The sequence below is a fragment of the Paraburkholderia sp. RL18-085-BIA-A genome (genome assembly GCF_046027075.1).
Classification (GTDB): Bacteria; Pseudomonadota; Gammaproteobacteria; order Burkholderiales; family Burkholderiaceae; genus Paraburkholderia.
In genome coordinates, this window is the sequence record NZ_JARESU010000067.1 from 1 (window position 1) to 46544 (window position 46544).

Sequence of the window (46544 nt, forward strand, 5' to 3'; positions counted from 1 at the left end):
ATAAAGGTGGGGTTTCTGCGTTTACGGAGGTGCTGAAATCACTATATAAGTGAGAACCTTGGGTTTGGAGCGGCCAAACAAGTCTTGACAACAAGCGGTTGTTCCACCATAATCATCAGTTCTCTACGGAGGGGTGCCCGAGTGGCTAAAGGGGGCAGACTGTAAATCTGTTGGCTTACGCCTACGTTGGTTCGAATCCAACCTCCTCCACCAGATATAAATTGCAGCAGTTGTGGGAATCCACGAATCCTTGCGGGTGTAGCTCAATGGTAGAGCAGAAGCCTTCCAAGCTTACGACGAGGGTTCGATTCCCTTCACCCGCTCCAGCAACACAGAAGTAGCGCCCATGTGGCTCAGTGGTAGAGCACTCCCTTGGTAAGGGAGAGGTCGGCAGTTCGATCCTGCCCATGGGCACCAGAAGTACGCGGTGACTGTTTGCGCCCGGCGCAACGTACGGAAAAATCCTCTTAGGAGTCGAAAATGGCCAAGGGTAAGTTTGAGCGGACCAAGCCGCACGTGAACGTCGGCACGATCGGTCACGTTGACCACGGCAAGACCACGCTGACGGCAGCGATCACGACGGTTCTGACGCAGAAGTTCGGCGGCGAAGCGAAGGCATACGACCAGATCGACGCGGCGCCGGAAGAGAAGGCACGTGGTATCACGATCAACACGGCACACGTCGAGTACGAAACGGCGAACCGCCACTACGCACACGTTGACTGCCCGGGCCACGCTGACTATGTGAAGAACATGATCACGGGCGCAGCGCAGATGGACGGCGCGATCCTGGTGTGCTCGGCAGCAGACGGCCCGATGCCGCAAACGCGTGAGCACATCCTGCTGGCGCGTCAGGTTGGCGTTCCGTACATCATCGTGTTCCTGAACAAGTGCGACATGGTGGATGACGCTGAGCTGCTGGAGCTCGTCGAGATGGAAGTTCGCGAACTTCTGTCGAAGTACGACTTCCCGGGCGACGACACGCCGATCATCAAGGGTTCGGCCAAGCTGGCGCTGGAAGGCGACAAGGGTGAGCTGGGCGAAGTGGCGATCATGAACCTGGCCGACGCGCTGGACACGTACATCCCGACGCCGGAGCGCGCGGTGGACGGCGCGTTCCTGATGCCGGTGGAAGACGTGTTCTCGATCTCGGGCCGTGGCACGGTGGTGACGGGGCGCGTTGAGCGCGGTGTCGTCAAGGTCGGCGAAGAAATCGAAATCGTCGGTATCAAGCCGACGGTGAAGACGACCTGCACGGGCGTGGAAATGTTCCGCAAGCTGCTCGACCAGGGCCAGGCAGGCGACAACGTGGGTATTCTGCTGCGCGGCACGAAGCGTGAAGACGTGGAGCGTGGCCAGGTGCTGGCGAAGCCGGGTTCGATCAACCCGCACACGCACTTCACGGCTGAAGTGTACGTGCTGAGCAAGGACGAAGGTGGCCGTCACACGCCGTTCTTCAACAACTATCGTCCGCAGTTCTACTTCCGTACGACGGACGTGACGGGCTCGATCGAGTTGCCGAAGGACAAGGAAATGGTGATGCCGGGCGACAACGTGTCGATCACGGTGAAGCTGATCAACCCGATCGCGATGGAAGAAGGTCTGCGCTTTGCAATCCGCGAAGGCGGCCGTACGGTCGGCGCAGGTGTGGTTGCCAAGATTCTCGAGTAACGCCAGATAGTTCTCGTTGATCGGTAGTTTCGGGGTTGGCCGTGTCGTCAACCCCAAATGGTTTAGGGGCATAGCTCAACTGGCAGAGCGTCGGTCTCCAAAACCGAAGGTTGGGGGTTCGATTCCCTCTGCCCCTGCCAACTCTTGCGTCGTATGTGGCGCTTCGTTAAGGTGTTATGGCGAATCCTTCCGTCGAAACTGTAAATACATCCGGCGACAAGTTGATGCTCGTTGCCGGCGTATTGTTGGTCTTGGCCGGGTTCGTGGGGTTCTTCTGGCTCAATGGCCAGGAATGGTACATCCGCGGAGCTGCCTTGGCTGTTGGTGCTATAGCGGGTGTTACAGTCGGTCTTCTCTCTGCGCCTGGCAAGGGTTTCATCGCTTTCGCCAAAGACTCGTACAAAGAAGTCCGTAAGGTTGTATGGCCGACTCGTAAAGAGGCCACCCAGACAACGCTCGTAGTGTTCGGCTTCGTGTTCGTTATGGCGATCTTTCTTTGGGTTAGTGATAAATCCATCGAATGGGCGATTTTCTCGGTGATTCTGGGTTGGAAATGATATGAGCGATACTCCGGCATCCCCGAGTGGCAAACGTTGGTACGTGGTGCACGCCTACTCCGGTATGGAGAAGAGCGTGCAACGCGCGCTTCAGGAGCGCATCGAACGTGCTGGCATGCAAGACCAGTTTGGTCAAATCCTCGTTCCCACTGAAGAAGTGGTCGAGGTAAAAGGCGGTCATAAATCGGTGACCGAACGTCGTTTCTTCCCCGGCTACGTGCTCGTGGAAATGGAAATGACGGACGAAACGTGGCACCTTGTGAAGAATACGGCTAAGGTGACGGGCTTCGTCGGCGGTGCACGTAATCGCCCGAGTCCGATTTCCCCGCGGGAAGTCGAGAAAATCATGTCACAAATGCAGGAAGGCGTGGAGAAGCCGCGTCCGAAGACCCTGTTTGAAGTAGGCGAGATGGTGCGGGTGAAGGACGGTCCATTCACGGATTTCAATGGCAGCGTCGAAGAAGTGAATTACGAAAAGTCGCGTGTCCGTGTTTCCGTTACAATTTTCGGCCGCGCAACGCCGGTCGAGCTGGAATTTGGCCAAGTCGAAAAGTTGTAATCCAGAATTCTACGGGGCGCACCAATCGGTGCGTTCCGTATTTCGCGCTTACGGTCCGCGCAATGACCGTTGAGGAGCGCAAGTAGTCAATTTTCCGGCGAACGCGCGCTACTACTCACTGAACGTCCGCATGCATCTTTGCGGCGTTCCAAAGAGGTTTTCAAAATGGCAAAGAAAATCATCGGCTTTATCAAGCTGCAGATTCCTGCAGGTAAAGCCAACCCGTCGCCGCCGGTCGGTCCGGCACTGGGCCAGCGTGGCCTGAACATCATGGAGTTCTGCAAGGCGTTCAACGCGCAGACTCAAGCACTGGAACCGGGTCTGCCGATTCCGGTCGTGATCACCGCGTTTGCTGACAAGAGCTTCACGTTCGTCCTGAAGACGCCGCCGGCTACGGTTCTGATCAAGAAGGCAGCGAAGATCGACAAGGGTTCGAGCAAGCCGCATACCGACAAGGTCGGCAAGATCACCCGCGTTCAAGCTGAAGACATCGCCAAGACCAAGATGCCCGATCTGACGGCGGCGGATCTGGACGCAGCGGTTCGCACGATCGCTGGTAGCGCCCGCTCGATGGGCATCACCGTGGAGGGCGTGTAAATGGCTAAGCTTTCTAAGCGTCTGCAAGTATTTGCAGCCAAAGTTGATCGTCAGAAGCTGTACCCGATCGATGACGCTCTGTCGCTCGTGAAGGAATGCGCAAGCGCGAAGTTCGACGAGTCGATCGACGTCGCAGTGCAACTCGGCATCGACGCGAAGAAATCGGACCAAGTGGTTCGTGGCTCGGTCGTGCTGCCGGCTGGTACCGGCAAGTCGGTCCGCGTCGCAGTGTTCGCACAAGGCGAAAAGGCCGAGCAAGCTCGGGCAGCTGGCGCAGAAGTCGTCGGTATGGAAGATCTGGCTGAACAGGTCAAGGCTGGCAAGCTGGACTTCGACATCGTGATCGCTTCGCCGGACACAATGCGCGTTGTCGGTACGCTGGGTCAGATCCTCGGCCCGCGCGGCCTGATGCCGAACCCGAAGGTTGGCACGGTTACGCCGGACGTAGCGACTGCAGTGAAGAACGCCAAGGCTGGTCAGGTGCAATTCCGTGTCGACAAGGCCGGTATCATCCACGCGACCATCGGCCGTGCTTCGTTCGAGCCGAAGGCTCTGCGTAGCAACCTGAACGCTCTCGTCGAAGCGCTGCAAAAGGCAAAGCCGGCAACGAGCAAGGGTGTCTACCTGCGCAAGGTTGCGGTGTCGAGCACGATGGGTGTTGGCGTTCGCGTCGATCAGGCATCGATCGCAGCACAGTAAAATTTCATCGCCTCGACGAGAGTCAGGGCGGTTTTATGGGCTTTGGGCGGTTGCGAGGTGGCAGTTTGCATCGTGCAACCGGTTGTCAAAGACCGTTGGCGGGCACGCAGCAAGTAGGCGAGTCCTTAATGTAAAGCCAACGCAGATGGCGAACCCGAAAAGGTTTTGTAGTGATGAAACCGTTGGATGTCCGCAGCGATGTGGGCCTCGGACGGTCGAAATACTCCTGACTGGTCGGACGCCGTTATTGAACGCGGTACACATGGCGCACGCTGCGTGTATCGAATCTGGAGGTTAACCGTGCCACTCAACAAAGAAAGCAAGCAGGCCGTCGTCGCTGAGGTTGCCGCGCAAGTCGCGAAAGCCCAGACCGTGGTTCTGGCTGAGTATCGTGGGATCACGGTTGGCGATCTGACCAAGCTGCGCGCGAAAGCGCGTGAGCAACAGGTTTACCTTCGCGTGTTGAAGAACACGCTGGCGCGCCGCGCTGTCGAAGGTACCCCGTTTGCTCCGCTGGCGGAGCAGATGACCGGCCCCCTGATCTACGGCATCTCGGAAGATGCAATTGCTGCTGCTAAGGTCGTCAATGACTTCAGCAAGAGCAATGACAAGTTGGTCATCAAGGCTGGCGCCTACGAAGGCAACGTGATGGACAAGGCAGGCGTGCAAGCGCTGGCCAACATCCCGAGCCGCGAGGAGCTGCTCTCCAAGCTGTTGTTCGTTATGCAAGCTCCTGTTTCCGGCTTTGCGCGCGCTTTGGCCGCGCTGGCGGAAAAGAAGCAGGGCGAAGAGTCCGCTGCTTAACGTTCCTCAGCCGAGCGTAATTGATCGCTAGCTGTATCCGAATTCAATTTAGGAGTATTTCAAATGGCAATCGCAAAAGAAGACATCCTCGAAGCCGTAGGCTCGATGTCGGTTCTGGAACTGAACGAGCTGGTTAAGGCGTTCGAAGAAAAGTTTGGCGTGTCGGCAGCTGCTGTTGCAGTGGCAGGCCCGGCAGGCGGCGGCGCTGCTGCTGCTGCTGAAGAGCAGACCGAATTCACGGTCAACCTGGTCGAGGTTGGCGCGAACAAGGTTTCCGTCATTAAGGCTGTTCGTGAACTGACGGGTCTCGGCCTGAAGGAAGCGAAGGACCTGGTCGACGGCGCACCGAAGCCTGTTAAGGAATCGGTACCGAAGGCTGCTGCTGAAGAAGCCAAGAAGAAGCTGGAAGAAGCCGGCGCGAAGGCTGAAATCAAGTAAGTTTCAGTGCGCTGTGCGAAGGCTGGCGGTTTTTCACCGCCGGCCTTTTTGTGCTTTGTGGGAGCCGCGTTTTTGCAAGGCCGTTCCGGCAAGAACGTCACTCCCAGAAGCCAAAGAAAATCGTCAGCGGCAACATTGACCGACGTTTTTCTTTGTCTTCTGAAGCGACTGCAGAAGGCAAGTTTGGTCGGGTAGCGGGCAACACAGGCATCCGCTGCCGTCAGCCAGCGGTTGGTAGAGGCCAACCACCAAGCTTCTAGGCTCGTTCAAGCCATCGGACGGCCATCGGGTCTCAGTCGGTGAACACTCGGGTTGTCTCATCAAGGTATCCTGCCTCGACAACAATGCCCGCCGTGATTCGGAGATCGTATGCAATATTCCTTCACCGAGAAGAAGCGTATTCGCAAGAGTTTTGCGAAGCGCCCCATCGTTCACCAAGTACCTTTCCTGCTGGCTACCCAGCTTGAATCATTCAGCACGTTTCTGCAAGCAGACACGTCGTCCACGCAACGCAAGCCGGAAGGCCTGCAGGCTGCGTTTACTTCCGTTTTCCCGATTGTTTCGCATAACGGTTTTGCACGTCTAGAGTTTGTCAGCTACATGCTGTCGCCGCCGGCATTCAACATCAAGGAATGTCAGCAGCGCGGTCTGACATACTGCTCGGCGCTGCGCGCGAAAGTGCGTCTGGTGCTGCTCGACAAGGAATCGCCGAGCAAGCCGGTCGTCAAGGAAGTGAAGGAACAGGAAGTATACATGGGCGAAATTCCGCTCATGACGCCGACCGGTTCGTTCGTGATCAACGGCACGGAACGTGTGATCGTTTCGCAGTTGCATCGTTCGCCGGGCGTGTTCTTCGAACACGACAAGGGCAAGACGCACAGCTCGGGCAAGCTCCTGTTCTCCGCACGTATCATTCCTTACCGCGGCTCGTGGCTCGACTTCGAGTTCGACCCGAAGGACGTGCTGTACTTCCGCGTCGACCGTCGCCGCAAGATGCCGGTCACGATCCTGCTGAAGGCAATCGGCCTCACGCCGGAACAGATCCTCGCAAACTTCTTCGTGTTCGACAATTTCACGCTGATGCCGGAAGGCGCGCAGATGGAATTCGTGCCGGAGCGTCTGCGTGGTGAAGTCGCGCGTTTCGACATCACGGACCGTGATGGCAACGTGATCGTCCAGAAGGACAAGCGGATCAACGCGAAGCACATTCGCGACCTCGACAACGCGAAGACCAAGTTCATCTCGGTTCCGGAAGACTATTTGCTCGGCCGCGTGCTGGCGAAGAACGTTGTCGACGGCGACACCGGTGAAGTCATCGCCAACGCGAACGACGAAATCACCGAGACCGTCCTCGAGAAGCTGCGGGAATCGAAGATCAAAGACATCCAGACTCTCTACACGAACGATCTGGATCAAGGCCCGTATATCTCGTCGACGCTGCGTATCGACGAAACCGCGGACAAGATGGCCGCTCGCATCGCGATCTACCGCATGATGCGTCCGGGCGAGCCGCCGACCGAAGAAGCGGTCGAGGCGCTGTTCAATCGTCTGTTCTACAGCGAAGACGCATACGACCTGTCCAAGGTGGGTCGTATGAAGTTCAATCGCCGCGTGGGCCGCGACGAGATCGTCGGACCGATGACGCTGCAAGACGACGACATCCTCGCAACGATCAAGATCCTGGTCGAACTGCGTAACGGCAAGGGCGAAGTGGACGACATCGACCACTTGGGCAATCGTCGTGTGCGTTGCGTCGGCGAACTGGCGGAAAACCAGTTCCGCGCCGGTCTCGTGCGTGTCGAACGTGCAGTGAAGGAACGCCTCGGCCAGGCCGAAAGCGAAAACCTGATGCCGCACGACCTGATCAACTCGAAGCCGATTTCGTCGGCGATTCGCGAGTTCTTCGGTTCGTCGCAACTGTCGCAGTTCATGGACCAAACGAACCCGCTGTCGGAAATCACCCACAAGCGCCGTGTTTCGGCACTTGGCCCGGGCGGTTTGACGCGTGAGCGCGCTGGCTTTGAAGTCCGCGACGTGCACCCGACTCACTACGGTCGTGTGTGCCCGATTGAAACGCCGGAAGGTCCGAACATCGGCCTGATCAACTCGCTGGCACTGTATGCGCACCTGAACGAATACGGCTTCCTCGAAACGCCGTATCGTAAGGTGGTCGACAGCAAGGTGACGGATCAGATTGACTATCTGTCGGCGATCGAAGAAGGCCGTTACGTGATCGCTCAGGCGAACGCGGCGGTCGCTGCCGACGGCTCGCTGACCGACGAACTGGTGTCGTCGCGTGAAGCAGGCGAAACGCTGATGGTTACGCCGGACCGCATCCAATATATGGACGTGGCGCCGTCGCAGATCGTCTCGGTGGCTGCTTCGCTGATTCCGTTCCTCGAGCACGACGACGCGAACCGCGCGTTGATGGGTTCGAACATGCAGCGTCAGGCTGTGCCGTGTCTGCGTCCTGAGAAGGCGGTGGTCGGTACGGGTATCGAGCGCACGGTGGCGGTCGACTCGGGTACGACGGTTCAGGCGTTCCGCGGCGGTGTCGTGGATTACGTCGACGCCGGCCGTATCGTGATTCGGGTGAACGACGACGAAGCGGTTGCGGGTGAGGTTGGTGTCGACATCTACAACCTGATCAAGTACACGCGTTCGAACCAGAACACGAACATCAATCAGCGTCCGATCGTGAAGATGGGCGACAAGGTTGCGCGTGGCGACGTGCTGGCTGACGGCGCATCGACCGATCTGGGCGAGCTCGCGCTCGGCCAGAACATGCTGATCGCGTTCATGCCGTGGAACGGCTACAACTTCGAAGACTCGATCCTGATCTCGGAAAAGGTCGTGGCCGACGATCGCTACACGTCGATCCACATCGAAGAACTGAACGTCGTGGCGCGCGACACGAAGCTCGGACCGGAAGAAATCACGCGCGACATTTCGAACCTCGCGGAAGTACAGCTTGGCCGTCTCGACGAGTCGGGCATCGTATACATCGGCGCGGAAGTCGAAGCGGGCGACGTGCTCGTGGGCAAGGTCACGCCGAAGGGCGAGACCCAGCTTACGCCGGAAGAAAAGCTGCTGCGCGCGATCTTCGGCGAGAAGGCCTCGGACGTGAAGGACACGTCGCTGCGCGTGCCCTCGGGCATGAGCGGCACGGTCATCGACGTGCAGGTGTTCACGCGTGAAGGCATTCAGCGCGACAAGCGCGCGCAACAGATCATCGACGATGAATTGAAGCGCTATCGCCTCGACCTGAACGACCAGTTGCGCATTGTGGAAGGCGACGCGTTCCAGCGTCTCGCACGCATGCTCGACGGCAAGGTCGCCAACGGCGGTCCGAAGAAGCTCGCGAAGGGCACGAAGATCGAACAGGCATACCTGGAAGATCTCGATCACTACCACTGGTTCGACATCCGCCTCGCGGACGAAGAAGCAGCGGCACAGCTCGAAGCGATCAAGAACTCGATCGAAGAGAAGCGTCACCAGTTCGATCTGGCGTTTGAAGAAAAGCGCAAGAAGCTCACGCAAGGCGACGAACTGCCGCCGGGCGTGTTGAAGATGGTCAAGGTGTATCTGGCAGTCAAGCGTCGTCTGCAGCCTGGCGACAAGATGGCCGGTCGTCACGGTAACAAGGGTGTCGTGTCGAAGATCGTTCCGATCGAAGACATGCCGTACATGGCCGACGGCCGTCCGGCTGACGTCGTTCTGAACCCGCTCGGCGTGCCGTCGCGGATGAACGTGGGTCAGGTTCTCGAAGTGCATCTGGGTTGGGCCGCGAAGGGTCTGGGCTGGCGTATCGGCGAAATGCTGCAGCGTCAGGCGAAGATCGAAGAACTGCGCGAATTCCTGACCAAGATCTACAACGAGTCGGGCCGTGCTGAAGAGCTGGACAGCTTCACCGACGATGAAATTGTCGAACTGGCGAAGAACCTGCGCGAAGGCGTACCGTTCGCCACGCCGGTGTTCGACGGTGCGACGGAAGAAGAAATGTCGCGCGCGCTGGATCTGGCATTCCCGGACGACATCGCGAAGAACCTCGGCATGACGCCGTCGAAGAATCAGGTGCGTCTGTACGACGGCCGCACGGGCGAGATGTTCGAACGTACGGTGACGGTCGGCTACATGCACTACCTGAAGCTGCACCACCTGGTCGACGACAAGATGCACGCGCGTTCCACGGGCCCGTACTCGCTCGTGACGCAGCAGCCGTTGGGCGGTAAGGCGCAGTTCGGTGGCCAGCGTTTCGGTGAAATGGAAGTGTGGGCGCTCGAAGCGTACGGCGCATCGTACGTGCTGCAGGAAATGCTGACGGTGAAGTCGGACGACGTGACGGGCCGGACCAAGGTTTACGAGAACCTGGTCAAGGGCGATCACGTGATCGATGCAGGCATGCCGGAATCCTTCAACGTGTTGGTGAAGGAAATCCGCTCGCTGGGTATCGACATCGACCTCGACCGCAACTAATCGGACTACTGGAGAGAAGCGATGAAAGCTTTGCTCGATCTATTCAAGCAAGTCCAACAACCTGAAGTTTTTGACGCGATCAAGATCGGTCTGGCCTCGCCGGACAAGATCCGTTCGTGGTCGTTCGGTGAAGTCAAGAAACCCGAAACCATCAACTACCGGACCTTCAAGCCGGAACGCGATGGTCTGTTCTGCGCGAAGATCTTCGGGCCGATCAAAGACTACGAATGCCTTTGCGGCAAGTACAAGCGCCTGAAGCACCGTGGCGTGATCTGCGAGAAGTGCGGCGTCGAAGTGACGCTGGCGAAGGTGCGTCGCGAACGGATGGGCCATATTGAGCTGGCCTCGCCGGTTGCGCACATCTGGTTCCTGAAGTCGCTGCCGTCGCGTCTGGGCATGGTGCTCGACATGACGCTGCGCGACATCGAACGCGTGCTGTACTTCGAAGCATACGTGGTGATCGATCCGGGCATGACGCCGCTGAAAGCGCGGCAGATCATGACCGAAGAGGATTACTACAACAAGGTCGAAGAGTACGGTGACGAATTCCGTGCCGAGATGGGCGCGGAAGGCGTTCGCGAACTGCTGCGCGCCATCAACATCGACGAACAGGTCGAGATGCTCCGTACCGAACTCAAGAACACGGGTTCCGAAGCGAAGATCAAGAAGTACGCGAAGCGCCTGAAGGTGCTCGAGGCTTTCCAGCGTTCGGGCATCAAGCCTGACTGGATGGTGCTCGAAGTGCTGCCGGTGCTGCCGCCGGAACTGCGTCCGCTGGTGCCGCTGGATGGCGGCCGCTTCGCGACGTCGGACCTGAACGACCTGTATCGCCGCGTCATCAACCGTAACAACCGGTTGAAGCGTCTGCTCGAACTGAAGGCGCCTGAAATCATCGTCCGCAACGAAAAGCGGATGCTGCAGGAAGCCGTCGATTCGCTGCTCGACAACGGTCGTCGCGGTAAGGCGATGACCGGCGCGAACAAGCGTCCGCTGAAGTCGCTCGCCGACATGATCAAGGGTAAGGGCGGTCGTTTCCGTCAGAACCTGTTGGGTAAACGCGTCGACTATTCGGGCCGTTCGGTGATCGTGGTCGGCCCGACGCTCAAGCTGCATCAGTGCGGTCTGCCGAAGCTGATGGCGCTCGAACTGTTCAAGCCATTCATCTTCAACAAGCTGGAAGTGATGGGTGTCGCTACCACCATCAAGGCTGCGAAGAAGGAAGTCGAGAACCAGACGCCGGTGGTGTGGGACATCTTGGAAGAGGTGATCCGCGAACATCCGGTCATGCTGAACCGTGCGCCGACGCTGCACCGTCTCGGCATTCAGGCTTTCGAGCCGGTGCTGATCGAAGGTAAGGCAATCCAGCTGCACCCGCTCGTTTGCGCGGCGTTCAACGCCGACTTCGACGGCGACCAGATGGCTGTTCACGTGCCGCTGTCGCTGGAAGCGCAGATGGAAGCGCGCACGCTGATGCTGGCGTCGAACAACGTCCTGTTCCCGGCCAACGGCGATCCGTCGATCGTGCCGTCGCAGGATATCGTGCTCGGCCTGTACTACGCGACCCGGGAAGCCGTGAATGCGAAGGGCGAAGGCCTGACGTTCACGGGCGTTTCGGAAGCGCTGCGTGCATACGAGAACAAGGAAGTCGAGCTGGCCTCGCGCGTCAACGTGCGGATCACCGAAATGGTCCACAACGAAGACAAGTCGGAAGGCGCACCGGCATTCGTGCCGAAGATCACGCTGTATGCGACGACCGTCGGCCGTGCAATCCTGTCGGAAATTCTGCCGCCGGGCCTGCCGTTCTCGGTGCTGAACAAGCCGCTGAAGAAGAAGGAAATCTCGCGTCTGATCAACACCGCATTCCGCAAGTGCGGCCTGCGCGAAACGGTGATTTTCGCCGACCAGTTGATGCAGTCGGGTTTCCGTCTGGCAACGCGCGCTGGTATCTCGATCTGCGTCGACGACATGCTCGTGCCGCCGCAGAAGGAAACCATCGTCGGTGACGCCGCGAAGAAGGTGAAGGAATACGACCGTCAGTACATGTCGGGTCTCGTCACTTCGCAAGAGCGCTACAACAACGTGGTTGACATCTGGTCGGCAACGTCGGAAGCGGTCGGCAAGGCGATGATGGAACAGCTGTCGACGGAACCGGTCACGGACCGCGATGGCAACGAAACGCGTCAGGAATCGTTCAACTCGATTTACATGATGGCGGACTCGGGTGCTCGTGGTTCCGCGGTTCAGATTCGTCAGCTGGCCGGTATGCGTGGCCTGATGGCGAAGCCGGACGGCTCGATCATCGAGACGCCGATTACGGCGAACTTCCGTGAAGGCCTGAACGTGTTGCAGTACTTCATCTCGACCCACGGTGCACGTAAGGGTCTGGCTGATACGGCACTGAAGACGGCGAACTCGGGTTACCTGACGCGACGTCTCGTCGACGTGACGCAGGATCTGGTGGTGGTCGAGGACGATTGCGGTACGTCCAACGGCGTCGCGATGAAGGCGTTGGTCGAAGGCGGTGAAGTCGTCGAAGCGCTGCGTGACCGTATCCTCGGTCGCGTGACGGTGGCCGATGTCGTCAATCCGGAATCGCAGGAAACGCTGTACGAAACGGGCACGCTGCTCGACGAAGACGCGGTCGAAGAAATCGAACGCCTCGGCATCGACGAAGTGCGCGTGCGTACGCCGCTGACTTGCGAAACGCGTTACGGTCTGTGCGCAGCCTGCTACGGCCGTGACCTGGGCCGCGGCTCGTCGGTCAACGTCGGTGAAGCTGTCGGCGTGATCGCTGCGCAGTCGATCGGTGAACCGGGCACGCAGCTCACGATGCGTACGTTCCACATCGGTGGTGCGGCGTCGCGTGCGGCGGTCGCTTCGTCGGTTGAAGCGAAGTCGAACGGCACGGTGCGTTTCACGGCGACGATGCGTTACGTCACCAACGCGAAGGGCGAGCAGATCGTCATCTCGCGTTCGGGCGAAGCGATGATCACCGACGACCACGGTCGCGAGCGCGAACGTCACAAGGTGCCGTACGGCGCGACGCTGTTGCAGCTGGACGGGGCGCAGATCAAGGCCGGCACGCAACTGGCGACGTGGGATCCGATGACGCGTCCGATCATCACCGAATACGGTGGCACGGTGAAGTTCGAAAACGTCGAAGAAGGCGTGACCGTGGCGAAGCAGATCGACGATGTGACCGGTCTGTCGACGCTGGTCGTGATCGACGTGAAGCGTCGCGGTTCGCAGGCGTCGAAGACGGTGCGTCCGCAGGTCAAGCTGCTCGATGCGAACGGCGAAGAAGTCAAGATCCCGAACACCGAGCACTCGGTGCAGATCGGCTTCCAGGTCGGCGCTCTGATCACCGTGAAGGACGGTCAGCAAGTGCAGGTCGGTGAAGTGCTCGCACGTATCCCGACTGAATCGCAGAAGACGCGTGACATTACCGGCGGTCTGCCGCGCGTGGCGGAACTGTTCGAAGCACGTTCGCCGAAGGACGCGGGTATTCTGGCGGAAGTCACGGGTACGACGTCGTTCGGTAAGGACACGAAGGGCAAGCAGCGTCTCGTTATCACGGACCTCGAGGGTAACCAGCACGAGTTCCTGATCGCGAAGGAAAAGCAGGTTCTGGTGCACGATGGTCAGGTCGTCAACAAGGGCGAAATGATCGTCGACGGGCCGGCGGATCCGCACGACATCCTGCGTTTGCAGGGCGTCGAAGCGCTGTCGCGTTACATCGTGGACGAAGTGCAGGACGTGTACCGTCTGCAAGGCGTGAAGATCAACGACAAGCACATCGAAGTGATTGTTCGTCAGATGCTGCGCCGCGTGCAGATTACGGACAACGGCGATACGCGTTTCATCCCGGGCGAACAGGTCGAGCGGTCGGATATGCTCGACGAGAACGACCGTATGATCGCGGAAGACAAGCGTCCGGCAACGTACGAAAACGTGTTGCTCGGCATCACGAAGGCGTCGCTGTCGACCGATTCGTTCATCTCCGCGGCGTCGTTCCAGGAAACGACCCGCGTGTTGACCGAAGCGGCGATCATGGGCAAGCGCGACGATCTACGTGGTCTGAAGGAGAACGTGATCGTCGGCCGTCTGATTCCGGCGGGTACGGGTCTCGCGTTCCACAAGGCACGCAAGAGCAAGGAACTGTCCGACCGCGAGCGTTTCGATCAGATCGCAGCGGAAGAGTCGTTCGAATTCGGTACGCCGGAAACCCCGGCCGCCGAACAGCAGCACTCCGGCGAGTAAGTCCCGGCGGCGCAAGCCGCCTGGGCTCATCAGCCAGCGAAGCCGTTCAGTTTCGACTGAGCGGCTTTTTTTTATGCGCCTCATTTTTTGCGTGACTTTGCGGATTCTTAGGCCGGTTGGCTAACGTTGTCGCAAAGCGCGGGCGCAGCACGAATGCGTTGGTAAAATTCGTGTCACCGGCTTTTGGCTGCTTCTCTCAAATTCATGTCCCGTCCGCTCCAGATCCTCAACGAAGTCTTCGGTTATCCCGCGTTCAGAGGGCAGCAGGGCGAAATTGTCGAGCACGTCGCCGGCGGCGGCGATTGCCTCGTGCTGATGCCGACGGGCGGCGGCAAATCGCTGTGCTATCAGATTCCGTCGCTGGTGCGGCGCGAAGGCGGCTTCGGCACCGGCATCGTGGTGTCGCCGCTGATCGCGCTGATGCAGGATCAGGTGGCCGCGCTCACCGAAGTCGGCGTGCGCGCGGCGTATTTGAACTCCACGCTGTCCAGCGCCGAGGCGATGGCCATCGAGCGGGCGCTGCGCGAGGGCGAGATCGACTTGCTTTACGTTGCGCCGGAACGTCTGATGACGCCGCGTTTCCAGGACTTGCTGGAGCGCACGCGCATCGGCTTGTTCGCGATCGACGAAGCGCATTGCGTGTCGCAATGGGGGCACGATTTCCGGCCCGAATATATTCAGCTGTCGGTGCTGCACGAGCGCTTTCCGAACGTGCCGCGCATCGCACTCACAGCCACCGCGGACGCGATCACGCGCGACGAAATCGTTCACCGCCTGGCGCTTGATGACGCACGCATTTTCGTGTCGAGCTTCGACCGGCCGAACATCCGCTATCGCATCGCAGAAAAGGACAATGCGCGCGCCCAGTTGCTGGACTTCATCCGCGCCGAGCATTCGCGGCCGGACGGCACCACCGACGCCGGTGTGGTCTATTGCCTGTCGCGCCGCAAGGTCGAAGAAACCGCGGAGTGGCTCAAAGAAAAGGGGATGCGCGCGCTGCCGTATCACGCCGGCATGGAGTTCGAGATTCGCCAGAAGCATCAGGAGATGTTCCAGCGCGAAGAAGGCATCGTGATGTGCGCGACGATCGCGTTCGGCATGGGTATCGACAAACCCGACGTGCGTTTCGTCGCTCATCTCGACTTGCCGAAGAGCGTCGAAGGCTACTACCAGGAAACCGGCCGCGCCGGCCGCGACGGCATGCCGGCGAACGCGTGGATGGCCTACGGTCTCGGCGACGTCGTACAGCAGCGCAAGATGATCGACGAGTCCGATGCCGACGACGCCCACAAGCGCGTCCAGACCAGCAAACTCGATGCGCTGCTCGGCCTGTGCGAGGCGGCGACTTGCCGGCGCGTCCGGCTGCTCGCCTACTTCGGCGAAGCCAGCCAGCCGTGCGGCAACTGCGACAACTGTCTCGAACCGCCGGCAACCTGGGACGCGACGCGCGAGGCCCAAATGGCGCTGTCCTGTGTGTTCCGCGCGCAGCGGGCGAGCGGTTTCAACTTCGGCGCGGGCCATTTGATCGACATTCTGCGGGGCAATCGCAGCGAGAAAATCATGCAGCGCGGTCACGAGAAGCTGACCACCTTCGGCATCGGCGCGGCGCTCGGCGAGCCGGAGTGGCGCGCGGTGTTTCGCCAGCTGGTGGCATTCGGCTATCTGACGGTCGACCACGAAGGTTTCGGCTCGCTCGTGCTGACCGAGGCGAGTAAGCCGGTGCTCAAGGGCGAGCAGAACGTGACGATGCGCCGCTACGTGAAGCCTACCCGCAGCCGGCAGTCGTCCGGCCGCACCAGCGAGCGCGCTGATCCGACAATCGGCATGGGGCCGCGCGAACGGGCCCGCTGGGAGCGTCTGCGTGCTTGGCGCACCGAAACGGCGAAGAGCGACGGCGTGCCGGCCTACGTGATCTTCCACGATGCGACACTGGCGGAAATTGCCCGCAATGGCCCCGATTCCATTGAGGATTTGCGCGGCATTCCGGGCATGGGCGCCCGTAAACTCGACCGTTTCGGCGACGAATTGCTGGAAGTCGTCGCTGCGGACTGAGCGTTTCGTCGGTACCAGGAGGGTCGGCAGGGGTGCGAAACATCGCAAGCTGTTGACTCCCTTAGTATTTTCGGAATATTATGCTAGGTTCCGGTTCTTGGAATGCCTGTCCGAATCCAATTCGCGCACTTGCAGCCCGTCCGGAAGTTCGATGCGCAATCGTTTCTGCTTTGCCCGGAAACAGATGCGTCGATTTTGTTCAATTTCAGGAATAAACAATGCCAACCATCAATCAACTGGTTCGCAAAGGCCGCGCGTCGGAAACGACGAAGAGCAAGAGCCCGGCTTTGCAGGACTGCCCCCAGCGTCGCGGCGTGTGCACCCGTGTGTACACCACGACGCCGAAGAAGCCGAACTCGGCACTCCGTAAGGTCGCAAAGGTGCGCCTGACGAACGGCTTCGAAGTCATTTCGTACATCGGTGGTGAAGGCCATAACCTGCAGGAACACTCGGTCGTGCTGATTCGAGGTGGCCGTGTGAAGGACTTGCCGGGTGTGCGTTACCACATGGTTCGCGGCTCGCTGGATACCCAGGGCGTCAAGGATCGTAAGCAGGCTCGCTCGAAGTACGGTGCGAAGCGTGCCAAGGCTGGCAAGTAATTAGCCGGTCAGTAGTTTCAGGTCGCCTGCAAGGGCGGTAATAGCGGTGGTGCCGGAATCGCCGGTGCTGTCGAGTAAGTGGTCACCCGACCAGGCTGGTAAGTCTTGAAGATGAATCGGGTTAGTTGGTGGCCGCGGGGCTAAAGTAGCTCCAACTGAAAAGGTAAAGGAAGAAACATGCCGCGTCGTCGCGAAGTCCCCAAGCGGGACGTGTTGCCGGATCCGAAGTTCGGTAACGTTGATGTAGCTAAGTTCATGAACGTGCTGATGCTCTCCGGTAAGAAGTCGGTTGCCGAGCGTATCGTGTACGGCGCTTTCGAACAGATCCAGACGAAGGGTGGCAAGGACCCGCTGGAAGTGTTCACGGTAGCGCTCAACAACGTCAAGCCGGTGGTCGAAGTCAAGAGCCGCCGCGTTGGTGGTGCAAACTATCAGGTTCCGGTCGAAGTGCGCCCGTCGCGTCGTATGGCATTGGCGATGCGTTGGCTGCGTGAAGCCGCGAAGAAGCGCAGCGAGAAGTCGATGGCCCTGCGTCTGGCAGGTGAACTCTCCGAAGCGGCCGAAGGCCGTGGCGGCGCAATGAAGAAGCGCGACGAAGTTCACCGGATGGCAGAAGCCAACAAGGCGTTCTCGCACTTCCGTTTCTAAGCTTCCCCAACCGGGTTTAGCGGAAAAACGGAAAGAAATTCCGGGCGGGTGCGCTTACAAGGCGCCTCGCCCGTTTGTGTTACAGCGCGATGGGTATTTTCTCGCATCGCGTCATCCCAATAGAGGATCAAAGTGGCTCGCAAGACACCTATCGAGCGCTACCGTAACATCGGTATTAGCGCTCACATCGACGCCGGCAAAACGACGACGACCGAGCGCATCCTGTTCTACACGGGCGTGAACCACAAGATTGGTGAAGTTCACGACGGCGCTGCCACCATGGACTGGATGGAGCAGGAGCAGGAACGCGGCATCACGATCACGTCCGCTGCTACCACGGCGTTCTGGAAAGGCATGGCCGGCGACCGCGCTGAGCACCGCATCAACATCATCGACACCCCGGGCCACGTCGACTTCACGATTGAAGTCGAGCGCTCGATGCGCGTGCTCGACGGCGCGTGCATGGTTTACTGCGCAGTGGGCGGCGTTCAGCCCCAGTCGGAAACCGTGTGGCGCCAGGCTAACAAGTACAAGGTTCCCCGTCTCGCGTTCATCAACAAGATGGACCGTACCGGCGCGAACTTCTTCAAGGTTTACGACCAGCTCAAGCTGCGTCTGAAGGCGAACCCGGTTCCGGTCGTGGTGCCGATCGGCGCTGAAGAGAACTTCACGGGCGTCGTCGATCTGATGAAGATGAAGGCGATCATTTGGGACGACGCGTCCCAGGGCACGAAGTTCTCGTACGAAGAAATTCCGGCGGAACTGCTCGATTCGTGCAACGAATGGCGCGAAAAGATGATCGAGGCGGCTGCTGAGTCGAGCGAAGACCTGATGAACAAGTACCTGGAAGAGGGCGAGCTCTCCGAAGCGGAAATCATCAAGGGTCTGCGCGATCGCACGATCGCTTGCGAAATCCAGCCGATGCTGTGCGGCACCGCGTTCAAGAACAAGGGTGTGCAACGCATGCTGGACGCTGTGCTCGACTTCCTGCCGTCGCCGATCGACATCCCGCCGGTTACCGGCGAGCTGGAAAACGGCGAGCAAGGTGAGCGCCGCGCTGCCGACGACGAAAAGTTCTCGGCACTGGCATTCAAGATCATGACGGACCCGTTCGTCGGTCAGCTGATCTTCTTCCGCGTGTACTCGGGCATTGTGAATTCGGGCGACACCGTGCTGAACGCGACTAAGGACAAGAAGGAACGTCTGGGTCGTATTCTGCAGATGCACGCGAACCAGCGCGAAGAAATCAAGGAAGTCCGCGCAGGCGACATCGCTGCTGCAGTCGGTCTGAAGGACGCAACGACGGGCGACACGCTGTGCGATCCGCAAAACCCGATCGTGCTCGAGCGCATGATTTTCCCGGAGCCGGTGATTTCGCAGGCTGTTGAGCCGAAGACGAAGCCGGACCAGGAAAAGATGGGTCTGGCGCTGAACCGCCTGGCTCAGGAAGATCCGTCGTTCCGCGTTCAAACGGACGAAGAATCGGGTCAAACCATTATTTCGGGTATGGGCGAGCTCCACCTCGAAATTCTGGTTGACCGGATGCGCCGTGAGTTCGGCGTCGAAGCAACGGTTGGCAAGCCGCAAGTGGCTTACCGCGAAACGATTCGCGGCAAGGCCGAAGATGTCGACGGCAAGTTCGTCAAGCAGTCGGGTGGTCGCGGCCAGTACGGTCACGCGGTTATCACACTCGAGCCGAACGAGCAAGGCAAGGGCTACGAGTTCCTGGACGAGATCAAGGGCGGTGTGATTCCGCGTGAATACATCCCGGCAGTCGACAAGGGTATCCAGGAAACGTTGAAGGCCGGCGTGCTGGCAGGCTTCCCGGTCGTTGACGTGAAGGTTCACCTGACGTTCGGTTCGTACCACGACGTCGATTCGAACGAAAATGCGTTCCGCATGGCGGGTTCGATGGCGTTCAAGGAAGCAATGCGCAAGGCTCAGCCGGTCATCCTCGAACCGATGATGGCCGTCGAAGTCGAAACGCCGGAAGACTACATGGGCAACGTGATGGGCGACCTCTCGGGTCGTCGCGGTATCGTTCAGGGCATGGACGATATGGTCGGCGGCGGCAAGATCGTTCGCGCTGAAGTGCCGCTGTCGGAAATGTTCGGCTACTCGACGTCGCTGCGTTCGCTGACCCAAGGTCGTGCAACGTACACGATGGAGTTCAAGCACTACTCCGAAGCACCGCGTAACGTGTCGGAAGCGATCATCAACGCCAAGTCGAAGTAATCGCGCGGCAAAAGTCATTCAACGATTAACTTTTTGAAAGAAGAGAAACATGGCTAAAGGTAAATTCGAACGGACCAAGCCGCACGTGAACGTCGGCACGATCGGTCACGTTGACCACGGCAAGACCACGCTGACGGCAGCGATCACGACGGTTCTGACGCAGAAGTTCGGCGGCGAAGCGAAGGCATACGACCAGATCGACGCGGCGCCGGAAGAGAAGGCACGTGGTATCACGATCAACACGGCACACGTCGAGTACGAAACGGCGAACCGCCACTACGCACACGTTGACTGCCCGGGCCACGCTGACTATGTGAAGAACATGATCACGGGCGCAGCGCAGATGGACGGCGCGATCCTGGTGTGCTCGGCAGCAGACGGCCCGATGCCGCAAACGCGTGAGCACATCCTGCTGGCGCGTCAGGTTGGCGTTCCGTACATCATCGTGTTCCTGAACAAGTGCGACATGGTGGATGACGCTGAGCTGCTGGAGCTCGTCGAGATGGAAGTTCGCGAACTTCTGTCGAAGTACGACTTCCCGGGCGACGACACGCCGATCATCAAGGGTTCGGCCAAGCTGGCGCTGGAAGGCGACAAGGGTGAGCTGGGCGAAGTGGCGATCATGAACCTGGCCGACGCGCTGGACACGTACATCCCGACGCCGGAGCGCGCGGTGGACGGCGCGTTCCTGATGCCGGTGGAAGACGTGTTCTCGATCTCGGGCCGTGGCACGGTGGTGACGGGGCGCGTTGAGCGCGGTGTCGTCAAGGTCGGCGAAGAAATCGAAATCGTCGGTATCAAGCCGACGGTGAAGACGACCTGCACGGGCGTGGAAATGTTCCGCAAGCTGCTCGACCAGGGCCAGGCAGGCGACAACGTGGGTATTCTGCTGCGCGGCACGAAGCGTGAAGACGTGGAGCGTGGCCAGGTGCTGGCGAAGCCGGGTTCGATCAACCCGCACACGCACTTCACGGCTGAAGTGTACGTGCTGAGCAAGGACGAAGGTGGCCGTCACACGCCGTTCTTCAACAACTATCGTCCGCAGTTCTACTTCCGTACGACGGACGTGACGGGCTCGATCGAGTTGCCGAAGGACAAGGAAATGGTGATGCCGGGCGACAACGTGTCGATCACGGTGAAGCTGATCAACCCGATCGCGATGGAAGAAGGTCTGCGCTTTGCAATCCGCGAAGGCGGCCGTACGGTCGGCGCAGGTGTGGTTGCCAAGATTCTCGAGTAAAATCGCGGATTGAATTTCCAGTAAGTGGTGCCCGGGGCCGGGCACCAGCCTCTCGCTGACGCCCGGCTCTACGTTCTTTTACTCTCTGGCGGCGCAATACCGCCTCGCTCTTTCCAAGGAATTGTCATGCAGAACCAGAAAATTCGCATTCGCCTGAAGGCTTTCGACTATCGCTTGATCGATCAATCGGCAGCTGAAATCGTCGACACGGCAAAGCGGACTGGCGCAATCGTTCGTGGTCCGGTGCCCCTGCCGACCCGCATTCAACGCTTCGACATCCTGCGTTCGCCGCACGTCAACAAGACGTCGCGCGATCAGCTCGAAATCCGTACGCACCAACGGCTGATGGACATCGTCGATCCGACGGACAAGACCGTCGACGCGCTGATGAAGCTGGACCTGCCGGCGGGCGTGGACGTCGAAATCAAGCTGCAATAAGGCTTTCAGAGGTTGTCCGGCCTACCGGGCAACGCTAAGTCATTGATTGCTTGCGGAAAACGAAAAGCCTCGCTATAATGCAAGGCTTTTCGCGCATTTGCGCAAAAAAGTCGGTGTGCTGCAGCGTGATTTCACGCCCGAAACGGCACCGGCATTTTGTAAATTAGCCCCGACCAATCGCAGTCGGGAATGGAGAAAACGATGAGCCTTGGACTCGTAGGTCGCAAGGTTGGCATGACCCGTATCTTCACGGCAGAAGGGGATTCGATTCCCGTTACCGTGCTGGACGTGTCCGACAACCGCGTGACGCAGATCAAGACTGTTGAAACCGACGGCTATACGGCCGTGCAGGTTGCATTCGGTACGCGCCGTGCATCGCGCGTGACGAAGCCGTTGGCCGGTCATCTCGCCAAAGCCGGTGTTCAAGCCGGTGAAATCCTCAAAGAATTCCAGATCGATGCCGCAAAGGCTGCCGAGTTGTCGAACGGCACCGTGGTCGGTCCCGACCTGTTCGAAGTGGGCCAGAAAGTCGACGTGCAAGGCGTGTCGATCGGTAAGGGCTACGCCGGTACCATTAAGCGTCACAACTTCGCATCCGGCCGTGCATCGCACGGTAACTCGCGCTCGCACAACGTGCCGGGTTCGATCGGTATGGCGCAGGATCCGGGTCGTGTTTTCCCGGGTAAGCGCATGACCGGTCACATGGGTGACGACACGGTAACGGTGCAAAACCTCGAAATCGCTCGTATCGACGCTGACCGCAAGCTGTTGCTGGTCAAGGGCGCCGTTCCGGGTGCGAAGGGTGGCAAGGTATTCGTTACGCCGGCCGTGAAGACGCGTGCCGTGAAAGGAGCGAAATAATGGAACTTAAGCTCCTGAATGCCAATGGTCAGGAAGGTGCAGGCGTTAGCGCGTCGGACGTCGTGTTCGGCCGCGATTACAACGAAGCCCTGATTCACCAGGTTGTGGTTGCGTACCAGGCGAACGCCCGTAGCGGCAACCGCGCGCAGAAGGATCGTGAGCAAGTCAAGCACACGACCAAGAAGCCGTGGCGCCAGAAGGGTACGGGCCGCGCCCGCGCCGGTATGTCGTCGAGCCCATTGTGGCGCGGCGGTGGCCGGATCTTCCCGAATTCGCCAGAAGAAAACTTTTCGCACAAGGTCAACAAGAAGATGCATCGCGCAGGTCTCTGCTCGATCTTCTCGCAGCTGGCCCGCGAAGGCCGCATCTCGGTGGTCGACGAGCTCACGCTCGAAGCGCCGAAGACGAAACTGCTGGCCGAAAAATTCAAGGCGATGGGTCTCGACTCCGTGCTGGTGATTACCGACACCGTTGACGAAAACCTGTACCTCGCGTCGCGCAACCTCGCCCATGTGGCGGTTGTCGAGCCGCGTTACGCCGACCCGCTGTCGCTGATCTACTTCAAGAAGATCCTGATCACGAAGGCTGCGGTCGCCCAGATCGAGGAGTTGCTGTCATGAGCGAGATTCGCAAGAACGATCATCGTTTGATGCAGGTCCTGCTCGCGCCGGTGATCTCCGAAAAGGCGACGCTGGTGGCCGACAAGAACGAGCAAGTTGTGTTCGAAGTCGCGCCCGATGCTACGAAGCAGGAAGTGAAAGCTGCAGTCGAGCTGCTGTTCAAGGTGGAAGTCAATTCCGTCAATGTGCTGGTCTCGAAGGGCAAAGCCAAGCGCTTCGGCCGCTTCATGGGTAAGCGCAAGGACGTGAAGAAGGCGTACGTCTGCCTGAAGCCCGGCCAGGAAATCAACTTTGAAGCGGAGGCCAAGTAATCATGGCAATCGTTAAAGTTAAGCCGACTTCGCCGGGCCGCCGCGCGATGGTCAAGGTGGTCAACAAGGATCTGCATAAGGGCAAGCCGTTCGCAGGGCTGCTCGACTCGCAGTCCTCGACCGCTGGCCGTAACAACAACGGTCACATCACCACGCGTCACAAGGGTGGTGGTCACAAGCATCACTATCGTGTCGTCGATTTCCGTCGCACGAAGGATGGGATTCCGGCCAAGGTCGAACGTCTTGAGTACGATCCGAACCGTAGCGCGAACATCGCGCTGGTTCTGTACGCAGACGGCGAGCGCCGTTACATCATCGCTCCGAAGGGTATCACCGTCGGTCAGCAACTGATGTCGGGTTCGGAGGCGCCGATCCGCGCAGGCAACACGCTGCCGATCCGCAACATTCCGGTCGGTACGACGATCCACTGCATCGAAATGCTGCCGGGCAAGGGCGCGCAAATGGCGCGTTCGGCTGGTACGTCGGCGATGTTGCTGGCTCGTGAAGGCATCTACGCACAGGTCCGCCTGCGCTCGGGTGAGATCCGCCGCGTCCACGTTGAGTGCCGCGCGACGATTGGTGAAGTTGGCAACGAAGAGCATAGCCTCCGTCAAATCGGTAAGGCTGGCGCGAACCGCTGGCGCGGTATCCGCCCGACGGTGCGTGGCGTTGCAATGAACCCGGTCGATCACCCGCACGGTGGTGGTGAAGGCAAGACGGCTGCAGGTCGCGATCCGGTGAGCCCGTGGGGCACGCCTGCTAAGGGTTATCGCACCCGCAGCAACAAGCGCACGACGAGCATGATCGTCCAGCGCCGTCACAAGCGTTAAGGAGTAGGCAATGGCACGTTCTGTAAAAAAAGGTCCGTTCTGCGACGCCCATTTGCTGAAGAAAGTTGAGGCGGCAGCAGCTTCGCGGGATAAGAAGCCGATCAAAACCTGGTCGCGTCGCTCGACGATCCTCCCGGATTTCATCGGTCTGACGATCGCCGTTCACAACGGCCGTCAACACGTTCCGGTGTACATCTCGGAAAACATGGTCGGCCACAAGCTTGGCGAGTTTGCATTGACCCGTACGTTCAAGGGTCACGCAGCCGACAAGAAGGCTAAGAAATAAGGGGCTCATGATGGAAGTGAAAGCAATTCATCGCGGTGCCCGCATCTCGGCGCAGAAAACGCGCCTTGTGGCTGACCAGATCCGCGGTTTGCCGGTCGACAAGGCACTGAACGTTCTGACGTTCTCGCCGAAGAAGGCTGCGGGAATCGTGAAAAAGGTCGTGCTGTCGGCGATCGCGAATGCGGAGCATAACGAAGGCGCCGATATCGATGAGCTCAAGATCACGAGCATCTACATCGACAAGGCTGCATCGCTCAAGCGTTTCACCGCGCGCGCTAAAGGCCGTGGTAACCGCATCGAGAAGCAATCCTGTCACATCACTGTGACGGTCGGGAATTAAGGGGTCATACGATGGGACAGAAAATTCATCCGACTGGCTTCCGTTTGGCCGTCAGCCGCAATTGGGCGTCGCGTTGGTACGCGAACAACAACAATTTCGCGGCGATGTTGCAGGAAGACATCGGTGTTCGTGAATACCTGAAGAAGAAGCTGAAGAACGCGTCCGTCGGCCGCGTTGTGATCGAGCGTCCTGCAAAGAACGCACGTATCACGATTTTCAGCTCTCGTCCGGGTGTCGTGATCGGTAAGAAGGGTGAAGACATTGAACTGCTGAAGTCCGAGCTGCAAAAGCGCATGGGCGTTCCGGTTCACGTCAACATCGAAGAAATCCGCAAGCCGGAAACCGACGCGCAACTGATCGCTGATTCGATCACGCAACAGCTCGAGCGCCGGATCATGTTCCGTCGCGCGATGAAGCGTGCGATGCAAAACGCAATGCGTCTGGGTGCTCAAGGCATCAAGATCATGAGCGCTGGCCGTCTGAACGGTATCGAAATCGCTCGTACGGAATGGTATCGCGAAGGTCGCGTGCCGCTTCATACGCTGCGTGCTGATATCGACTACGCGACGTCGGAAGCGAAGACGACGTACGGCATCATCGGCGTGAAGGTGTGGGTCTACAAGGGCGACACGCTCGGCCGTAACGACGCTCCGGTGGTCGAAGAAGTCGCCGAAGAAAAGCGTCCGCGCCGCAACGCACGTCCGGGTGGCGATCGCCGTCCGCGTCGCGATGGTGAAGGTGGTGGCCCGGCAGGTGCACGCCGTGGCGCTCCTCGTCGTGCTGGCGGTGCCGGCGGCGACGGGAAGACTGGAGAATAACGATGCTGCAACCGAAACGCAGAAAGTATCGCAAAGAGCAGAAAGGTCGTAACACCGGTATTGCAACCCGCGGCAACGCGGTGTCGTTCGGTGAGTTCGGCCTGAAGGCTGTCGGTCGTGGTCGCTTGACCGCGCGCCAGATTGAAGCGGCACGTCGTGCAATGACGCGTCACATCAAGCGTGGCGGCCGCATCTGGATCCGCATCTTCCCGGATAAGCCGATCTCGCACAAGCCGGCTGAAGTACGTATGGGTAACGGTAAAGGTAACCCTGAGTACTACGTCGCAGAGATTCAACCGGGCAAGATGCTGTACGAAATGGACGGCGTAACCGAAGAGCTGGCACGCGAAGCGTTCCGTCTGGCCGCAGCTAAGCTGCCGCTGAAGACGACGTTTATCGTGCGTCAGCTCGGCGCCTAAGGAGCAAATGATGAAGGCTTCCGAACTTCACCAGAAAGATCAGGCCGCGCTCAACAAGGAGCTGTCGGACCTGTTGAAGGCGCAATTCGGCCTGCGCATGCAACTCGCGACCCAGCAGCTCACCAACACGAGCCAGCTGAAGAAGGTCCGTCGCGACATCGCACGTGTGCGGACCGTCCTGACTGAGAAGGCGAACCAGAAATGAACGATAGCGTAAAAACCTCGCTCAAGCGGACGCTGGTCGGCAAGGTCGTCAGCAACAAGATGGACAAGACGGTCACCGTGCTGGTCGAGCACCGCGTGAAGCACCCGATCTACGGCAAGTACGTTGTGCGTTCGAAGAAGTATCACGCGCACGACGATGCGAACACGTACAACGAGGGCGACCTCGTTGAAATCCAGGAAACGCGTCCGATTTCGAAGACGAAAGCTTGGGTTGTGGCTCGCCTGGTCGAGGCTGCTCGCGTCATCTGACGCCGCAAAGTTGTAGAAGTAATTGAAATCGCAGTAAGTTTCGCTTGCAAGGCCGGGATTATTTGTTATAATCTCGGTCTTCCCTCTTTTATGGGAGCCCCGTCGCGGGCGAAGTTGGTGGGGGAAGCGGTTCGGGCGCCAGCCTGTTCCGAAGGATTCACCGGATTGCGATGGCGGGTTTCGTTTGCCGTCGCTGCTGTTCATACCCAAGCAGCCGATTGGCTGACGGGACCAAGACTGACCGGGTGCGCCATGGTGGTGCGACCGGATTAAGTTGGGAAAGATAAACCATGATCCAGACCGAAACTCGGCTTGAAGTGGCCGACAACACGGGTGCGCGTGAAGTCATGTGCATCAAGGTGCTCGGCGGCTCGAAGCGTCGTTATGCCAGCATTGGCGACATCATTAAGGTGACCGTCAAAGAAGCAACGCCGCGCGGGCGCGTGAAGAAAGGCGAAATTTATAACGCCGTGGTGGTTCGCACCGCCAAGGGCGTGCGTCGTCAGGACGGCTCGCTGATCAAGTTCGATGGCAACGCCGCTGTGTTGTTGAATGCCAAGCTCGAACCTATTGGCACCCGTATTTTCGGGCCTGTCACGCGCGAGTTGCGCAGCGAACGATTCATGAAGATCGTTTCGCTGGCACCTGAAGTGCTGTAAGGAGTCGCGATGAACAAGATTCGCAAAGGTGACGAAGTTATCGTCATCACCGGCAAAGATAAAGGCAAGCGCGGCGTCGTGCTGTCCGTTGGCGAAGGCAAGGTTGTTGTCGAGGGTATCAATCTCGTCAAGAAGCATGTCAAGCCGAACCCGATGAAGGGTACGACGGGCGGTGTGGAAGCCAAGACGATGCCGCTGCAAATTTCGAACGTCGCATTGGTCGACGCGAATGGCAAGGCGTCGCGTGTAGGCATCAAGGTCGAGGGGGACAAGAAGGTCCGTTTCCTTAAGACGACCGGTGCCGAGCTGAGCGCCTGACGCTGCGGAGTAAAAAAATGGCTCGTTTGCAAGAGTTTTACAAAGAAAAGGTTGTACCCGGCCTCATCGAGAAGTTCGGTTACAAGTCCGTGATGGAAGTGCCGCGCATCACCAAGATCACCCTGAACATGGGCCTTGGCGAAGCGATCGCTGACAAGAAGATCATCGAGAACGCCGTTGGCGACCTGACGAAGATCGCAGGCCAGAAGCCGGTGATCACGAAGGCACGCAAGGCAATCGCTGGCTTCAAGATCCGTCAGGGATATCCGATCGGTGCAATGGTCACGTTGCGTGGTCAGGCAATGTACGAATTTCTGGACCGTTTCGTGACGGTTGCGCTCCCCCGTGTGCGCGACTTCCGTGGCGTGTCGGGTCGTGCGTTCGACGGTCGCGGCAACTACAACATCGGTGTGAAAGAGCAGATCATTTTCCCCGAAATCGACTACGACAAGATCGACGCACTGCGTGGGCTGAACATCAGCATCACGACGACTGCGAAGACCGACGACGAAGCAAAGGCTCTGCTCGCCAGCTTCAAGTTCCCGTTCAGAAACTGAGGTTACCGTGGCTAAACTGGCACTGATCGAACGTGAAAAGAAGCGTGCTCGCCTCGCTGCTAAGTACGCTCCCAAGCGTGCAGAGTTGAAGGCGATCATTGGCGATATGAGCAAGTCGGACGAAGAGCATTACGCAGCACGTCTGGAACTGCAACAACTGCCGCGCAACTCTAACCCGACCCGTAAGCGCAATCGCTGCGCAATTACCGGTCGTCCGCGCGGTACGTTCCGTAAATTCGGGCTGGCGCGTAACAAGATTCGCGAAATCGCGTTCCGCGGCGAGATCCCTGGCCTGACCAAGGCGAGCTGGTAATAGGAGAAACGTAAATGAGCATGAGTGATCCTATCGCCGATATGCTGACTCGCATCCGCAACGCGCAGATGGTTGAGAAAGTCTCGGTGACTATGCCCTCGTCGAAAGTCAAGGTTGCGATTGCGCAGGTCCTTAAGGACGAAGGCTATATCGATGATTTCGCAGTGAAGTCCGAAGGTGCGAAGTCTGAATTGAACATCGTGTTGAAGTACTACGCTGGCCGTCCGGTCATCGAACGCATTGAACGCGTTTCGAAGCCTGGTCTGCGCGTGTACCGCGGCCGTAACGACATCCCCGTGGTCATGAATGGCCTCGGCGTGGCAATCGTGTCGACGCCGAAGGGCGTGATGACGGACCGCAAGGCGCGTGCAACGGGCGTTGGCGGCGAAGTCATCTGCTACGTCGCTTAAGGCCGAAAGGAGAGAAACATGTCTCGAGTAGGTAAAAGCCCGATCGCGCTGCAAGGCGCAGAAGTGGCCCTGAGCGACGAACGCATTACCGTCAAGGGCCCGCTGGGTACGATTTCGCAGGCTGCTAACAGCCTGGTGAAGGTGGTAAACGACAACGGCACGCTGAAGTTTGAGCCGGTTGACGAAAGCCGCGAAGCAAATGCGATGTCGGGCACGATGCGCGCATTGGTTGCGAACATGGTGAACGGCGTGACGAAGGGTTTCGAGCGCAAGCTGACGCTGGTTGGCGTCGGTTACCGCGCACAAGCGCAAGGCGACAAGTTGAACCTGTCGCTGGGTTTCTCGCACCCTGTGGTGCACCAGATGCCGGAAGGCGTCAAGGCTGAAACCCCGACGCAAACCGAAATCGTGATCAAGGGGATCAATAAGCAACAAGTTGGCCAGGTCGCTGCAGAAGTGCGCGGCTATCGTCCGCCGGAGCCCTACAAGGGCAAGGGTGTGCGTTACGCCAATGAGGTTGTGATCCTCAAAGAAACGAAGAAGAAGTAAGGGTGCGCAATCATGGATAAGACTCAATCTCGCCTGCGCCGCGCTCGTCAGACGCGTATCAAGATCGCTGAGCTGCAGGTCGCGCGTCTCGCCGTGCATCGCACGAACACGCACATCTATGCGCAAGTGTTCTCGCCGTGCGGCACCAAGGTGCTCGCCAGCGCGTCGACGCTCGAAGCTGAAGTGCGTGCGCAACTGGCTGATCAGACGGGCAAGGGCGGCAACGTCGCTGCAGCGACCCTGATCGGCAAGCGCATCGCAGAAAAGGCTAAGGCTGCCGGCATCGAATCCGTCGCCTTCGACCGTTCGGGTTTCCGTTACCACGGCCGCGTGAAAGCGCTGGCTGATGCGGCGCGCGAAGCCGGACTCAAGTTCTAAGGGAAGAATTCGTCATGGCAAAGATGCAAGCGAAAGTTCAGGCTGACGAACGCGACGACGGCCTTCGTGAAAAAATGATTTCGGTCAACCGCGTGACCAAGGTCGTGAAGGGTGGTCGGATTCTCGGCTTCGCCGCACTGACCGTGGTTGGCGACGGTGATGGCCGCGTCGGTATGGGCAAGGGCAAGGCGAAGGAAGTGCCGGTCGCTGTTCAGAAGGCGATGGAACAGGCTCGCCGCAACATGTTCAAGGTACCGCTGAAGAACGGTACCCTGCAACACGAAGTGCACGGTAAGCACGGCGCATCGATGGTCCTCCTCGCTCCGGCGAAGGACGGTACCGGTGTGATCGCTGGCGGCCCGATGCGCGCAGTGTTCGACGTGATGGGCGTGCAGAACGTTGTGGCCAAGAGCCACGGTTCGACGAACCCGTACAACCTCGTTCGTGCAACGCTTGACGGTCTGCGCAAGCAGTCGACGCCGGGTGACATTGCGGCGAAGCGCGGCAAGTCCGTCGAAGATATTCTGGGCTAAGGTGGACACCATGTCTGATAAAACTGTCAAGGTCCAGCTCGTCAAGAGCCTGATCGGCACCCGTGATACGCACCGTGCAACGGTGCGTGGCTTGGGCCTGCGCCGACTCAACTCGGTTAGCGAGTTGCAGGACACGCCGGCTGTGCGCGGCATGATCAACAAGGTTTCGTACCTCGTTAAGGTCATCAGCTAAGCGGCTGACCAGGACTCAAGGAGTTGATAATGGAATTGAATAACCTGAAGCCGGCTGAAGGCGCGAAGCACGCAAAGCGTCGCGTTGGTCGCGGCATCGGCTCCGGCCTCGGCAAGACCGCTGGCCGAGGTCACAAGGGTCAGAAGTCGCGTTCGGGCGGCTTTCACAAGGTTGGCTTCGAAGGCGGTCAAATGCCGCTGCAACGTCGCCTGCCGAAGCGCGGCTTCACCTCGCTGACGAAGGAATTTGTCGGTGAAGTGCGTCTCTCGGATCTGGAAAAGCTGCCGGTGGACGAAATCGATCTGCTGGCTCTTAAGCAGGCCGGCCTGGTTGGCGAGCTGATCAGGAGCGCCAAGATCATCGCGACGGGCGAGCTCAAGCGCAAGGTCGTTGTGAAGGGTCTGGGTGCGACGAAGGGTGCGCGCGCTGCTATCGAAGCAGCCGGCGGCTCTTTTGCCGAGTAACGCGCAATTTATTTGCCGTCACTAGCATTTGCATCGGAGAAGGTACTTGGCTAACAGCCCGAGTCTCGCAAAACCCGGTCGCAGCGCGGCGAAGTTCGGCGATCTGCGTCGGCGGGCAGTGTTCCTGCTGCTGGCGCTGATCGTTTACCGTATCGGCGCGCACATTCCGGTGCCGGGTATTGACCCGGACCAGCTGGCGAAGTTGTTCCAAAGCCAGTCGGGCGGCATCCTTGGCATGTTCAACATGTTTTCGGGTGGCGCACTTTCGCGGTTCACGATTTTTGCGCTGGGGATCATGCCGTACATCTCGGCGTCGATCATCATGCAGTTGCTGGCGATTGTCTCGCCGCAGCTGGAAGCGCTGAAAAAGGAAGGGCAGGCAGGTCAACGGAAGATTACGCAGTACACGCGTATCTTCACGGTTCTGCTGGCGACGTTCCAGGCATTCGGCATCGCCGTCGCGCTGGAAAATCAGCCGGGCCTGGTAATCGATCCGGGGATGGTGTTTCGGTTGACGACGGTCGTGACGCTGGTGACCGGCACGATGTTCCTGATGTGGCTGGGTGAGCAGATCACGGAACGTGGGCTCGGCAACGGTATCTCGATCATCATTTTCGGCGGTATTGCGGCGGGTTTCCCGAACGCAATCGGTGGTCTTTTCGAACTGGTGCGAACCGGCTCGATGAGCATCATCTCGGCGATTATCGTGGTCGCGCTGATTGCTGCCGTGACGTATCTGGTGGTGTTTATCGAACGCGGCCAGCGCAAGATTCTTGTGAACTACGCCAAGCGGCAAGTCGGTAACAAGATTTACGGCGGACAGTCGTCGCATCTGCCGCTGAAGCTGAACATGTCGGGCGTGATTCCGCCGATCTTCGCATCGTCGATCATTCTCTTCCCGGCAACTATCCTGAACTGGTTTAGTTCGGGGTCGCGTACCAGCTGGTTCGCAGACACGTTGCACAACGTGGCCGAAGCCCTCAAGCCCGGTCAACCTGTGTACGTGTTGCTGTACGCGTTGGCGATCGTTTTCTTCTGCTTCTTCTACACCGCACTGGTGTTCAATAGCAGAGAAACGGCCGACAACCTGAAAAAGAGTGGCGCTTTCGTCCCTGGCATCCGCCCGGGCGATCAAACCGCGCGATATATCGACCGCATCCTCACGCGTCTGACGCTGGCCGGTGCGATCTACATCGTGTTTGTTTGTCTGCTGCCCGAGTTTCTGGTGCTGCGCTGGAACGTGCCGTTTTATTTTGGTGGAACGTCGCTGCTGATCATTGTCGTCGTCACAATGGATTTCATGGCGCAGGTGCAGTCGTACGTTATGTCGCAACAGTATGAATCGCTGCTGAAGAAAGCTAATTTCAAAGGCGGCGGCGTCCCGATGCGTTGAAAGGACTTATGGCCAAAGACGATGTTATCCAGATGCAGGGTGAAGTCATCGAAAACCTGCCTAACGCTACCTTCAGGGTGAAGCTGGAAAACGGCCATGTCGTATTGGGACACATATCCGGGAAGATGCGGATGCACTACATCCGAATCTTGCCGGGCGACAAGGTAACGGTTGAATTGACGCCTTACGATCTGTCGCGTGCGCGGATCGTGTTCCGGGCGAAGTGATTTGAAAAAAGGGTAATATCATGAAAGTGATGGCATCGGTTAAGCGCATTTGCCGCAATTGCAAGATCATCAAGCGCAAAGGCGTTGTGCGCGTGATTTGCAGCTCTGATCCGCGCCACAAACAGCGTCAAGGCTGAACGCCGCGCTTTTTGCTGCGCTTTTTGTTTGAGGAAAAACAATGGCTCGTATCGCAGGGGTTAACATCCCGAATCACCAGCACACCGAAATCGGCCTCACGGCTATTTACGGTGTCGGCCGCACGCGCTCGCGCGACATTTGCGTCGCTGCTGGTGTGGCATTTTCGAAGAAGGTCAAAGACCTGAACGACGCAGACCTCGAAAAGCTGCGTGAAGAAGTCGGCAAGTTCATCGTTGAAGGCGATCTGCGCCGTGAAACGACGATGAACATCAAGCGCCTGATGGATCTCGGCTGCTATCGTGGCGTGCGGCATCGTAAGGGCTTGCCCCTGCGCGGCCAACGTACGCGTACGAATGCCCGTACGCGCAAGGGTCCGCGTCGTGCAGCGCAATCGCTGAAGAAGTAAGCGGAACTGACAGTTACAGGAAAACGTAATGGCTAAGGCTTCGAACAACTCCGCGGCGCAACGCGTTCGCAAGAAGGTCAAGAAGAACGTCGCCGAGGGCGTGGTTCACGTTCACGCGTCGTTCAACAACACCATCATCACGATCACCGATCGTCAAGGCAATGCACTTGCCTGGGCAACGTCGGGTGGTCAGGGCTTCAAGGGCTCGCGTAAATCGACCCCGTTTGCAGCTCAGGTTGCAGCCGAATCGGCAGGCCGCGTGGCGATGGAATACGGCGTGAAGAACCTCGAAGTGCGGATCAAGGGCCCCGGTCCTGGCCGTGAGTCGGCGGTGCGCGCGTTGCATGGTCTTGGTATCAAGATCACCGCGATCTCCGACGTGACGCCGGTCCCGCACAACGGCTGCCGTCCGCCGAAGCGTCGTCGTATCTAAGACGCTAGTTTTGCGAGCGCCTGTTGCCGCCCTGCGCGGCGGCAGGCTGCTTGTGCTATTGGATTGACTAAGCCCACCGTTCGACCCAAAGGGTTCGGACTAGCGTGAATTGGTACATTCGCGTGACTAATCATAGAAGGAATCAACGTGGCACGTTATATCGGCCCTAAGGCCAAGCTGTCCCGCCGTGAAGGCACTGACCTCTTCCTGAAGAGCGCCCGTCGTTCGCTCGCTGACAAGTGCAAGCTCGACAGCAAGCCCGGCCAACATGGCCGCACCTCGGGCGCGCGTACGTCCGACTACGGCACGCAGCTGCGCGAAAAGCAAAAAGTGAAGCGCATCTATGGTGTGCTCGAGCGTCAATTTCGCCGTTACTTCGCTGAAGCCGACCGCCTGAAGGGCAACACGGGTGAAAACCTGCTGCAGTTGCTCGAATCGCGTCTGGACAACGTCGTGTACCGCATGGGCTTCGGCTCGACGCGCGCTGAAGCACGTCAGCTCGTGAGCCACAAGGCGATCATGGTGAACGGCGTTGTGTCGAACATCCCGTCGATGCAAGTGAAGGCAGGTGATGTCGTCGCCGTGCGCGAACAGAAGAAGAAGCAGGCTCGTATTCTCGAAGCGCTGTCGTTGGCTGAGCAAGGCGGCCTGCCGAGCTGGGTCGCTGTCGACTCGAAGAAATTCGAAGGTACGTTCAAGCAGAAGCCGGAACGTAGCGACATCGCTGGCGATATCAACGAAAGCCTGATCGTCGAATTGTATTCGCGGTAATCGGATTAACGGCCGGGGCACCCTGATTGCGTTGCGCAAGGGAGCGTCTCGGCTGTTTATTTTCAGGTTGTTACCGGTCAGCCTTATCGGTGTAACGAGCCGAGGGTATTGAAAAGGAAAACCTATGCAAACCAGTTTGTTGAAGCCCAAGATCATCGCAGTTGAGTCGCTTGGCGAGAGCCATGCGAAAGTGGTCATGGAACCGTTTGAACGCGGTTACGGCCACACCTTGGGTAACGCGCTCCGGCGCGTGCTGCTGTCGTCGATGGTGGGCTACGCGCCGACCGAAGTGACGATCGCAGGCGTCGTACATGAGTATTCGACGCTCGACGGTGTGCAAGAGGATGTGGTCAACCTGTTGTTGAACCTGAAAGGCGTCGTGTTCAAGCTGCATAACCGTGATGAAGTGACGGTTACGCTGCGCAAGGACGGCGAAGGCGTTGTCACCGCAGGCGACATCGAACTCGCGCACGATTGCGAAGTGATCAACCCGGATCATGTGATCGCGCATCTGTCGAAGGGCGGTAAGCTCGACGTGCAGATCAAGGTGGAAAAGGGCCGCGGCTATGTGCCGGGCAACGTGCGTCGTTATGGCGAAGACTCGGCCAAAATCATCGGCCGCATCGTGCTGGACGCGTCGTTCTCGCCGGTGCGCCGCGTGAGCTACGCAGTTGAAAGCGCTCGCGTCGAACAGCGCACCGACCTCGACAAGCTCGTGATGAACATCGAAACTAACGGTGTGATCTCGCCGGAAGAAGCGATCCGTCAATCGGCTCGCATTCTGGTCGATCAGCTGTCGGTGTTCGCTGCACTGGAAGGCACCGAAGCAACGGCTGAAGCGCCGTCGCGCGCGCCGCAGATTGATCCGATCCTGCTGCGTCCGGTCGATGATCTCGAGTTGACGGTTCGTTCCGCGAACTGCCTGAAGGCCGAGAACATTTACTACATCGGCGACCTGATCCAGCGCACGGAAAACGAGTTGCTCAAGACGCCGAATCTGGGCCGCAAGTCGCTGAACGAAATCAAGGAAGTCTTGGCGTCGCGTGGTTTGACGCTCGGCATGAAGCTCGAAAACTGGCCGCCGGCAGGTCTCGACAAGTAAGTCGAGCGCTAATCCGGGACAGAGCCCGCCGCTGAACTGGCAAAGACGCGGATTTTCCTTTAAAATCCGCGTCTTGTCTTTTTTCAATACCGGCCCGTGCACTGACTACTTTCGGGTAGATCGAGAGCGATAGAAGAGCTGGACCAAAACTTTGAATCGAAGGAATTAACATGCGTCACCGTCATGGTTTGCGGAAACTGAACCGCACGAGCAGCCACCGTTTGGCAATGCTCCGTAATATGTCGAATTCGCTGATCGAGCACGAAGTCATCAAGACCACGCTGCCGAAGGCGAAGGAACTCCGTAAAGTTGTCGAGCCGCTGATCACGCTCGGCAAGAAGCCGTCGCTGGCAAATCGTCGTCTGGCGTTCAACCGCCTGCGCGATCGTGACTCGGTCACGAAGCTGTTCGAAGTTCTCGGCCCGCGTTACGCTACCCGTCCGGGCGGCTACCTGCGCGTCCTGAAGTTCGGCTTCCGCGTCGGCGACAACGCACCGATGGCACTGGTCGAACTGCTCGACCGTCCGGAAGTTGAAGAAGTTGAAGTGCAAGAAGCTGAGTAAGCTTCTTAGCATCGGGAAAAAGCCAGGCGCACTGCCTGGCTTTTTTGTTTATGGCGAGCCAGTCGCTGCGACAGCTGTTCGCTGTAGCCAAACGCCGCATCCGCGCTTCGGCTGCCGACTGCGTCGACCTAGGGTCAGGTGATACGATATCGGCACCTGAATCGTGCGTCGCGGGAGTTTTTTGTGAGTGTGAATGTGACCTTGATTCTGACTACGGTGCCGGATGCGGCCGTGGCGCAGAAGCTCACCGCAGATGCGCTGGCCGCGCGGTTGTGCGCTTGTGTCACCCAGCTGGGTAGCGTGCAGTCGAGCTATCACTGGCAGGGGGCGATCGAAACCGCGCAGGAACTGCAGTTGCTGTTCAAGACGAGTGCCGCTCGCGCGCTAGAGCTCGAGCAGTTCATTCTGGCTCACCATCCCTACGACACGCCGGAAATCCTCTCATGGCGAGCGACGACGTCAGCCGCGTACGGCCAATGGATCACGGTTGAAACCCAACGTCCTCTCCATGTTTAACGGTCTCGACCGACGCGCGCGCCATGCGCTGCGCGTCGTATTTTTCCTGCTTGGCTGTGTGGCCCTGGTGCAGTTCGGCACGCTTGCCCGTGCCGCGGACGACTTCCTCGACCCAGCCGTTGCTTTCAAATTCAGCGCGGCCGAGAAGCCCGGTGAAGTTGTCGTGACGTACAGGATCGCCGACGGCTACTACATGTACCGCGAACGCTTCGCTTTTACGACGCGCAACGGCATGACCACGATCGGCGAGCCGCAATTGCCGGCCGGCCATGTCAAGTTCGATCAGACTTTCAATAAGAACGTCGAGACCTACCGTAATGAGGTGGTGATCCGGATTCCGGTCAAGCAGGCGGCGGGGCCGTTCGATCTGGCTGTGACGTCGCAGGGCTGCGCCGATGCCGGCATTTGCTATCCGCCGATGGAGCGCGTCTACCACGTGAGCGGCGCGGCCTTGCAGGCCTCCGGGGCGGCCGCGGCTCCCACAGCCACGCAGCAATCCGCGGCGGCCGACGAGCCGTGGTACGAGCGCGCCACGAGCGCCGATTACGCGCAATCGCTGCTCCAGCGCGGCGGCTTCTTTGCGATCATCGGACTCTATTTTGTCGCCGGCGCCGTGCTCAGTCTGCTGCCGTGCTCGTATCCGATGATTCCGATTCTGTCAGCGATCATCATCGGCGAAGGCGCGCGGGTGACGCGCGCGCGCGGTTTCGCGTTGTCGCTGGCGTACGTGATCGGCATGGCGCTCGTGTACACGGCGCTCGGCGTCGCGGCGGCGCTCGTAGGGCAGAGCTTGGGCGCATGGTTGCAAAACCCTTGGGTGCTCGGCGCGTTCGGCGTCCTGCTGACCATTTTTGCGCTGACGCTGATCGCGGGTTTCGACATCGCGCTGCCCCAACGTTGGCAGGACGGCGTGGCGGGTGCGTCGACAGGCCGCTCGGGCGGCAAGTTCGCCGCGGTTGCAATGATGGGCGCCTTGTCCGCGCTGGTGGTCGGCGCCTGCATGACCGCCCCGCTTTTCGCCGTGCTGGCCTTTATCGCGCACGCCGGCGACGCCTTGCTCGGCGGTGCGGCGCTGTTCTCGATGGGGCTCGGGCTCGGTGTGCCGCTGCTGATCGTGGGTCTTGGCGCTGGCACGCTCCTTCCGCGTGCGGGCGCCTGGATGGATGGCGTCAAGGTGTTCTTCGGCGTCGTGCTGCTTGCGGCCGCGCTGTGGATCGTTTGGCCGGTGCTCGGCGCGTCGGCGACGATGTTGCTGAGCGCGCTCTGGTTGCTGGTCGCCGCAGCCTCGCTCGGCTTGTTCGCGGCGCCGACTGCCGGGGCCTCCGTCTGGCGCGGGCTTGGCCGTGGGATCGGCGCTGCATTGGCCGTTTGGGCGGCGGTGTTGCTGGTCGGTCTGGCAGCGGGATCTACCGATCCGCTTCGACCGCTTGCCGTATTCGCGGCGCGAGGCGGGGAGTCTGGCGTCACCAACGGCTCCAATCAAACAGCTTCGGCGCCGCAGAGCGAGCTGACGTTTGCCCCAGTCCGCTCGTCGAATGAACTCGATCAAGCCGTCAAAACAGCGGCGCAGCCCGCCATGCTCGATTTCTACGCGGACTGGTGCGTGAGTTGCAAGGAGATGGAGAAATTCACCTTCAACGACCCGCGCGTTCAGGCGAAATTGAAGCAGATGAACCTGCTACGCGCCGACGTCACCGCGAACAATGCAGACGATCAAACGCTGCTCAAACGCTTCAGCCTGTTCGGTCCGCCGGGCATCATTTTCTTCGATCACGGAGGGAAGGAAGTGTTGCGAGTGGTGGGCTACGAGTCTGCGGATAAGTTCTTGCGGACGCTAGATCGGGCGGGTGCTTCGGGGGCTTGACGGTTAGCAACTCGGCGACGCGCGCGATTCGTAAGCGGCGATGTCCTATGCGTGCGCGCAAGCATCGCTGCATTACACGCCATACTTCTGCACCGGAACCACGAAAGCATTTGCATCGCTCTATCCAGGACGAACTGATGCAATTGACATCACGCCCATAAAAAACGGAGGCGCGACTCAAAGGTCCGCCTCCGTTTTTCTCAACGGTTAACAAGCCCACCGTCAACAGGCAGCGCTTCAGCTTACTTCTGCGAGCGCAGCATCCGCGCGGCATCCAGCGCGAAATACGTCAGAACCCCGTCCGCGCCAGCCCGCTTGAACGCCAGCAGCGATTCCATCATGACCTTGTCGTGGTCCAGCCATCCGTTCTGCGCAGCCGCCTTCAGCATCGCGTATTCGCCGCTGACCTGGTACACGTAGGTCGGGAACTGAAACTCGTCCTTCACGCGGCGCACGATATCCAAATACGGCATGCCCGGCTTGACCATCACCATGTCCGCGCCTTCGTTGATATCCGCTTGCACTTCGCGCAGCGCTTCATTCGAATTGGCCGGGTCCATCTGGTAGGTCATCTTGTTGCTCTTGCCGAGGTTCGTCGCGGAACCGACAGCATCGCGGAACGGGCCGTAGAACGCCGACGCGAACTTGGCCGCGTAAGCCATGATCCGCGTATGGATGTGACCCTCGCTTTCGAGCATCTCTCGGATCGCGCCGATGCGACCGTCCATCATGTCCGAAGGTGCGACGATGTCGACGCCCGCCTCAGCCTGCGCACACGCCTGTTCGACGAGAATCTCAACGGTCTCGTCGTTGATCACATACCCAGCTTCGTCGAGCACACCGTCCTGGCCGTGACTCGTGTACGGATCGAGCGCGACATCGGTGAGCACGCCCAGCTCGGGGAAATTCTTCTTCAGCTCGCGAACCGCGCGCGGGATCAGGCCGGCCGAATTGGTCGCCTCGCGGCCATCGGGCGTCTTCAGCGAGGGCTCGATCGCGGGGAACAGCGACAACACCGGCACGCCCAGTTCGAGGCATTGCTCGGCGACGCCCATCAGCAGATCGACCGACACGCGTTCGACGCTCGGCATCGACGGCACGGCTTGCCGCACGTTCGTGCCTTCGACGATGAACACGGGGTAGATCAGATCGTTGGTGGTGAGGATGTTTTCGCGCATCAGGCGACGCGAGAAGTCGTCACGGCGCATGCGGCGCGGACGGTAGTGCGGGTAGAAGCTCATATCGGATCGAAGCTCGTGGATGTGTGGAGTGGACAAGTAACGCCTGCCTCCGCTCCCGGAAACTTTTCGAGACAATGGTATATCATACCGATCGAGCAAGGCGCCTTGCGCTGACCTCCCCGCTTCTCCTCCCTGAGCGGGTGCCTGTCGTTTTTTCGATTAGGCTGTTTGACCCGCCGTTCAAGCGGCGGGTTTTTTTATGGGGGCCGGAAAATAGCGATATCGGCTGTCGGGGCCGGGCAGCCGCGCTTACTGCGCGGGGGCCGTTTCGCCCTTCGCGTTGGGGATCAGCCAGCTTTCGATCAGTTCGTGTGCTTCGTCGATCCCGACGCGCTTGAGCGCCGAAAACAGTTGTGCGGTCAGTTCGCCCTGGTAGCCGGCGGCGCGATATTCAGCCAGACCTTTCTGCGTGGCGCGCAACGCGTTCACGCTTTCCTGGCGCGTCAATTTGTCGCATTTGGTCAGCAGCGCGTGGATCGGCTTGCCGGTCGGCGCGAACCACTCGATCATGCGCCGGTCCAGATCGGTCAACGGGCGGCGCGAGTCCATCATCAAAATCATGCCACGCAGTTGCGAGCGCGATTGCAGGTAGGTGGACAGCAGCGCTTCCCAGTGAGCCTTGGCCGCGCCCGGCACTTCCGCGTAACCGTAGCCCGGCAGGTCGACCAGATGCGCGGTCGGCTCGTCCGCCTTGCCCACCGAAAAGTAATTGATGTGCTGCGTGCGTCCCGGCGTCTTGCTGGCGAAAGCCAGCCGCTTCTGATTGCACAGAATGTTGATGGCCGTAGACTTGCCCGCGTTCGAGCGTCCCGCGAAGGCGATCTCGGGTTGCGCGGTTGCCGGCAGATCGCGCAGGTGATTGACGGTCGTGAAAAAATGGGATTGGTGGAGCAGGAAGGACATGATCAGGCCAGGATTCGAGACGCCGGGGAACCCGGAGTGGGGACGGGTCAAGCCCGACTGGCGTCTTAGCGATTAGCGAGTTATTGTACAATACGATGGTTTACTGAAAACCTGAGGGGGCCAGCCCGCGTGCCTTGGCGGCTCCTGGCGGTCACTCGGTCGCCGTCGTATTTTGCAAAACCTCTAAAATCCCACAAGACGAGACAGGGTGTGCGAATGAATCGACTGAGCAAGACTCTGATGGTGCTTCATGTAGCGGCAGGTCTTTCAGGTTTGGCAATTCAGGCACGAGCAGCAGAACCGGCGAAGCCGGACGTCAATCGGGGGCAGGCAATCGCGGTGCAGGTGTGCGCGTCATGTCACGGTGCAGACGGCAACAGTGCCGGCGGCGCGTATCCGAAGCTGGCGGGCCAGCATCCCGAGTATCTCGTCAAGCAGCTCAAGGACTTCAAGATTCAGCCGGGCGCAAAGCAGCCCGCGCGCAACAATGCGATCATGGCGGGCATGGCTGCGGCGCTCTCCGAACAGGACATGGTCAACGTCGCTGCCTATTTCGCGGCGCAGACCCCGAAACCAGGCTATGCGCACAACAAGGACACCGTCGCGCTCGGCCAGAAGATTTATCGAGGCGGGGTCGCCGACAAGGGCGTGCCGGCGTGCGCCGCGTGCCACGGGCCGACTGGTCAGGGGATTCCGTCACAATTCCCACATCTGTCGGGGCAGTGGGCGGAGTATTCGGTGACGCAGCTGGCCGCGTTTACGCAAGGTCCTGGCGCGCGCAACAACAACGAGGCGATGCACACCATTGCGTCGCGTCTGTCGGACAGCGAGATCAAGGCTGTGGCCGATTACATCGCGGGCTTGCGTTAAGAGTTCGCGCGCAAGTGCAACCGGCCCTTCAAGGCCGGTACAAAACAAGAAAAGGGTGAGGGCGTCGTGGGTGCGACAGCCCTTCACCCTTTTTTGCTGTTCAGTCGGAGTATGAATGAGCGTCACCACGTCGGGTTTGCAGTCGAAGTCGGGCAACCGCGTCATTCGCAGCGTCGTCGAAGTCTTGAGTTCGATGCGTTTCGCGATTGCGCTGCTCGTGATTCTGTCGATCGCCAGCATCATCGGCACCGTCCTCACGCAGGACGATCCGTATCCCAACTACGTCAATCAGTTCGGCCCGTTCTGGGCGGACATCTTCCGCGCGCTGAGCCTGTACACGGTGTACAGCTCGTGGTGGTTCATGCTGATTCTTGGCTTTCTGATGGTGTCGGTATCGCTGTGCGTGATTCGCAATGCGCCGAAGATGCTCGCCGACGCGAAGAGCTGGAAGGACAAGGTCCGCGAAGGCAGCTTGCGCGCGTTCCACCACAAGGGCGAATTCGCGGTGCACGGCACGCGCGCGCACACTTCGGCGGTGCTCGCCAAACTCTCGGCCAGGCTCGGCTACAAGTTCGTCACGCGTGAGTCGGAGGGGGCGACGCTGATCGCCGCCAAGCGCGGCGCGTTGACCAAGTTCGGCTACATCTCCGCTCACCTTGCGATCGTTGTGATCTGCGTCGGCGGCCTGCTCGACAGCAACTTGCCGATCAAGCTGCAAATGTGGCTGTTCGACAAGTCGCCGATCCGCGCCAACACGGTGATCAACGAGATTCCGCCGGAGCATCGTCTGTCGCAGTCGAACCCGACTTTTCGTGGTTATGCATGGGTGCCGGAAGGCCAGCACGTCTCGACGGCGATCCTGAACCAGCCGGACGGCTCTCTGATTCAGGACCTGCCGTTCTCGATCGAGCTGAACAAGTTCATCGTCGACTACTACTCGACGGGCATGCCGAAGCTGTTCGCGAGCGACATCGTGGTGGTGGATCACAAGACCGGCGCACGCGTGCCGGCGCGCGTCGAAGTGAACAAGCCGTTCGAATACGACGGCGTGTCGATTTATCAGTCGAGCTTCCAGGACGGCGGCTCGCAGATGCAGATGACTGCCTACCCGATGACCGGTGCAAGCGCAAAGGCCGCGCCGTTCGGCGGCACGATCGGCGGCAATGCGCCGCTTAGCTCGGCGACGCCACTCGCAGACGGCCAGACGGTCGAATTCGCCGATTTCCGCGCGATCAACGTCGAAAATATCTCGAACGGCAGCGGCCAGACCGATGCCCGCGGTGTCGCCGCGCATCGCTCGCTGAAAGAAGCGTTCGACGAGCGCCTCGGCTCCGGCGCGAAGAGCTCGAAGCCGCTCGATCTGCACAACGTCGGCCCCTCGGTGCAGTACAAGGTGCGCGACAAGGACGGCCAGGCGCGCGAGTACAACAACTACATGCTGCCGGTGGACGTCGCGGGCGAGAAGATGTTCCTTGCCGGCATGCGCTTGAATCCGGACGACCCGTTCCGCTACCTGCGCATTCCCGCCGACAGCGGCGGCACCGTCAAGGAATGGATGAACCTGCGCGCCACGCTCGAAGATCCGGCAATGCGCGCCGCGGCCGCGCACCGTTTCGCGCAGCGCTCGGTGCCGGGTTCGAATCCCGAACTGCAACAGCATCTCGATGAAAGCGCGCTGCGTGTGCTGACCCTTTTTGCCGGCGCGGACAGCAGCACCAAACTGCCGAACGGCCAGGCGGCCGGCGGCTTCCAGGCGATTGCCGGCTTCATCGACCATTCGGTGCCGAAAGGCGAGCAGGAGAAGGCTGCGGGCCTGCTGCTGCGCATGCTCGAAGGCGCGACGTGGGATCTGTGGCAACTGTCCCGCGGGCGGCTCGGCGAGGCCGACGCGCAGGCGAATGCGGACGCGAGCCGTTTCGTCCAAAGCTCGATCAACGCGATATCCGACAGCTTTTTGTATGGATCGCCGGTTTACTTGCAGCTTGACTCTTTCAAGCAGGTGCAAGCTTCGGTATTTCAGTTGACGCGCGCGCCGGGCAAAAAAGTCGTGTATCTTGGCAGCCTGCTCCTCGTGTTGGGCATCTTTTCGATGTTCTACGTGCGCGAACGGCGCCTCTGGTTCTGGCTCAAAGATACCGATCACGGCACGCAGGTCGTCATGGCGATGTCGAGCGCGCGCAAAACGCTCGATTTCGAAAAAGAGTTCGTCCAGACGCGCGATGCCGTAGGCGCCGCGCTGGGCGCTAAGCTCATCGAAGCAGCCGACGCCGCCGGCGCCTCCAGCAACCCCGGCAATGCTGGCGCGCCGTCCGCAAGCTCACAAGATTCGACCCGGTAAGATCATGGACTTGACTCAGGTTTCCTCATCCTCTTCCCCCTCGCGGCCCGACAGATCGTTCGCGAGCGAGACGCTCAACGTCGCGCAGTACGACGAGCGGCCGTTTCTGAAGCGGCTCGGCATCGTCGACTGGCTGTTCGCCGTGGCGATGGTCGCGGGCGCCGGGTTTGCGCTGTCGCGCTACTACCCGTTCATGAACTACTACGACAAGCTGGTGCTGGTGTGCGCGGTGCCGGTGTTCGTCGTGCTCGGGTGGCGCTGGAAACCGGTGCGTCCTTTGATGGTGGGAATCGCCGCGCTGTCGTTGCTGGCGATCCAGATCTATCAGGGGGATCTCAGCCGCGCGGATAACGCGTTCTTCCTCAAGTATTTCCTGTCGAGCCAATCCGCGATTCTGTGGATGAGCGCGCTCTTCGTGTTCGCCACCGTGTTCTACTGGATCGGTCTCATATCGCGCTCGCCGACCGGCGCGGCGATCGGCTCGAAGATGACGTGGGCCGCGGTCGTGATGGGCTTCGTCGGCATGATGGTGCGCTGGTACGAGTCGTACCTGATCGGCGCGGATGTCGGCCATATTCCAATCTCGAACCTCTACGAAGTGTTCGTGCTGTTCAGCCTGATCACCGCGCTGTTCTATCTGTACTACGAGCAGCACTACAACACCCGCGCGCTCGGCGCGTTCGTGCTGCTGGTGATCAGCGCGGCCGTCGGCTTCCTGATGTGGTACTCGGTCGCGCGCGACGCGCAGCAGATCCAGCCGCTGGTTCCGGCGCTGCAAAGCTGGTGGATGAAGATTCACGTGCCGGCGAACTTCATCGGCTATGGCAGCTTTGCGCTGTCGGCGATGGTCGGCGTCGCGTATCTGGCGAAAGATCGCGGTATGCTGGCGGACCGCCTGCCGGCGCTCGACGTGCTCGACGACCTGATGTACAAGTCGATCGCCGTCGGCTTTGCGTTCTTCACGATCGCCACGATTCTCGGCGCGCTGTGGGCTGCGGAAGCGTGGGGCGGCTACTGGAGCTGGGACCCGAAGGAAACGTGGGCGCTGATCGTCTGGCTGAACTACGCGGCCTGGCTGCACATGCGTCTGATGAAGGGGCTGCGCGGTGCGGTCGCGGCATGGTGGGCGCTGACCGGCCTGCTCGTGACGACCTTCGCGTTCCTCGGCGTCAACATGTTCCTGTCGGGCCTGCATAGCTACGGCAAGCTGTAATATCCGCCGCTCTGGACCGACCAAGAACCGCCGCGTGCTTTGCACCGGCGGTTTTTTTATAACTGGCGGAATATTGACGGCATCCAATGTGTTCGTTACGCAAGTACCTATGGATGACTGGACGAACGCCAGTACGGGCGAACATCAATATGGCCGCGTCGGATACACAAGCCGACGCGCCGGCAAGGAGCAGCACGATGTGGATCAAGCGAAGTGACAGAATGCGACTCGTCGGCGACGACATCGCGCGCAGCGAAATCACGCCGCAGTGCGTTTTCGAGAACCGGCGGCGCGTGTTGCAAGCGGCCGGCGCGGCGGCGCTCGGCGGTTTGATCGGCGGGAGCGGTGAGGCGCGGGCGGCCTACACGTCGCCGGACCCGAAGGCGCAGAAACTGGCGGCCAAGACGAACACCAGATTCGTCGCGCTCGACAGGATCACACCGTACAAGGACATCACCACATACAACAACTTCTACGAGTTCGGCACCGACAAGAGCGATCCCGCGCATAACGCGGGGACGTTGCGGCCGCAGCCGTGGAAGGTGAGCGTCGAGGGCGAAATCAAGAATCCGAAGGTGTACGACATCGACGAACTGCTGAAGCTCGCGCCGCTCGAAGAGCGTGTGTACCGGCTGCGCTGTGTCGAAGGATGGTCGATGGTGATTCCGTGGATCGGCGTGCCGCTGTCGGAGTTGATCAAGCGCGTGCAGCCGACCGGCAATGCCAGATACGTGCAGTTCATCACGTTGGCCGATCCGTCGCAAATGCCGGGCCTTTCGACGCCCGTGCTCGACTGGCCGTATTCCGAAGGGCTGCGCATGGATGAAGCGATGAACCCGCTGACGCTATTGACGATGGGGCTTTACGGCCAGGTGCTGCCGAATCAGAACGGCGCGCCGGTGCGGGTGGTGGTGCCGTGGAAATATGGTTTCAAGAGCGCGAAGTCGCTGGTGAAGATCCGCTTCCTCGACAAGCAGCCGCCGACCAGTTGGAACACATATGCGTCGAATGAATACGGCTTCTACTCGAACGTGAATCCTAACGTCGATCATCCGCGCTGGAGCCAGGCAACCGAACGGCGCATCGGCGAAGACGGCTTCTTCACGCCCAAGCGCAAGACGCTGATGTTCAACGGCTACGGCGATCAGGTCGCGTCGCTTTATCAGGGCATGGATCTGAAGAAGAATTTCTGAGGCACGTTAATGGCTTCCGATACGCAACCCATTGTCCAGCCCAAGCGCACGACACCGCGCGGGCAGGAGTTTGCGCCCTCAGCGCCGGCGACGGCAACGGTGAACAAACGTGCCGCGGGCGGCGCGCTCTGGATTGCGCCCGCCAAAATCGCAGTGTTTATCGCGGCATGGTATCCGCTCGCGCGCATCATACTATTCGGCGTGACCGAGCGGCTCGGCGCGAATCCGATCGAGTTCATCACACGCTCGACCGGCCTATGGACGCTCGTGTTTCTGTGCATCACGCTGGCGGTCACGCCGCTGCGTCGACTCACCGGCGTCGCCGCGTTCGTGCGTTTCCGGCGCATGCTCGGGCTCTACACGTTCTTCTACGCGACGCTGCATTTCACCACTTACCTCTGGTTCGACAAGTGGTTCGACGTTGCGGCCATTCTGAAGGACATCGGCAAGCGGCCGTTCATCACCGTGGGCTTCGCGGCGTTCGTGTTGCTGATCGCGTTGGCCGTGACGTCGCCGCGCGCGATGGTGCGCAGACTCGGCCGCCGCTGGCAGACGTTGCATCGCGCGATCTATGCGATCGGTGCGCTGGCGATCCTGCACTTCTGGTGGATGAAGGCGGGCAAGCACGATCTGCTGTTGCCGAAGATCTACGGCGCGATCATGGTGGCGTTGCTAGGGTGGCGATTGATCGTATGGCTGCGTGAGCGAAGGTTGAAGGCGCGTTGACGTTTGCCACGTGTGCCGGCTATAGCGAAGCGCGCAAATGG

At 59.7% G+C, this 46544-nt stretch carries 52 protein-coding genes and 4 tRNA genes; 54 read left to right on the top strand and 2 right to left on the bottom strand.

Features of this window, described 5'->3' with window-relative positions; translation table 11 throughout:
* Positions 1–127 precede the first annotated feature (127 nt).
* The 49 genes from P0D89_RS32355 to dsbD all read left to right on the top strand — a co-directional run bounded on the left by P0D89_RS32355 (position 128) and on the right by dsbD (position 38019).
* A tRNA-Tyr gene (locus P0D89_RS32355) sits at positions 128–213 on the top strand.
* Between the two features lie 39 nt (positions 214–252).
* Positions 253–326: transfer RNA gene (locus P0D89_RS32360), tRNA-Gly, on the top strand.
* Positions 327–342: 16 nt separating this feature from the next.
* Positions 343–417, top strand: a tRNA-Thr gene (locus P0D89_RS32365).
* Between the two features lie 63 nt (positions 418–480).
* Positions 481–1671, top strand: a complete 1191-nt coding sequence (tuf, locus tag P0D89_RS32370; RefSeq protein WP_012434572.1) for an elongation factor Tu — start codon at positions 481–483, stop codon at positions 1669–1671.
* 64 nt (positions 1672–1735) lie between these two features.
* Positions 1736–1811 (top strand) — tRNA-Trp (locus P0D89_RS32375).
* Positions 1812–1847: 36 nt separating this feature from the next.
* Positions 1848–2228, top strand: coding sequence for a preprotein translocase subunit SecE (gene secE / locus P0D89_RS32380; protein WP_408357976.1), 381 nt, complete (start codon positions 1848–1850; stop codon positions 2226–2228).
* Position 2229: 1 nt separating this feature from the next.
* On the top strand, positions 2230–2787 hold the full coding sequence (nusG, locus tag P0D89_RS32385; protein WP_007180147.1) for a transcription termination/antitermination protein NusG: 558 nt from the start codon (positions 2230–2232) through the stop codon (positions 2785–2787).
* Positions 2788–2952: 165 nt separating this feature from the next.
* Positions 2953–3384: a 50S ribosomal protein L11 gene (gene rplK, locus P0D89_RS32390; RefSeq protein ID WP_408357977.1), complete on the top strand. Its 432-nt coding sequence runs from the start codon at positions 2953–2955 to the stop codon at positions 3382–3384.
* A complete protein-coding gene (gene rplA / locus P0D89_RS32395; RefSeq protein WP_408357978.1) occupies positions 3385–4083 on the top strand; it encodes a 50S ribosomal protein L1 in 699 nt (232 codons plus the stop codon).
* Between the two features lie 300 nt (positions 4084–4383).
* On the top strand, positions 4384–4887 hold the full coding sequence (gene rplJ, locus P0D89_RS32400) for a 50S ribosomal protein L10 (RefSeq protein ID WP_013340748.1): 504 nt from the start codon (positions 4384–4386) through the stop codon (positions 4885–4887).
* Between the two features lie 63 nt (positions 4888–4950).
* Positions 4951–5325: a 50S ribosomal protein L7/L12 gene (gene rplL / locus P0D89_RS32405; protein WP_121315903.1), complete on the top strand. Its 375-nt coding sequence runs from the start codon at positions 4951–4953 to the stop codon at positions 5323–5325.
* Between the two features lie 369 nt (positions 5326–5694).
* Complete coding sequence (gene rpoB, locus P0D89_RS32410) at positions 5695–9801, top strand: DNA-directed RNA polymerase subunit beta (protein ID WP_408357979.1); 4107 nt, start codon at positions 5695–5697, stop codon at positions 9799–9801.
* 21 nt (positions 9802–9822) lie between these two features.
* Complete coding sequence (gene rpoC / locus P0D89_RS32415) at positions 9823–14061, top strand: DNA-directed RNA polymerase subunit beta' (protein WP_042329776.1); 4239 nt, start codon at positions 9823–9825, stop codon at positions 14059–14061.
* A 204-nt stretch (positions 14062–14265) separates the two neighbouring features.
* A complete protein-coding gene (gene recQ / locus P0D89_RS32420) occupies positions 14266–16113 on the top strand; it encodes a DNA helicase RecQ (protein WP_408357980.1) in 1848 nt (615 codons plus the stop codon).
* Between the two features lie 218 nt (positions 16114–16331).
* Positions 16332–16712: a 30S ribosomal protein S12 gene (rpsL, locus tag P0D89_RS32425; protein WP_006998493.1), complete on the top strand. Its 381-nt coding sequence runs from the start codon at positions 16332–16334 to the stop codon at positions 16710–16712.
* 177 nt (positions 16713–16889) lie between these two features.
* On the top strand, positions 16890–17360 hold the full coding sequence (rpsG, locus tag P0D89_RS32430; protein WP_408357981.1) for a 30S ribosomal protein S7: 471 nt from the start codon (positions 16890–16892) through the stop codon (positions 17358–17360).
* A 132-nt stretch (positions 17361–17492) separates the two neighbouring features.
* Entirely contained in the window at positions 17493–19595 is a 2103-nt protein-coding gene (gene fusA, locus P0D89_RS32435; protein WP_408357982.1) for an elongation factor G, read from the top strand.
* A gap of 49 nt (positions 19596–19644) precedes the next feature.
* Complete coding sequence (gene tuf / locus P0D89_RS32440) at positions 19645–20835, top strand: elongation factor Tu (RefSeq protein WP_012434572.1); 1191 nt, start codon at positions 19645–19647, stop codon at positions 20833–20835.
* Positions 20836–20961: 126 nt separating this feature from the next.
* Positions 20962–21273 carry a 30S ribosomal protein S10 gene (rpsJ, locus tag P0D89_RS32445; RefSeq protein ID WP_006998489.1) on the top strand — a complete coding sequence of 104 codons (312 nt, stop codon included), beginning with the start codon at positions 20962–20964 and terminating at the stop codon, positions 21271–21273.
* A gap of 201 nt (positions 21274–21474) precedes the next feature.
* Positions 21475–22134 carry a 50S ribosomal protein L3 gene (gene rplC / locus P0D89_RS32450; RefSeq protein WP_175151114.1) on the top strand — a complete coding sequence of 220 codons (660 nt, stop codon included), beginning with the start codon at positions 21475–21477 and terminating at the stop codon, positions 22132–22134.
* Positions 22134–22754 (top strand): 50S ribosomal protein L4, encoded by a 621-nt coding sequence (gene rplD / locus P0D89_RS32455; RefSeq protein WP_007180136.1) that lies wholly within the window; start codon positions 22134–22136, stop codon positions 22752–22754. The genes rplC and rplD overlap by 1 nt, the downstream gene beginning before the upstream one ends.
* Positions 22751–23065: a 50S ribosomal protein L23 gene (gene rplW / locus P0D89_RS32460; protein WP_007180135.1), complete on the top strand. Its 315-nt coding sequence runs from the start codon at positions 22751–22753 to the stop codon at positions 23063–23065. The genes rplD and rplW overlap by 4 nt, the downstream gene beginning before the upstream one ends.
* A 2-nt stretch (positions 23066–23067) precedes the next feature.
* Positions 23068–23895 (top strand): 50S ribosomal protein L2, encoded by an 828-nt coding sequence (gene rplB / locus P0D89_RS32465; protein WP_408357983.1) that lies wholly within the window; start codon positions 23068–23070, stop codon positions 23893–23895.
* A 10-nt stretch (positions 23896–23905) separates the two neighbouring features.
* Positions 23906–24181, top strand: a complete 276-nt coding sequence (rpsS, locus tag P0D89_RS32470; RefSeq protein ID WP_004199273.1) for a 30S ribosomal protein S19 — start codon at positions 23906–23908, stop codon at positions 24179–24181.
* 7 nt (positions 24182–24188) lie between these two features.
* Positions 24189–24521: a 50S ribosomal protein L22 gene (gene rplV, locus P0D89_RS32475; RefSeq protein ID WP_007180133.1), complete on the top strand. Its 333-nt coding sequence runs from the start codon at positions 24189–24191 to the stop codon at positions 24519–24521.
* 11 nt (positions 24522–24532) lie between these two features.
* Positions 24533–25339, top strand: a complete 807-nt coding sequence (gene rpsC, locus P0D89_RS32480; RefSeq protein ID WP_012434570.1) for a 30S ribosomal protein S3 — start codon at positions 24533–24535, stop codon at positions 25337–25339.
* Positions 25340–25341: 2 nt separating this feature from the next.
* Positions 25342–25758: a 50S ribosomal protein L16 gene (gene rplP, locus P0D89_RS32485; RefSeq protein ID WP_042329259.1), complete on the top strand. Its 417-nt coding sequence runs from the start codon at positions 25342–25344 to the stop codon at positions 25756–25758.
* A gap of 10 nt (positions 25759–25768) precedes the next feature.
* Complete coding sequence (gene rpmC / locus P0D89_RS32490) at positions 25769–25963, top strand: 50S ribosomal protein L29 (RefSeq protein WP_007180130.1); 195 nt, start codon at positions 25769–25771, stop codon at positions 25961–25963.
* Positions 25960–26232 carry a 30S ribosomal protein S17 gene (rpsQ, locus tag P0D89_RS32495; RefSeq protein WP_007180129.1) on the top strand — a complete coding sequence of 91 codons (273 nt, stop codon included), beginning with the start codon at positions 25960–25962 and terminating at the stop codon, positions 26230–26232. The genes rpmC and rpsQ overlap by 4 nt, the downstream gene beginning before the upstream one ends.
* Before the next feature lie 290 nt (positions 26233–26522).
* On the top strand, positions 26523–26891 hold the full coding sequence (gene rplN, locus P0D89_RS32500) for a 50S ribosomal protein L14 (protein ID WP_006052212.1): 369 nt from the start codon (positions 26523–26525) through the stop codon (positions 26889–26891).
* A 9-nt stretch (positions 26892–26900) separates the two neighbouring features.
* The gene (rplX, locus tag P0D89_RS32505; protein ID WP_042329258.1) at positions 26901–27209 is read left to right on the top strand and encodes a 50S ribosomal protein L24; all 309 of its coding nucleotides are present in this window, start codon (positions 26901–26903) and stop codon (positions 27207–27209) included.
* A 17-nt stretch (positions 27210–27226) separates the two neighbouring features.
* Positions 27227–27766: a 50S ribosomal protein L5 gene (gene rplE, locus P0D89_RS32510; RefSeq protein ID WP_149672974.1), complete on the top strand. Its 540-nt coding sequence runs from the start codon at positions 27227–27229 to the stop codon at positions 27764–27766.
* A gap of 7 nt (positions 27767–27773) precedes the next feature.
* Positions 27774–28079 (top strand): 30S ribosomal protein S14, encoded by a 306-nt coding sequence (gene rpsN / locus P0D89_RS32515; RefSeq protein WP_006052215.1) that lies wholly within the window; start codon positions 27774–27776, stop codon positions 28077–28079.
* A gap of 14 nt (positions 28080–28093) precedes the next feature.
* On the top strand, positions 28094–28489 hold the full coding sequence (rpsH, locus tag P0D89_RS32520; RefSeq protein ID WP_006052216.1) for a 30S ribosomal protein S8: 396 nt from the start codon (positions 28094–28096) through the stop codon (positions 28487–28489).
* An 18-nt stretch (positions 28490–28507) separates the two neighbouring features.
* Positions 28508–29038, top strand: coding sequence for a 50S ribosomal protein L6 (gene rplF / locus P0D89_RS32525; RefSeq protein ID WP_028199570.1), 531 nt, complete (start codon positions 28508–28510; stop codon positions 29036–29038).
* 12 nt (positions 29039–29050) lie between these two features.
* The gene (gene rplR, locus P0D89_RS32530) at positions 29051–29416 is read left to right on the top strand and encodes a 50S ribosomal protein L18 (RefSeq protein WP_006052218.1); all 366 of its coding nucleotides are present in this window, start codon (positions 29051–29053) and stop codon (positions 29414–29416) included.
* 14 nt (positions 29417–29430) lie between these two features.
* Positions 29431–29949 carry a 30S ribosomal protein S5 gene (gene rpsE, locus P0D89_RS32535; protein ID WP_006052219.1) on the top strand — a complete coding sequence of 173 codons (519 nt, stop codon included), beginning with the start codon at positions 29431–29433 and terminating at the stop codon, positions 29947–29949.
* A gap of 10 nt (positions 29950–29959) precedes the next feature.
* Positions 29960–30142 (top strand): 50S ribosomal protein L30, encoded by a 183-nt coding sequence (gene rpmD / locus P0D89_RS32540; RefSeq protein ID WP_149672975.1) that lies wholly within the window; start codon positions 29960–29962, stop codon positions 30140–30142.
* Between the two features lie 29 nt (positions 30143–30171).
* Positions 30172–30606: a 50S ribosomal protein L15 gene (rplO, locus tag P0D89_RS32545; RefSeq protein ID WP_075303261.1), complete on the top strand. Its 435-nt coding sequence runs from the start codon at positions 30172–30174 to the stop codon at positions 30604–30606.
* A gap of 46 nt (positions 30607–30652) precedes the next feature.
* Complete coding sequence (gene secY / locus P0D89_RS32550) at positions 30653–31999, top strand: preprotein translocase subunit SecY (RefSeq protein WP_042329256.1); 1347 nt, start codon at positions 30653–30655, stop codon at positions 31997–31999.
* Positions 32000–32007: 8 nt separating this feature from the next.
* Positions 32008–32226, top strand: a complete 219-nt coding sequence (gene infA, locus P0D89_RS32555) for a translation initiation factor IF-1 (protein ID WP_004521905.1) — start codon at positions 32008–32010, stop codon at positions 32224–32226.
* 20 nt (positions 32227–32246) lie between these two features.
* Complete coding sequence (rpmJ, locus tag P0D89_RS32560) at positions 32247–32363, top strand: 50S ribosomal protein L36 (RefSeq protein WP_004199844.1); 117 nt, start codon at positions 32247–32249, stop codon at positions 32361–32363.
* Between the two features lie 41 nt (positions 32364–32404).
* Positions 32405–32770: a 30S ribosomal protein S13 gene (rpsM, locus tag P0D89_RS32565; RefSeq protein WP_012434566.1), complete on the top strand. Its 366-nt coding sequence runs from the start codon at positions 32405–32407 to the stop codon at positions 32768–32770.
* Between the two features lie 28 nt (positions 32771–32798).
* Positions 32799–33203 carry a 30S ribosomal protein S11 gene (rpsK, locus tag P0D89_RS32570; protein ID WP_006052224.1) on the top strand — a complete coding sequence of 135 codons (405 nt, stop codon included), beginning with the start codon at positions 32799–32801 and terminating at the stop codon, positions 33201–33203.
* Between the two features lie 147 nt (positions 33204–33350).
* Entirely contained in the window at positions 33351–33974 is a 624-nt protein-coding gene (gene rpsD / locus P0D89_RS32575; protein WP_011490048.1) for a 30S ribosomal protein S4, read from the top strand.
* A gap of 124 nt (positions 33975–34098) precedes the next feature.
* On the top strand, positions 34099–35076 hold the full coding sequence (locus P0D89_RS32580) for a DNA-directed RNA polymerase subunit alpha (RefSeq protein WP_149672977.1): 978 nt from the start codon (positions 34099–34101) through the stop codon (positions 35074–35076).
* Between the two features lie 170 nt (positions 35077–35246).
* Positions 35247–35639, top strand: coding sequence for a 50S ribosomal protein L17 (gene rplQ, locus P0D89_RS32585; protein WP_006052227.1), 393 nt, complete (start codon positions 35247–35249; stop codon positions 35637–35639).
* Positions 35640–35822: 183 nt separating this feature from the next.
* A complete protein-coding gene (gene cutA, locus P0D89_RS32590) occupies positions 35823–36155 on the top strand; it encodes a divalent-cation tolerance protein CutA (protein WP_408357984.1) in 333 nt (110 codons plus the stop codon).
* Entirely contained in the window at positions 36148–38019 is a 1872-nt protein-coding gene (gene dsbD, locus P0D89_RS32595; protein ID WP_408358080.1) for a protein-disulfide reductase DsbD, read from the top strand. Before cutA ends, dsbD begins: the two co-directional genes overlap by 8 nt.
* 242 nt (positions 38020–38261) lie before the next feature.
* Here dsbD and hemB read toward each other — a convergent pair whose 3' ends face one another.
* Positions 38262–39260, bottom strand: a complete 999-nt coding sequence (gene hemB / locus P0D89_RS32600; RefSeq protein ID WP_408357985.1) for a porphobilinogen synthase — start codon at positions 39258–39260, stop codon at positions 38262–38264.
* A 249-nt stretch (positions 39261–39509) separates the two neighbouring features.
* Positions 39510–40163 (bottom strand): ribosome biogenesis GTP-binding protein YihA/YsxC, encoded by a 654-nt coding sequence (gene yihA / locus P0D89_RS32605; RefSeq protein WP_408357986.1) that lies wholly within the window; start codon positions 40161–40163, stop codon positions 39510–39512.
* Between the two features lie 216 nt (positions 40164–40379).
* Here yihA and P0D89_RS32610 point away from each other — a divergent pair, with 216 nt between their 5' ends.
* The 5 genes from P0D89_RS32610 to msrQ all read left to right on the top strand — a co-directional run bounded on the left by P0D89_RS32610 (position 40380) and on the right by msrQ (position 46503).
* On the top strand, positions 40380–41033 hold the full coding sequence (locus P0D89_RS32610; RefSeq protein ID WP_408357987.1) for a c-type cytochrome: 654 nt from the start codon (positions 40380–40382) through the stop codon (positions 41031–41033).
* A gap of 115 nt (positions 41034–41148) precedes the next feature.
* Positions 41149–43371 carry a cytochrome c biogenesis protein ResB gene (locus P0D89_RS32615; RefSeq protein WP_408357988.1) on the top strand — a complete coding sequence of 741 codons (2223 nt, stop codon included), beginning with the start codon at positions 41149–41151 and terminating at the stop codon, positions 43369–43371.
* Positions 43372–43375: 4 nt separating this feature from the next.
* The gene (ccsB, locus tag P0D89_RS32620; protein WP_408357989.1) at positions 43376–44584 is read left to right on the top strand and encodes a c-type cytochrome biogenesis protein CcsB; all 1209 of its coding nucleotides are present in this window, start codon (positions 43376–43378) and stop codon (positions 44582–44584) included.
* A 197-nt stretch (positions 44585–44781) separates the two neighbouring features.
* A complete protein-coding gene (gene msrP / locus P0D89_RS32625) occupies positions 44782–45777 on the top strand; it encodes a protein-methionine-sulfoxide reductase catalytic subunit MsrP (protein WP_408357990.1) in 996 nt (331 codons plus the stop codon).
* Positions 45778–45786: 9 nt separating this feature from the next.
* On the top strand, positions 45787–46503 hold the full coding sequence (msrQ, locus tag P0D89_RS32630; protein ID WP_408357991.1) for a protein-methionine-sulfoxide reductase heme-binding subunit MsrQ: 717 nt from the start codon (positions 45787–45789) through the stop codon (positions 46501–46503).
* The last annotated feature ends 41 nt before the right edge of the window (positions 46504–46544 follow it).

Coding starts and splice junctions, on each gene's coding strand:
- rplW (WP_007180135.1), top strand. CDS start 22,751: ATGAGCGAGATTCGCAAGAACGATCATCGTTTGATGCAGGTCCTGCTC.
- rpsS (WP_004199273.1), top strand. CDS start 23,906: ATGGCACGTTCTGTAAAAAAAGGTCCGTTCTGCGACGCCCATTTGCTG.
- rplN (WP_006052212.1), top strand. CDS start 26,523: ATGATCCAGACCGAAACTCGGCTTGAAGTGGCCGACAACACGGGTGCG.
- yihA (WP_408357986.1), bottom strand. CDS start 40,163: ATGTCCTTCCTGCTCCACCAATCCCATTTTTTCACGACCGTCAATCAC.
- rpsC (WP_012434570.1), top strand. CDS start 24,533: ATGGGACAGAAAATTCATCCGACTGGCTTCCGTTTGGCCGTCAGCCGC.
- rpsH (WP_006052216.1), top strand. CDS start 28,094: ATGAGCATGAGTGATCCTATCGCCGATATGCTGACTCGCATCCGCAAC.
- rplQ (WP_006052227.1), top strand. CDS start 35,247: ATGCGTCACCGTCATGGTTTGCGGAAACTGAACCGCACGAGCAGCCAC.
- rplL (WP_121315903.1), top strand. CDS start 4,951: ATGGCAATCGCAAAAGAAGACATCCTCGAAGCCGTAGGCTCGATGTCG.
- hemB (WP_408357985.1), bottom strand. CDS start 39,260: ATGAGCTTCTACCCGCACTACCGTCCGCGCCGCATGCGCCGTGACGAC.
- P0D89_RS32580 (WP_149672977.1), top strand. CDS start 34,099: ATGCAAACCAGTTTGTTGAAGCCCAAGATCATCGCAGTTGAGTCGCTT.
- rpmJ (WP_004199844.1), top strand. CDS start 32,247: ATGAAAGTGATGGCATCGGTTAAGCGCATTTGCCGCAATTGCAAGATC.
- rpoB (WP_408357979.1), top strand. CDS start 5,695: ATGCAATATTCCTTCACCGAGAAGAAGCGTATTCGCAAGAGTTTTGCG.
- rplE (WP_149672974.1), top strand. CDS start 27,227: ATGGCTCGTTTGCAAGAGTTTTACAAAGAAAAGGTTGTACCCGGCCTC.
- msrP (WP_408357990.1), top strand. CDS start 44,782: ATGTGGATCAAGCGAAGTGACAGAATGCGACTCGTCGGCGACGACATC.
- rplD (WP_007180136.1), top strand. CDS start 22,134: ATGGAACTTAAGCTCCTGAATGCCAATGGTCAGGAAGGTGCAGGCGTT.
- rpmC (WP_007180130.1), top strand. CDS start 25,769: ATGAAGGCTTCCGAACTTCACCAGAAAGATCAGGCCGCGCTCAACAAG.
- rplX (WP_042329258.1), top strand. CDS start 26,901: ATGAACAAGATTCGCAAAGGTGACGAAGTTATCGTCATCACCGGCAAA.
- rplF (WP_028199570.1), top strand. CDS start 28,508: ATGTCTCGAGTAGGTAAAAGCCCGATCGCGCTGCAAGGCGCAGAAGTG.
- rpsK (WP_006052224.1), top strand. CDS start 32,799: ATGGCTAAGGCTTCGAACAACTCCGCGGCGCAACGCGTTCGCAAGAAG.
- rplK (WP_408357977.1), top strand. CDS start 2,953: ATGGCAAAGAAAATCATCGGCTTTATCAAGCTGCAGATTCCTGCAGGT.
- rplR (WP_006052218.1), top strand. CDS start 29,051: ATGGATAAGACTCAATCTCGCCTGCGCCGCGCTCGTCAGACGCGTATC.
- P0D89_RS32610 (WP_408357987.1), top strand. CDS start 40,380: ATGAATCGACTGAGCAAGACTCTGATGGTGCTTCATGTAGCGGCAGGT.
- msrQ (WP_408357991.1), top strand. CDS start 45,787: ATGGCTTCCGATACGCAACCCATTGTCCAGCCCAAGCGCACGACACCG.
- rpoC (WP_042329776.1), top strand. CDS start 9,823: ATGAAAGCTTTGCTCGATCTATTCAAGCAAGTCCAACAACCTGAAGTT.
- P0D89_RS32615 (WP_408357988.1), top strand. CDS start 41,149: ATGAGCGTCACCACGTCGGGTTTGCAGTCGAAGTCGGGCAACCGCGTC.
- rplB (WP_408357983.1), top strand. CDS start 23,068: ATGGCAATCGTTAAAGTTAAGCCGACTTCGCCGGGCCGCCGCGCGATG.
- tuf (WP_012434572.1), top strand. CDS start 481: ATGGCCAAGGGTAAGTTTGAGCGGACCAAGCCGCACGTGAACGTCGGC.
- rpsJ (WP_006998489.1), top strand. CDS start 20,962: ATGCAGAACCAGAAAATTCGCATTCGCCTGAAGGCTTTCGACTATCGC.
- infA (WP_004521905.1), top strand. CDS start 32,008: ATGGCCAAAGACGATGTTATCCAGATGCAGGGTGAAGTCATCGAAAAC.
- rpsM (WP_012434566.1), top strand. CDS start 32,405: ATGGCTCGTATCGCAGGGGTTAACATCCCGAATCACCAGCACACCGAA.
- rpsE (WP_006052219.1), top strand. CDS start 29,431: ATGGCAAAGATGCAAGCGAAAGTTCAGGCTGACGAACGCGACGACGGC.
- rpmD (WP_149672975.1), top strand. CDS start 29,960: ATGTCTGATAAAACTGTCAAGGTCCAGCTCGTCAAGAGCCTGATCGGC.
- rplP (WP_042329259.1), top strand. CDS start 25,342: ATGCTGCAACCGAAACGCAGAAAGTATCGCAAAGAGCAGAAAGGTCGT.
- rpsL (WP_006998493.1), top strand. CDS start 16,332: ATGCCAACCATCAATCAACTGGTTCGCAAAGGCCGCGCGTCGGAAACG.
- rplA (WP_408357978.1), top strand. CDS start 3,385: ATGGCTAAGCTTTCTAAGCGTCTGCAAGTATTTGCAGCCAAAGTTGAT.
- dsbD (WP_408358080.1), top strand. CDS start 36,148: ATGTTTAACGGTCTCGACCGACGCGCGCGCCATGCGCTGCGCGTCGTA.
- tuf (WP_012434572.1), top strand. CDS start 19,645: ATGGCTAAAGGTAAATTCGAACGGACCAAGCCGCACGTGAACGTCGGC.
- nusG (WP_007180147.1), top strand. CDS start 2,230: ATGAGCGATACTCCGGCATCCCCGAGTGGCAAACGTTGGTACGTGGTG.
- rplO (WP_075303261.1), top strand. CDS start 30,172: ATGGAATTGAATAACCTGAAGCCGGCTGAAGGCGCGAAGCACGCAAAG.
- rplV (WP_007180133.1), top strand. CDS start 24,189: ATGATGGAAGTGAAAGCAATTCATCGCGGTGCCCGCATCTCGGCGCAG.
- secE (WP_408357976.1), top strand. CDS start 1,848: ATGGCGAATCCTTCCGTCGAAACTGTAAATACATCCGGCGACAAGTTG.
- rplC (WP_175151114.1), top strand. CDS start 21,475: ATGAGCCTTGGACTCGTAGGTCGCAAGGTTGGCATGACCCGTATCTTC.
- recQ (WP_408357980.1), top strand. CDS start 14,266: ATGTCCCGTCCGCTCCAGATCCTCAACGAAGTCTTCGGTTATCCCGCG.
- ccsB (WP_408357989.1), top strand. CDS start 43,376: ATGGACTTGACTCAGGTTTCCTCATCCTCTTCCCCCTCGCGGCCCGAC.
- rpsG (WP_408357981.1), top strand. CDS start 16,890: ATGCCGCGTCGTCGCGAAGTCCCCAAGCGGGACGTGTTGCCGGATCCG.
- rpsQ (WP_007180129.1), top strand. CDS start 25,960: ATGAACGATAGCGTAAAAACCTCGCTCAAGCGGACGCTGGTCGGCAAG.